General features: G+C 55.3%; 60 protein-coding genes and 2 tRNA genes (2 of these 62 cut by a window edge). 23 read left to right on the top strand and 39 right to left on the bottom strand.

The genetic code is table 11. The features are described 5' to 3' along the window. From PLO63_11745 to PLO63_11690, 12 genes are all read left to right on the top strand, one after another. Positions 1–567, top strand: partial view of a site-specific integrase gene (locus tag PLO63_11745; protein ID HOI74804.1) — the final stretch only. The gene continues 699 nt to the left of window position 1, outside the view; only the last 567 of its 1266 coding nucleotides appear in the window; its start codon lies beyond the left edge, outside the window; it ends in the stop codon at positions 565–567. 41 nt (positions 568–608) lie between these two features. Continuing rightward, positions 609–887, top strand: coding sequence for a cytotoxic translational repressor of toxin-antitoxin stability system (locus PLO63_11740; protein ID HOI74803.1), 279 nt, complete (start codon positions 609–611; stop codon positions 885–887). Further along, positions 856–1209, top strand: coding sequence for a helix-turn-helix transcriptional regulator (locus PLO63_11735; protein HOI74802.1), 354 nt, complete (start codon positions 856–858; stop codon positions 1207–1209). The genes PLO63_11740 and PLO63_11735 overlap by 32 nt, the downstream gene beginning before the upstream one ends. Positions 1210–1308: 99 nt before the next feature. Next, positions 1309–2148, top strand: coding sequence for a hypothetical protein (locus tag PLO63_11730; protein HOI74801.1), 840 nt, complete (start codon positions 1309–1311; stop codon positions 2146–2148). A 582-nt stretch (positions 2149–2730) separates the two neighbouring features. Then, positions 2731–3558, top strand: a complete 828-nt coding sequence (locus PLO63_11725; protein HOI74800.1) for a hypothetical protein — start codon at positions 2731–2733, stop codon at positions 3556–3558. Next, positions 3551–4852, top strand: a complete 1302-nt coding sequence (dnaB, locus tag PLO63_11720) for a replicative DNA helicase (protein ID HOI74799.1) — start codon at positions 3551–3553, stop codon at positions 4850–4852. Before PLO63_11725 ends, dnaB begins: the two co-directional genes overlap by 8 nt. A 150-nt stretch (positions 4853–5002) precedes the next feature. Further along, a complete protein-coding gene (locus PLO63_11715; GenBank protein HOI74798.1) occupies positions 5003–5713 on the top strand; it encodes a hypothetical protein in 711 nt (236 codons plus the stop codon). Positions 5714–6073: 360 nt separating this feature from the next. After that, positions 6074–6421: a hypothetical protein gene (locus PLO63_11710; GenBank protein ID HOI74797.1), complete on the top strand. Its 348-nt coding sequence runs from the start codon at positions 6074–6076 to the stop codon at positions 6419–6421. A 15-nt stretch (positions 6422–6436) separates the two neighbouring features. Then, positions 6437–6682, top strand: coding sequence for a hypothetical protein (locus PLO63_11705; GenBank protein HOI74796.1), 246 nt, complete (start codon positions 6437–6439; stop codon positions 6680–6682). Position 6683: 1 nt separating this feature from the next. Then, positions 6684–7946, top strand: a complete 1263-nt coding sequence (sppA, locus tag PLO63_11700; protein HOI74795.1) for a signal peptide peptidase SppA — start codon at positions 6684–6686, stop codon at positions 7944–7946. Positions 7947–7980: 34 nt separating this feature from the next. After that, a complete protein-coding gene (locus tag PLO63_11695) occupies positions 7981–8583 on the top strand; it encodes a hypothetical protein (protein ID HOI74794.1) in 603 nt (200 codons plus the stop codon). A 405-nt stretch (positions 8584–8988) separates the two neighbouring features. Beyond that, positions 8989–9225: a hypothetical protein gene (locus PLO63_11690; protein ID HOI74793.1), complete on the top strand. Its 237-nt coding sequence runs from the start codon at positions 8989–8991 to the stop codon at positions 9223–9225. Positions 9226–9632: 407 nt separating this feature from the next. Here the strand turns inward: PLO63_11690 and hxsC are convergent, their stop codons facing one another. The 6 genes from hxsC to PLO63_11660 all read right to left on the bottom strand — a co-directional run bounded on the left by hxsC (position 9633) and on the right by PLO63_11660 (position 15464). After that, positions 9633–10643: a His-Xaa-Ser system radical SAM maturase HxsC gene (gene hxsC / locus PLO63_11685; GenBank protein ID HOI74792.1), complete on the bottom strand. Its 1011-nt coding sequence runs from the start codon at positions 10641–10643 to the stop codon at positions 9633–9635. Between the two features lie 103 nt (positions 10644–10746). Beyond that, positions 10747–12222, bottom strand: a complete 1476-nt coding sequence (gene hxsB, locus PLO63_11680) for a His-Xaa-Ser system radical SAM maturase HxsB (GenBank protein ID HOI74791.1) — start codon at positions 12220–12222, stop codon at positions 10747–10749. Continuing rightward, positions 12222–12566 carry a His-Xaa-Ser system protein HxsD gene (hxsD, locus tag PLO63_11675; protein ID HOI74790.1) on the bottom strand — a complete coding sequence of 115 codons (345 nt, stop codon included), beginning with the start codon at positions 12564–12566 and terminating at the stop codon, positions 12222–12224. The genes hxsB and hxsD overlap by 1 nt, the downstream gene beginning before the upstream one ends. Positions 12567–12669: 103 nt before the next feature. After that, on the bottom strand, positions 12670–13002 hold the full coding sequence (locus tag PLO63_11670; GenBank protein HOI74789.1) for a hypothetical protein: 333 nt from the start codon (positions 13000–13002) through the stop codon (positions 12670–12672). 28 nt (positions 13003–13030) lie between these two features. Further along, positions 13031–13522 carry a hypothetical protein gene (locus tag PLO63_11665; GenBank protein HOI74788.1) on the bottom strand — a complete coding sequence of 164 codons (492 nt, stop codon included), beginning with the start codon at positions 13520–13522 and terminating at the stop codon, positions 13031–13033. Positions 13523–13859: 337 nt separating this feature from the next. After that, positions 13860–15464, bottom strand: coding sequence for a DUF262 domain-containing protein (locus PLO63_11660; protein ID HOI74787.1), 1605 nt, complete (start codon positions 15462–15464; stop codon positions 13860–13862). 819 nt (positions 15465–16283) lie between these two features. Between PLO63_11660 and PLO63_11655 the strand changes: the two genes are divergently transcribed. From PLO63_11655 to PLO63_11645, 3 genes are read left to right on the top strand one after another with little or no spacing between them, the layout of a single operon-like run. Further along, positions 16284–16550, top strand: a complete 267-nt coding sequence (locus tag PLO63_11655) for a hypothetical protein (GenBank protein ID HOI74786.1) — start codon at positions 16284–16286, stop codon at positions 16548–16550. Beyond that, positions 16540–16956, top strand: coding sequence for a hypothetical protein (locus tag PLO63_11650; protein ID HOI74785.1), 417 nt, complete (start codon positions 16540–16542; stop codon positions 16954–16956). The genes PLO63_11655 and PLO63_11650 overlap by 11 nt, the downstream gene beginning before the upstream one ends. 20 nt (positions 16957–16976) lie before the next feature. Then, entirely contained in the window at positions 16977–17402 is a 426-nt protein-coding gene (locus PLO63_11645; protein HOI74784.1) for a hypothetical protein, read from the top strand. A 238-nt stretch (positions 17403–17640) separates the two neighbouring features. Here PLO63_11645 and PLO63_11640 read toward each other — a convergent pair. Then, positions 17641–17728: transfer RNA gene (locus PLO63_11640), tRNA-Leu, on the bottom strand. A 97-nt stretch (positions 17729–17825) separates the two neighbouring features. Here PLO63_11640 and PLO63_11635 point away from each other — a divergent pair. Further along, a tRNA-Ala gene (locus PLO63_11635) sits at positions 17826–17901 on the top strand. 69 nt (positions 17902–17970) lie between these two features. On the opposite strand, the gene PLO63_11630 is transcribed toward PLO63_11635, so the two are convergent. Next, the gene (locus tag PLO63_11630; protein ID HOI74783.1) at positions 17971–18246 is read right to left on the bottom strand and encodes a hypothetical protein; all 276 of its coding nucleotides are present in this window, start codon (positions 18244–18246) and stop codon (positions 17971–17973) included. 83 nt (positions 18247–18329) lie between these two features. Between PLO63_11630 and PLO63_11625 the strand changes: the two genes are divergently transcribed. After that, positions 18330–18572 carry a hypothetical protein gene (locus PLO63_11625; protein HOI74782.1) on the top strand — a complete coding sequence of 81 codons (243 nt, stop codon included), beginning with the start codon at positions 18330–18332 and terminating at the stop codon, positions 18570–18572. An 899-nt stretch (positions 18573–19471) separates the two neighbouring features. On the opposite strand, the gene PLO63_11620 is transcribed toward PLO63_11625, so the two are convergent. The 3 genes from PLO63_11620 to PLO63_11610 are packed head-to-tail and all read right to left on the bottom strand — an operon-like array spanning position 19472 to position 20646. Continuing rightward, on the bottom strand, positions 19472–19738 hold the full coding sequence (locus PLO63_11620) for a hypothetical protein (GenBank protein HOI74781.1): 267 nt from the start codon (positions 19736–19738) through the stop codon (positions 19472–19474). Positions 19739–19774: 36 nt separating this feature from the next. Beyond that, positions 19775–20386 carry a hypothetical protein gene (locus PLO63_11615; GenBank protein ID HOI74780.1) on the bottom strand — a complete coding sequence of 204 codons (612 nt, stop codon included), beginning with the start codon at positions 20384–20386 and terminating at the stop codon, positions 19775–19777. A gap of 5 nt (positions 20387–20391) precedes the next feature. Continuing rightward, entirely contained in the window at positions 20392–20646 is a 255-nt protein-coding gene (locus tag PLO63_11610) for a hypothetical protein (protein ID HOI74779.1), read from the bottom strand. Between the two features lie 403 nt (positions 20647–21049). On the opposite strand from PLO63_11610, the gene PLO63_11605 reads away from it, so the two are divergent. The 4 genes from PLO63_11605 to PLO63_11590 all read left to right on the top strand — a co-directional run bounded on the left by PLO63_11605 (position 21050) and on the right by PLO63_11590 (position 22232). Beyond that, the gene (locus tag PLO63_11605) at positions 21050–21289 is read left to right on the top strand and encodes a hypothetical protein (GenBank protein HOI74778.1); all 240 of its coding nucleotides are present in this window, start codon (positions 21050–21052) and stop codon (positions 21287–21289) included. Continuing rightward, the gene (locus tag PLO63_11600; protein HOI74777.1) at positions 21265–21609 is read left to right on the top strand and encodes a hypothetical protein; all 345 of its coding nucleotides are present in this window, start codon (positions 21265–21267) and stop codon (positions 21607–21609) included. Before PLO63_11605 ends, PLO63_11600 begins: the two co-directional genes overlap by 25 nt. 189 nt (positions 21610–21798) lie before the next feature. After that, positions 21799–22017: a hypothetical protein gene (locus PLO63_11595; protein ID HOI74776.1), complete on the top strand. Its 219-nt coding sequence runs from the start codon at positions 21799–21801 to the stop codon at positions 22015–22017. Next, positions 22014–22232, top strand: a complete 219-nt coding sequence (locus PLO63_11590; GenBank protein HOI74775.1) for a hypothetical protein — start codon at positions 22014–22016, stop codon at positions 22230–22232. The genes PLO63_11595 and PLO63_11590 overlap by 4 nt, the downstream gene beginning before the upstream one ends. A 2243-nt stretch (positions 22233–24475) precedes the next feature. On the opposite strand, the gene PLO63_11585 is transcribed toward PLO63_11590, so the two are convergent. The 10 genes from PLO63_11585 to PLO63_11540 form a co-directional block, all read right to left on the bottom strand. Beyond that, entirely contained in the window at positions 24476–27115 is a 2640-nt protein-coding gene (locus PLO63_11585; GenBank protein HOI74774.1) for a phage tail tape measure protein, read from the bottom strand. A 13-nt stretch (positions 27116–27128) separates the two neighbouring features. Next, complete coding sequence (locus PLO63_11580; GenBank protein HOI74773.1) at positions 27129–27485, bottom strand: hypothetical protein; 357 nt, start codon at positions 27483–27485, stop codon at positions 27129–27131. A gap of 178 nt (positions 27486–27663) precedes the next feature. Continuing rightward, positions 27664–28203 carry a hypothetical protein gene (locus PLO63_11575; GenBank protein ID HOI74772.1) on the bottom strand — a complete coding sequence of 180 codons (540 nt, stop codon included), beginning with the start codon at positions 28201–28203 and terminating at the stop codon, positions 27664–27666. 3 nt (positions 28204–28206) lie between these two features. Beyond that, on the bottom strand, positions 28207–28590 hold the full coding sequence (locus PLO63_11570; protein HOI74771.1) for a hypothetical protein: 384 nt from the start codon (positions 28588–28590) through the stop codon (positions 28207–28209). Further along, positions 28559–29086, bottom strand: coding sequence for a hypothetical protein (locus PLO63_11565; GenBank protein ID HOI74770.1), 528 nt, complete (start codon positions 29084–29086; stop codon positions 28559–28561). Before PLO63_11565 ends, PLO63_11570 begins: the two co-directional genes overlap by 32 nt. 257 nt (positions 29087–29343) lie before the next feature. Beyond that, positions 29344–29847 (bottom strand): hypothetical protein, encoded by a 504-nt coding sequence (locus tag PLO63_11560; protein ID HOI74769.1) that lies wholly within the window; start codon positions 29845–29847, stop codon positions 29344–29346. 167 nt (positions 29848–30014) lie between these two features. Continuing rightward, a complete protein-coding gene (locus PLO63_11555; GenBank protein HOI74768.1) occupies positions 30015–30179 on the bottom strand; it encodes a DnaB-like helicase C-terminal domain-containing protein in 165 nt (54 codons plus the stop codon). A 136-nt stretch (positions 30180–30315) separates the two neighbouring features. Next, positions 30316–30573: a hypothetical protein gene (locus tag PLO63_11550; protein ID HOI74767.1), complete on the bottom strand. Its 258-nt coding sequence runs from the start codon at positions 30571–30573 to the stop codon at positions 30316–30318. 92 nt (positions 30574–30665) lie between these two features. After that, complete coding sequence (locus PLO63_11545) at positions 30666–31106, bottom strand: hypothetical protein (GenBank protein HOI74766.1); 441 nt, start codon at positions 31104–31106, stop codon at positions 30666–30668. 266 nt (positions 31107–31372) lie between these two features. After that, the gene (locus tag PLO63_11540; protein ID HOI74765.1) at positions 31373–32620 is read right to left on the bottom strand and encodes a site-specific integrase; all 1248 of its coding nucleotides are present in this window, start codon (positions 32618–32620) and stop codon (positions 31373–31375) included. A 691-nt stretch (positions 32621–33311) separates the two neighbouring features. Here PLO63_11540 and PLO63_11535 point away from each other — a divergent pair. Then, positions 33312–34205, top strand: coding sequence for a 3-hydroxyacyl-CoA dehydrogenase NAD-binding domain-containing protein (locus PLO63_11535; protein ID HOI74764.1), 894 nt, complete (start codon positions 33312–33314; stop codon positions 34203–34205). A gap of 172 nt (positions 34206–34377) precedes the next feature. Here PLO63_11535 and PLO63_11530 read toward each other — a convergent pair whose 3' ends face one another. Then, complete coding sequence (locus tag PLO63_11530) at positions 34378–35961, bottom strand: HDOD domain-containing protein (GenBank protein HOI74763.1); 1584 nt, start codon at positions 35959–35961, stop codon at positions 34378–34380. Between the two features lie 326 nt (positions 35962–36287). On the opposite strand from PLO63_11530, the gene PLO63_11525 reads away from it, so the two are divergent. Next, positions 36288–36923: a TetR/AcrR family transcriptional regulator gene (locus PLO63_11525; GenBank protein ID HOI74762.1), complete on the top strand. Its 636-nt coding sequence runs from the start codon at positions 36288–36290 to the stop codon at positions 36921–36923. A gap of 63 nt (positions 36924–36986) precedes the next feature. Here the strand turns inward: PLO63_11525 and PLO63_11520 are convergent, their stop codons facing one another. The 17 genes from PLO63_11520 to PLO63_11440 form a co-directional block, all read right to left on the bottom strand. Then, on the bottom strand, positions 36987–38654 hold the full coding sequence (locus PLO63_11520; protein HOI74761.1) for an AMP-binding protein: 1668 nt from the start codon (positions 38652–38654) through the stop codon (positions 36987–36989). A 62-nt stretch (positions 38655–38716) separates the two neighbouring features. Continuing rightward, positions 38717–38941: a hypothetical protein gene (locus PLO63_11515; GenBank protein HOI74760.1), complete on the bottom strand. Its 225-nt coding sequence runs from the start codon at positions 38939–38941 to the stop codon at positions 38717–38719. Positions 38942–39075: 134 nt separating this feature from the next. Continuing rightward, positions 39076–40974 carry a propionyl-CoA synthetase gene (locus PLO63_11510; protein HOI74759.1) on the bottom strand — a complete coding sequence of 633 codons (1899 nt, stop codon included), beginning with the start codon at positions 40972–40974 and terminating at the stop codon, positions 39076–39078. A 472-nt stretch (positions 40975–41446) separates the two neighbouring features. Next, positions 41447–42481 carry a nitronate monooxygenase gene (locus PLO63_11505; GenBank protein ID HOI74758.1) on the bottom strand — a complete coding sequence of 345 codons (1035 nt, stop codon included), beginning with the start codon at positions 42479–42481 and terminating at the stop codon, positions 41447–41449. A gap of 74 nt (positions 42482–42555) precedes the next feature. After that, on the bottom strand, positions 42556–43341 hold the full coding sequence (locus tag PLO63_11500) for an enoyl-CoA hydratase-related protein (protein HOI74757.1): 786 nt from the start codon (positions 43339–43341) through the stop codon (positions 42556–42558). A 42-nt stretch (positions 43342–43383) separates the two neighbouring features. Further along, positions 43384–44535, bottom strand: coding sequence for an acyl-CoA dehydrogenase family protein (locus PLO63_11495; protein ID HOI74756.1), 1152 nt, complete (start codon positions 44533–44535; stop codon positions 43384–43386). Positions 44536–44581: 46 nt separating this feature from the next. Then, positions 44582–45388, bottom strand: a complete 807-nt coding sequence (locus PLO63_11490) for a crotonase/enoyl-CoA hydratase family protein (GenBank protein ID HOI74755.1) — start codon at positions 45386–45388, stop codon at positions 44582–44584. A gap of 305 nt (positions 45389–45693) precedes the next feature. Beyond that, positions 45694–47049 carry a sigma-54 dependent transcriptional regulator gene (locus tag PLO63_11485; protein HOI74754.1) on the bottom strand — a complete coding sequence of 452 codons (1356 nt, stop codon included), beginning with the start codon at positions 47047–47049 and terminating at the stop codon, positions 45694–45696. Between the two features lie 51 nt (positions 47050–47100). Further along, positions 47101–47850, bottom strand: a complete 750-nt coding sequence (locus tag PLO63_11480; GenBank protein ID HOI74753.1) for a SpoIIE family protein phosphatase — start codon at positions 47848–47850, stop codon at positions 47101–47103. Further along, the gene (locus PLO63_11475; protein HOI74752.1) at positions 47850–49859 is read right to left on the bottom strand and encodes an FAD-dependent oxidoreductase; all 2010 of its coding nucleotides are present in this window, start codon (positions 49857–49859) and stop codon (positions 47850–47852) included. The genes PLO63_11480 and PLO63_11475 overlap by 1 nt, the downstream gene beginning before the upstream one ends. Before the next feature lie 25 nt (positions 49860–49884). Further along, positions 49885–50364 (bottom strand): YiiD C-terminal domain-containing protein, encoded by a 480-nt coding sequence (locus PLO63_11470; GenBank protein ID HOI74751.1) that lies wholly within the window; start codon positions 50362–50364, stop codon positions 49885–49887. A 2-nt stretch (positions 50365–50366) separates the two neighbouring features. After that, the gene (locus PLO63_11465) at positions 50367–51173 is read right to left on the bottom strand and encodes an enoyl-CoA hydratase/isomerase family protein (protein ID HOI74750.1); all 807 of its coding nucleotides are present in this window, start codon (positions 51171–51173) and stop codon (positions 50367–50369) included. A gap of 60 nt (positions 51174–51233) precedes the next feature. Further along, the gene (locus PLO63_11460) at positions 51234–52241 is read right to left on the bottom strand and encodes a nitronate monooxygenase (protein ID HOI74749.1); all 1008 of its coding nucleotides are present in this window, start codon (positions 52239–52241) and stop codon (positions 51234–51236) included. A gap of 111 nt (positions 52242–52352) precedes the next feature. After that, complete coding sequence (locus PLO63_11455; GenBank protein ID HOI74748.1) at positions 52353–54020, bottom strand: long-chain fatty acid--CoA ligase; 1668 nt, start codon at positions 54018–54020, stop codon at positions 52353–52355. A gap of 22 nt (positions 54021–54042) precedes the next feature. Then, positions 54043–55737, bottom strand: a complete 1695-nt coding sequence (locus PLO63_11450; GenBank protein HOI74747.1) for a long-chain fatty acid--CoA ligase — start codon at positions 55735–55737, stop codon at positions 54043–54045. A 336-nt stretch (positions 55738–56073) separates the two neighbouring features. Next, a complete protein-coding gene (locus PLO63_11445; protein ID HOI74746.1) occupies positions 56074–56556 on the bottom strand; it encodes a Zn-ribbon domain-containing OB-fold protein in 483 nt (160 codons plus the stop codon). Between the two features lie 33 nt (positions 56557–56589). Next, a protein-coding gene (locus tag PLO63_11440) for a hypothetical protein (GenBank protein HOI74745.1) crosses the window boundary here: on the bottom strand, positions 56590–57026 show its final stretch. The gene runs 760 nt beyond the window's last position; 437 of the gene's 1197 nt are visible here — the last part of the coding sequence; its start codon lies beyond the right edge, outside the window; it ends in the stop codon at positions 56590–56592.

Raw genomic sequence — 57026 nt, 5'->3', positions numbered from 1 at the left:
GCGTTGCAGACTAGATCACACATAGCTCATGACATGGCGTTGTTGAGCCTACACACCGGTTTGCGCGTGGGGGAAATGGCTGCTCTGAAATGGGGGCACATTGACCTTGATCGGGGCATCATCACCGTCATGGACCCCAAGGGTGTTGAAGGTCGTGCCGCTTTCATGACCGACAAGGTAAAGGCCATGTTCAAGGCCAGAGATCGAGGAGGTCCGGCCGACTATGTATTCTCCAAGAGGAACGGGGACCGACTGAATGAGATGCCCAAAGCATTTTTCGAGGTCGTGGAGGAATTGGGTTTCAATGAAGGCATCACGGATCCGAGACAGAAGGTTGTTGCCCATACCCTGAGGCACACCTTCGCAAGCTGGCATGTTGAGGCAGGGACTGACCTTTACGTTTTAAAGTCACTCATGGGCCATTCTGTCATTCAAATGACGGAACGATACGCGCACCTTGCGAAGGGTACCCTATTCAATGCAACAACAAACCTTGAAAGGGCCATTGATAGCGCGGCACAGAAGAAAGAGGATCAGGCCGGGCAGATAGTGGACTTCCCCAAATAGACGGGATTGCATTATACCAAAGATTAGTATATTGGTGAACCATGACATGGACGGTGAAGCTGTCACGGCAGGCAAGAAAACAGATTGACCACCTGCCCCAAAGAGTCAGGGAAATCTTGATCACCCTGATGCGTGAAATCGAGATACAAGGTCCGGTCCGGGGAAATTGGCCGAACTATGGACGGCTGGAAAGCAGCCGCCATCACTGCCACCTGAAGAAGGGGAAACCCACGTATGTGGCGAAATGGGAGGTCAGAGACAAGGAAGTCAAGCTTGTGGAGGTGATTTATGCTGGCACACACGAAAAAGCACCCTATTGAAAAAATCGAATTGCGGTTCATCGGTCCCGCCGGGAACCTGAAAAAAGCCATTGAGGCCATGAAACCGCTTGGATTTGTGGATGCATCGGATTCCGTTCCGTGGCGGGATGCATTCCCCAACGACTCCGAAAAGCAGTTGATCGGAAAGGCACTGGCCGGGGCGAGGTACCGGGAAGGCATGACGCAGATCCAGCTTGCCGAACAGACCGGCATTCCTCAGCGGCATATCAGCGAGATGGAAAACGGCAAGCGTCCCATTGGGAAGGAAATGGCTAAGCGTCTCGGTAAGGCGCTGAATGTCAGCTACAGGGTGTTTCTGTAAAAGGGGATAGGCCCGGGCTGATCACCTGGGCCGAACGGCGGCGCCCCTGGCCGCCGTCACTTTCCAAGAGTCATATCATATGCATGGGGCAGACAGACAATGATAGATCCCAAAGAAATTGCTCGCTTAAAGTGGGAATACATCATGCGGATAGACGGTTATTTGGAACTATGCCAATGGGTCAGATCCCAATTCCCGGAAGAAAAAGATCCCCAGGCTCGCCGTATCTTGGCTCGGTTTTCAGGGATAGGTGATATAAATTTCTCAAATCGATTACCTGAGATTTGTAGACCAATTAAATCAGATCAATGCATAGAGGAAAATCCTCTTATTACATTATATTTCAAACATGGTGACGTATTTAAAATTGACTTTGATGATTACTGGAAGAAATACACAAAAATTAACGGAAAAGAACTCGAAAATGCAGGACAACACGGGATTATTCGGCGATGGCCTGTAAGAACAAAGCCTGTTGATTATTACAAGAAGATTGTTCAATATGATCTTCAAGACGCAGAACGCAGATACATCAACGCAACAGAAAATCCAACGATTAAAGGATTTATAGAATACTTCACTCATTATATAGAAGATGGACATGGCGACATATTATTACTGATTAGACCATATGAACATTATAGTATAGAAAAATACAAAAGTAATTTTTCATCCATTATTAAAAAAGAATTCTTAAGTAATCGTTTTCGCAAGGACGAATTAAAAAGGTATCTGGCAGTATATGACCTTAAGAAGCAAGGTTTAACCTACAAGCAAATATGCAGAGAACTTGAACCAAATTGTCGTGGTAACTGCTCAAATAGCAAGGATAAGAAATGTCAATATGATGAGCTCAAACGCGTTTCTTTAACATCAGATTATCGAAAGGCAAAACAGAAAATGAATAATATTCTAAGCGGTAAGGCCATTTGGTGGTAAGCTCTGTCGTGTATGAAATAAGAACCACCACCTTATTTCATACGTAACAAATAACAACACTACCCTTATTTCACACGTATAAAATAAGCATCCCGCCCTTCTCTTTACTTACCTGATATTAAATCATCGATTAATTTGCCACCAAAAGAGCAAACAAAAAACCTTTTGGAGGCATTTCATGGAAACACCGTCCTTTCAGTCGTTGAAGAGAACTTGGCCGTCCGCTTGGGTCAGCCGCACCGAAGTTGAAAAATTCACAGGCGGGATCATCAACCAGAAATATTTGGCGAACCTCGACAGCGCCGGAAGAGGCCCCGAGGGGCGGGTGCGTTGTGGACGGAAAATTTGTTACCCCGTCGACAGCTTTATCAGGTGGCTTGAAAACCGGTCCCAGGCGGTCGGAGGTTGATCGGCCATGAATTCACCTTCCCTGTTGATCGTCCTAGACCCTGAAACCCTTCGGCTAGCAGAGTTTCGCATCAATGCCGACAATGATCAGGAGGAAGCCCGCCTCCGGGAGATTGCGAGATGGATGGAACAGGCTGTGAAAGAACGGGGGTCCGATTGTAGGGGCCATTCATCATGAACACGGATTTCCGGCTCTCCACGGCATTTTTCGAGAACATTAAGACGGTTAAACTTACCCGTTTGTTGGGATCGGATGGAGTCGTGGGGCTTTTAAAAATCTGGACCTATGCGGCCCGTCACAGACCATCGGGGGATTTCTCCTGTTGCAGTCCGGAAGACCTGGAAATCATCTCCGGATGGAACGGAGATCCTTCTGCTTTGGTTACAGCCCTCCTGGACCTTTGCTTCATCGAACGAACGGAGAAGGGTTTCAAGATTCATGATTGGGAAGAGCACAACCATTGGGCTGCCGGTGCTGTAGCCCGGACGGAAAAGGCAAGAAGGGCTGCCCAAGCCCGTTGGGAACGTGTCGATGCTCGTAGCATAACCGAGCATTGCACCGAGCATGCTAAATGCAATGCCCCTCTCCTTTCCTTTCCTATCCATAAAACAACATTGTCCGGACAACCGGACAATTCGTTCGAGGACTTTTACAGACACTACCCCAACAGGCAGGGAAGAAAACGAGCCCTCGATGCTTGGAATAAGCTCATGAAGAAGGGAAAAGTGACGGTGCAAACCATTATGGATGCTCTTCAAAGCCAGATTGCCCATAAAGAGCACCTCCGGAACACAGGCCAGTTCTGCCCGGAATGGCCAATGCCTGCAACATGGCTCAACGGCCGGAGGTGGGAAGACGAGATTCCCGGTCAGAGCGAACAACGAACAGACAACAGCAACACAGTTCATTCCGTCACCTGCCCGGCATGCAAACGGACTGTGCTTTCGTCCGACATGCAAGGTTCCGTGTGCATCTTGTGTGCGGAGGTGACCGATGCCTGAGCATCCGGAGATTCGTTCACTTGAAGCCGAGCGTGCCGTGATCGGCGCCATACTCCTGGACCGGAATGCTCTACCTGCTGTCCTGGATGTTGTGACGCCCGGTGACTTCGATGCGGAGGCACACAGGCGGATTCTGGCCGCTGTCATTGCCCTGCAGGACCGGGGGCAACCGCCGGATCTGATTCTCCTGGCGGATGAACTTCGGAACAGGGGGCATATCGAGGGAGTAGGAGGACCCGCATATCTGGCCGAACTCATGGATTCGTCGCCATCGGCGGCGAATGTGGCCCACTATGCCCGCATCGTCCACGAGAAGGCGGCCACGCGAAAACTTGTTGAGGCTGCCCGCAGGATCATAGCCCGTGCACATGACCTGAACGGTGACGGCCTAGATGCTCTGATTGCCTTCTCACAGAAAGAAATCTTAGCCGCTTCATCAGCAGGGGCCGGATCCACGGGCATGGATATCCGGACCCTCATAAAGAAGACCTTCAGGGATATCGAAGAACGTCATCAGCACGGAGATGCCCTGCCCGGCCTGTCAACAGGGCTCGTCAGCCTGGACACTCTCACAGGTGGATTGAAGCGAGGGTGTTCCTACAGCTTCGCCGGACGTCCCGGAACGGGCAAGTCCGCCCTGCTTGGTGGAATAGCCCGGACTGTTGCGGGTACAGGCGGTCCCGTCCTCATCAACAGCCTGGAAATGCCAAAAGATGAAGTCTCTCTCCGCTTTTTGTCTGCCGAGGCAAAGATTGACGGATACCGGCTTTCCAGGGGCTACCTGAAGGAAACCGAATGGCCCCGGATTGCTCATGCGACCGACGCCCTGGCCAAGCTGCCCATAACCATCGACGACACAGCCGGGTTGCCCATTGATCGCCTCATGGCACGTGCACGTCGCATCAAGGCGGAAAGTGGTCTTGCCCTGGTTACTGTCGATTACTTGCAGCTTGTCCGGCCGTCTCAACGATGGGCCACCCGGGAAGCGGAGGTTGCAGAGGTATCACGATCCCTGAAAGTGCTGGCCAAGGAATTGGACGTGCCTGTGGTTTCTGCCGCACAGCTTAACCGGGCAGTCGAGTCCCGGAAAGACAAACGCCCTACATTGGCGGATCTGAGAGAATCAGGTGCCATCGAACAGGACGCAGATGTGATTGTATTCCTCTCGGCAAACGAAAGCGAAGAGACCGTCAACCTGACAATTGCGAAAAACAGACAGGGGCCGACGGGCAAAGTCTCCCTGATGTTCAACAAGAAGCTGACACAGTTTTCTGATGTGAAGCGGGAAGCCTGACAATATATGAATGAAAACATGGTGTTATGCATCATTTTCAATGGGTCCTTTCGAAGGGGGGCCTTAAGCAGGGGTCAGGGGAGCCCGAAGGTCGTCTGCGTTCAAAGTTGAAAATTCAATGTAACTTAAATTTTTTCATCGGAGCATCAGATGGACGAGAAAACGATTGATCGCCTCATGAAAGCCGGAAAGTTGGCCCGGGTGCGAGCCTATCAAAATCTGATTGAGATGATTCGCGCAGGCAAGCCGCTGAAGCCCTCAGAAATGAAGCTCATGGAACGCTTGGAAAGGGAATTAAGCCCCTCGCCGGTCGACGGTGAAGCGGAGAAACCGCCGGAGCGGATCGATGGAATGCAGGCGGCTGCCCTCTATGTCGGCAGTTCCCGGCGCATGCTTTCATACCATATCAAAAAGGGACACCTCAGGCAGCTTCCGGATGGAGCCTTTGAACGGTCGGAACTTGATCGGTTCCTCGAGAAGTATGGCCGGAAGGTGGAAGAGCCGGGCAGCCTGGGTGAGCAAAAGGCTGCTGCGGATCTCCGCTTTCGTCTCGCCAAGGCGGCTTCGGCTGAAGTGGCTTTGGCCCGGGAGACAGGAGCTTTGATCAGCCGGGACGAGGTTCAATCCGAGTGGAGTTCCAGGAACATCGAATTGAAGACGGCCCTCCTGGCGTGGTCCAACAAGTTGCCGCCGTTGCTCTTCGGTTTGGACCGGCGGGAAATGTCATCCGTCTTGCGGTACGAGGTTTATCACTTGCTGGATCGGTTCAGTAGGACAGGCCGATGGACGCCGCAGGTATCAAGCACCAGGGAGAAGAAGGCCAGCAGTAGTAAGCGGACAGGGAGGGGAATGAAGCGATGAAACGGAATCTTCGAATAGATGAAGTTGCTGAAATCCTGGCTTGCAGCAGGCGCAGTGTTTATCGACTTCTCGAAAATGGCGAGCTCGAAGGATTCCGCGTCAAATCAGACATTAGGATTACACCCGAGAGTGTTGAGACATTCAGACAGCGCCAGGTCTCCCGTTTTCGAGAAGAGATTGGCATGGGCTAAGATTATCTGTGTCTGTATGTGCCCCTGTGGGACTCACTGATTCGACAACTCCCGGCCCTCCCCTGTATTCTCTCACCCGTAATTCTAACTGATCCTTTCCGGGCTGCCCGGTCGGTTGAAGCCCCCGCCGGCCGGGTGCCCCCCAAAGGAAACTAAACGGAGGTGCAAGATGGAAAACGCAGCAACTTTCGAATCGGCGGTCCTGTTGATTGCGGCCCAGGAGGGATGCGATCGCATTGAGGCAATGAGGCGGGCCAAGGAACGAAATCCCCTTCTTTACTTGGAATTCGCTGAGCGTGTGAAAGCGGGCGGTCCGGATCGCACGGCGGATCTCTTCGATGCCGTGGGACTGAAGAGTGAGCGGGCGTTTGAAAAGATCGTGGCCGATAATTTCAGCCGAGGCATGGGCAAGAGCGAATCTGTCTTGGCTGCGATGAAATCTGATCCGGGGGCATATGACCGCTACCTCCGGAGGCTTCGGAACGGCGAGCACATCCGGTTCGATCTTAACCGGTGAGGAGGTAACACGACCATGATCAACAGCGACATTGCAGAGCTTATCAGGGACCCTGTCATCCGAACGCGGGAGATTTTGGAGGAAGTGAAACGGATCCGGATGAAGCCGTTTCTCACCGAGGACGACGAAAAGCAGTTGGCCTTGCTCCGGGTGGACCTGATGGGGCTGTGCCCTCCTATCAGATTCTCTTGGCGGAATGCGGCGCCGTGCGTCGACCTCTGGGCGGAGTTGATCACCCTCAACGAAGGAGTGCAGGGATAACATGGAAGCCACCGATTTCAGCAATGGTCAGATTTGGGGAATCCTTCCGGACAGCCTGGACATGCTCGTCCGAAGTTACCTGGATATCCGGGACCGCAAGGATCTGCCCGCCGAGGCGGCCCGATACGTAACTTCCGGGCCGGGTGCCGACGAGAAGCCTTACACGATGTTGAACGGGGCAGCAGTAATCCCCGTCAACGGCACGATCACGAAACGGGCGTCCTTCATGTCCATGATCTACGGGGGCGCATCGGCTGCGGGAATCATCCATTCCCTGAAGACCGCCCAGGCCGACGCGGAAGTGAAGGCCATTGTCCTGTCCATCGACTCCCCCGGGGGAACAGTGAGCAGCGTTGAATCCCTGGAAGAGGCGGTCCGGAATGCCGATGCCGTCAAGCCGGTTGTGGCGTTCGGAAACGGCATAATGGCCAGCGCGGCCTACTGGATCGGCAGCGCGGCCCGGACGGTCATCGTCGAGAACACGGCCCAGGTGGGAAGCATCGGGGTCCTGATGGTCCATTACGACTGGTCGGAGAGTGACCGGCAAATGGGCCTGAAAAGGACCTTCATTTCCGCAGGCCGGTATAAGGCCCTGGGGAACGATGCGGAGCCCCTTTCCCAGGAGGCCAGGGACAAGATCGAATCTCAATTGAACCACTACTACAGCCTGTTCGTGGATGCCGTGGCCAGGAACCGCCGGACGGATGTGCAGGCGGTCCTGGACAACATGGCGGACGGGCGGGTGTTCATCGGGAAACAGGCCGTTGAGGCGGGATTGGCCGACCGGACAGGCAACATCGAAGCGGCTGTCAATACGGCCCTTGCCTTTGCCACAGGGAGCGGCGCTAAGGGAGGAATCTCAATCAAGGCGGAGCAGGTAGCGGAAACATCGATCACCGGTACCGAAGCGGGCAAGACCGAACGGCAGCGGATCATGGGGCTGGCAATGCGCCATTTCGGCGAGGAGGACGGCAAGAGGTTCAAGGCCCTTGTGGAGTCCGGCGTCAGTGTCGAACAGTACGCGACGGTTCGGAAGGCCACCCCGGCATTGGCGACACCTGCCGAGACCGAGGAAGACAGGACAATGGCAAGAATGTTGGCCGCACTGAAGGAGTCAAGAACGGAACAGGGTGGAAAAGATTTCATAACCCTGGTTGCGGAAACCGTTGTCGCCACGAATTGCAGCCGGACGGAGGCCATGAAGGCGATCATTCGGAAGCATCCGGAGGCGCACAAGGCTTACATTCAGAAGATGAATTTATAATCAACAGCGATCACCAGGAAGAAAGGGGCTTTCAATGGGTACGAAAACGACGGACGTGGAAACTTTAGTGGAGCAGCGGATTGAACAGCTTGTGAAGCTGTTGAGCAAGAGCCTCGACGGCGAGGTCCAGAGCGCCATCGGTGAGCTTGATTTAATCGAGGGCCGGATGGCCCGGTGCAGGGAGAAGATCTCCGCATGTAAGGAGCGTCATGCTGCGGAAAGGAAAAAGTTGGATCAGACCCGGCTTCTCAATGTGAGTGAGATCATCGACAATGACAGCGAACAGATGTTTGTGGATGCGGTTTCTAAGGAGGGGGAAATTGCTTCACGTGCCAGTGGCTACGAGCGGATCGTGGAAGACCTGGAAGATACCCTGTTGCGCTTGGAGAAAGACCGGGATGAAGCCCGCAGGAAGATATCTTTGCTCGTTACGCCGAAAGTCACTGCCATCAAGGCCGAAATCAAGAATAGCCTGGATCGTATCTTGGAAGAGTCGGTTTGGGTGGAGCTTCGGGCGTGGGACCGGGCCTGTTGGGCCATAGACAAGGCAAGCAAAACGAGCGGCGACGTTGCCAACCATTGCGCCCTGATGATGCTCACCCCCACGAAAGTCAGGGAGCATATTCCTCCGTATTGATCCCCCTGGGGCCCTAGAGGCGGTCAGACAAGCGAAAGCCCGGACCATGTTCCCGCATGGCCGGGCTCTCTAAATCGCGTTTCAGAAAGGGAGACCGGGACCATGAAGGAGGTACGTCCAGGCGAAACGGATCCGAGACGATTGAAACTGAAACCGGCATTTCAGTCAAGGTGCATCAACCAAGGTGCTCGTTAAAATTTTGTCATGGACCAGAAACATGGACGGTCATTTTAGACGCTAGAAATGGTTTTCTCCTCCTGGACGGGTAGTTGAGTCGTCCCGGCACCTGAAAATTGATTCTAGGCCCTGAAACTTTTCATCACGGCCCTTTCTTGAAGATCAATGAAACACCCCTCACGTCAATTTCACCGATCCAGGCGGCCGACCATCCAGAGGGCCGAGCTCATGGAGACCATCCGCCGGGAGCCTTCCCTGCACGGCGAGGTGGGCCTATGGTTGGTTATCCTGTTTGACACGGTGGAGGCCCTGAGAAAGGAGCCCCAGACACGCCAGGACCGGGAGGATCAGGAGTTGGCGCGGAGGTTCGTCTTGGAGCGGGGCGGGGTGTTTGAGCATATTGCTAACGAGTTGGGGGTTGAAGAGATAGAGCTACAAAGGAAAATACTTGAGATCATTCGATAGATGGCATAATTTTAGACTAAATAGAAAGCCCCAGAGATAATCTCCGAGGCTTCATAATCCGCTGATTTACTTATTTATTACCTACTTGAATAATGTGAATAATGTGACCGGTGTGATTCGTGTGACCAGTGTGAAGAATGTGAGTTATGCCAGTTTGTGTTTGATTGATTCAATATGCTCCCCGAATCCTGAAGATAGAGAGGCGTACTTTCCGATATTTGACCATTGTTAACCACAAAAGCGTTGGCATCCTTAAAATTCAAACCGAGAATCGCGAGGGCGCCAACGATCATAACTCCCAATTTCATTAGAAATTTTTTCATAGGCATCTCTCCTTCCCGCTGTGTAAGCATATGTATGGTGATCTCTAAACACCCAGGTGCATTGAAAGTCAAGAGGTTTTAATATTAGGTTAATGCTAGGATCCCCTTGCTTATGAAATTTCCTGATGTTCCAAAAAATCCAGCACAATTATCCCGCTCTTTGCATGAGTTACATTCTGATATGTATTTGTTTTTCCAAGATGATATTGACCTCCTGCTATATCTCCACAATTCTTTGGGTAGGAGGCACAGCGGCAGATTGTAAATGGATACATTCATCCCCGCCCTTGCGAGTACTTTGACCGCCTCTCTGAGATCTGATATATAATCTATTGGATCAATCCACACTTGAGATATATTTTCCAATGCTCTCCCGGTGATTTCCATACCCATTAGGGCCACATGTACAGAAAATGGAAAATTTCTATAGATGAATTCAGATGATTGTCTTAATCTCTTGTAGTTCAAGGCACTGATGACATTTCTTATTTCTATCTTCTGATTGAAACGAGCAAGATTTGTTATACCTTTTATCGTCTGATAAAAGCTACCAGGAACTCCAACAATATCATCATGTAAATTGTCCTCATCCGCATATAACGCAATACAAAATGTTATATCTGGGTGCCCGACATTGACAACCCCTTTTGTGAATTCAAACTCCTGAAAATTTTTTCCATTAGTAAGTACAGCCAGTGGAGTATCCGGAAGTCTTTCTTTGCATTCTTCAACAAGTCTTATGAAGCCTGCGTCAAGTAGTGTGGGCTCGCCACCGGTAATACATAATGATCTTGTGTTTTTTCGATCCATGAGCTTAATAAGCTTCATGTTTAATTCTTGAAGACCTGGCTTGTCGGATCTTGGGGGCTGCGGGCACATTATGCAGCGGCAGTTACATCTCTCTGTAGCCAGAAGAGCATTATCGTAGGCATGAATCTCGTACAGCATATTAATGCTGCCATTTGGTTCCAGCAGAACGACATCGCCATCTTGAAGTTTTCTAAGATCGCTTCCGTCAATACCATAAATACAGGGGGATCGCATGCCTGATTCGGACACATTCTTCAAACTAGTAATTATGGCAGAATAGAACAAACTGCTACCGAATCGAGGCTTTTCCCTTACGACGATACATGTACGCCTCGATAGCAACTGATATCGGTCAATTACTACTTTTCCTATTATCGGTTCTTGTAGATTAAGAGCTTTCCCTTGGCAATTCCACATGTTTCAAATCCAGTAATGGTTTCTTCGTAATCCAAGACCAGAATACATTAATCACATTCTCATTGTTTTTCCTAAGTAGCTGAAATAGATAGTCGAATATGGCTATATTTTTGGAGCAGAAAAAGCTTTGGGGCCTGTTCCCTATAATATGTCCGCTTTCTACGTAATTTCTTACCGGATCAGCACCGCAATAACTTCTATAAACACACGACACACAACCCGGCATGGTTTCAACACATGAACTTTTTGTTAGTTCTCTGAGAACATCACCACCGAATATTTTCAAATAACTATCACGCATAACGTTGCCAAGTTTAAATCTTCTGTCTCCCATTTTGGCAAGCATTCGGCCTTCATCTGAGGGATAAACATCTCCATTACGGTCATATATTGCTCCACAAATCCCTGCGCCGGATGGCGATTGTAAGTCCATAAATCCCGTGCAATACGGTGTTAGTATTCTGGTTAAAAGTAATGATGTATAGTATTCCTCGAAGTAAGTTCCTTCCTGATTAACTTGTAAGATGTATGAGAGTGCTTCCTTGTAAGCCTTGATAAAATCGTCGCAACTATATGTTGTTATATCTTTCTTCGCATATCCGAAAGGGTTCAAGGCTCGTAGAAACATACCATTGAATCCTAATCGTATGTACTCATCAATAACATCCCTCATTCTTGTGAGGCTTTCAACAGAAGTCGTCATAAGTGCTGATACATTTTCATGGCCAAGAACACTTCTTGTTAGGTTCAGTTTATCTATGAAAAGAGCATAACTACTTTTTCCAATTCGTAGAACTCTGTTTTTGTCATGCAGATCCCTTGGACCATCAAGAGATGTTGAGATGAGAATACCGTGTTCTTTAATAAAGGCCAATTTCTCTCGATCTACTAGAGTAAGATTCGTACAAATGACAAATTCGAGCGACTTCTTCATTTTCTTATTCAATTTTTCCGAATATAACACTATCTCACGAACAGCCTTCCAATTTAATAATGGCTCTCCCCCTTGAAATTCAATCTTGATTGTAGGAGATGGAGATTGAAAGATAGTATCAACGACTTTTCTAGCAACGTCCAACGCCATATCCCAACCAAGGGCATCTTCACTTTCACTAGACGCGTGACAATAACGACAACGGTGATTACATCTTGCCGTAATAACTACCATGTGAAGAACAGTAAAATTTCGAAGAAAGGCTTTTTTTGTTCTATATTTAGTAGCAAGAAGATCTACAATCGGAGCAACATCTGTATCTGTTGCAAAATGCTTTCCCTTTAGATCTAGGAATACATTAGATTTCTTATCTAAGCGTTGATTCACAAAGGCGTGGAATTCTTCATCGTTGAGGAATAGAAATTCACCAACTTCGTTAACAAGAAGATATTCATTATTACTCGTTCTTGAAAACGAAAATGGAAATATCGTATATGCCTTTGGCTTTTGCATCATATATCATTAAGTCTTTGGTCTAGATTTTTAATCGGAGTAAATGCATGCTCTACTATCAGTTCTCGCAACCGACCATATTGCTTTTCAAGGTCAAGCCGCAACTGTTGATCAATGATATCATTAAGAAAGCTCTCAGCTAAGCCTTTAATATCTTCAACAGAATAGCCAGAGCCCGTTTGAGGGGAAAGTGTTACTTCAACATCATACTCGCCCAAAGGGCTTATTTGGGCTATGCATCGACCTGTTAGTTTATACATGGCAGAAAATACGGCGGATTTTTCGTACAACTGTTTGCTGAGAATTATTTTTACATTATCATTGTTAATCTTGATTGTTTCCATTGGTCAACTCCAAATATTAATATATCCCTTAATACTCAACAATCTTTGTTGCCCAGCAATATGAATTAGTATGTCATGCATTAGGGAGGACGTTTTCAGTTAATTAATCACAATGCTCTAAATATTTCTCAATAACACTGGTTTTTGATAACCAATAATCCTCCACCCATGCTCTTGTTTCTGAATCACTTGTAACATCATACAATGTTTTCATTCCATAGGATTCAAAGTTGCCGACAATAATATCACCTTCGCTTGGATCTGTACCGCCAAACCATTCAAGAATCGCATATCCATTATTTGTTTCAACTATGTAATAACTACATCCAAATTTATAATAAACAACATATCCCTTTGCCGCAAAAGATATTTGTGGAATCGCGATAATCACTAACAATAACAAAAAAAATAGCATATACTTATAAATGTTATTCATGTGCTTTCCCACTTAATATTGTCAGTTATTATGCAACAGTGAAGCCAATACCCTTCATAAGCCACCTTGTCGTATTCTTGTCAAGAGACTGACCTCTCCCTTTAAAACCTCTCAAGTCTCCAAATGGTTTGAATCCAGCCAACTCGAATAGTTCGGCATTCAATGCTTCAGCATAATCGAGTACGTCAATTATTGCTTGGCGTATATCTGCATCCTTGACACTCTTACCATGGATAACTTTGTCACGTATTTTTTCTGCTTCTTTGATCTTCGAAAGAGTTGAAGTATCAAGGGATTTTCCAAAGACATTATTATATAGGTCGAGAAACCCACTCCTTGTTAGATGCTGCTTATTTATAATAATATCGGCAATATTTGATTCAGCCCTATGAAGTTTAACAACACCGCAGTATAATATTCTATTATGTGCCTTCTCAGTATGAAGAAAAAGATAAGCTAGCGACACTTCATAAGGGTGGTTTTTAACGAGACTCAACAGATGCATAAAATACTTTTTCACTTCTTCCGAACACGACTCATACTTCTTTAGGATCGCCTTATGTGATGGCGTACTATCGGTTGTCAAAAGAAATTGTCTCCTTTCGGAAGATAGTGTTGAACTTATTGGGTGTGGTCATCCAGTTTCTTTGGGTTATTAAGTTGATCAACGAAATCCCTTTTATGAAGGGGTATAAGTATATATGTAAACAGGTGACAGTACCACTCGTTGAAGCTTTTGGCGTCCTGCACTTGCTCACCGATCAAGTCACAATCCTTCAGCCCAAGGGCCTGCCGGGCTTTCAGGGAAGTGCTGAAGAGCATTACACATCGCTCTCAAATTAAAATATTTCCAGCTGCTAAGTGCTTGCATCTCCTGTACACAACTTATTTATACGTTCATGTAATATGTAAGCCCTTTTCTGCAAGAATTCTTCAAATGTCAACTTTGAGTAATCAACCTCTTCCGGACTGGGTAACAGATTTGACTTAAATATATTAGAAGCTTGCTGTCCATGTTCATAAATAAGTTTTGGAAGGTATTCGAATGGAGATTGATCGCTAATTCTCTTGTTTTCTGATGCAGCAAGCATGCATATATTAACCAACGAATTCACATTTTCTATTGAATCTTCTCTAAATAGGAATGCTTTAGGATAAATATGGTGAAACTCTTTTTTGTTAAATATAGATAATGCGTCGGCTGTATCTATTAACGCACCGTTAGTAAGATTGCGTGGGGCGTTTAGGGCAAGCATTAAAATAAATGCTCGTGATCTTGAGTTGTTACTGCGGAAAACAACTTTAGGGAGAGTTTCAACACTAATAATTGACCCAAAACTCGCATCAGGTAACCCTCCATTAATTATAAACTCATCAATGGCCTCAAGATCTTTTGAAACAAAGTGTTCGGACGCTCCTCTATACCGTTCTGAAAATGCACTTTGCCAAAACCATTGCCGTGTTCTTTCAATATTTTGTTGATTTAAACCTTTACGCTTTGCAAATATATATGTAAGTATTATCGCAAATGCTTCATACGGTAAGAAATCCCAACTATATACTTTGAACTCCGTAGTTAGAAGGTCAACAGTTTTTAGGAGAGCCTCCTTGGCCGTTACAACGAGCTCATCCATCGTATTTCGTTTGAGATTGCGAAGAGATAAGACTTGATCACGTTTAATACCCCTGAAGTGAACAGCTGCAAGGCACTTCAGCACCGTGTCTCCCTCGATATCTCCAAAACTCTTTGGTCTAAGACTATCAGCAATTATATCTGCCTCATCATTAAGATCAAACTCCTTAGACCAAGTAGCTGCTACCATGAGGTCATATGTTGATAGTCTGGTACCGGAACTATTAATTCTTTCGAATATTGGGCAAACCTCCTCTACAGTTAGGTCCTTCAGTATAACGACAGGAATTCGATAATTTGTGAAAATGTCAATTAGTTGATCTAGACGCTGTTGCAGTTGTTCACCCATTGGATGGCTCACAAGCCCAGCCCGGAAATTCAGCAATTTTGTTGTATCAAAGAGAATGCGAAGTGGAAAAATATGGGATTGATGACGATCAGGCTTTCTTATGAATGTCTCATTTTCTAAATCATAAGCGGCCTGAAAGCCAGGATCACTTTCGGGTGCTCCCAGGCAGGAGTAGATAACGGTTAACCTTTGTTGTCCATCTAGTACATAATCTGTTGGGGTCAGATCATCTGTCTCCGGCAATTGAAAGTCGCCGATATTTCGCTCAGCTGCCAGTTTGTTCACTGTCTTCCAAAACAGAAGGCTACCGACCGGATAGTTACTGGCAATACTATCCAGCAGGTTCAATGCCTGCTCCTCATTCCATATAAACTGGCGTTGAAATTTCGGGATCTTGATCTCACCTTTCTTAATCCCTGTAATCAGATCTCTTGGCAGTGGTGTGTCAGTTCCAAGACGACTAGCTACGTTTGGTTTCATAGTATTAACCTGACGTTAATTGATTTCAATTATTAACATTATCGGTCCCAGATGACGTCACATTACACTTCAAACGGCCATCACTCTTGTCTACATTATTCTGCCATTGGAGAGGACGTAGGTTAGACAAAGTGTCAGGTCCACCGGGTGAAATATGATCAATTTCCCATCCATATTGTGAATTGCGGTTGCCATAAGATTGCCTCCTTATCCATGCATTACATTCATCTTTTCTGTATACATTATGATCATTGTTAGGAACAATTCTCCCCTTTTCCCATACTTTCTGGATCATATCATTTGACCAAGCCATGCGATTCTCCCTCCCTTCTTAATGATCTGAAATCAAGATCCTGAGTTTAAATAACATTTGTAATCCTGAAGATTGGTTCGGATATTGGCGTTGCTGAGCGTAAGGAAGACTGAAGGCTTAAAGGAAGGCAGATATAAGATAAAATGTTGGACCTGACGGATTGTCGCCCTTACCACGGTTCCCCCCTATGACATGACTGACAACCACAGAAACGGAACCAAAATAATTCAACAGAGTCAAGCTTTAATGTAAATATTTCTGACTGGCAAGGTGGTCGGAAACCACCCAGTTTCAACCCGCCCCACAACTCCCCCCTTGACTTTTCCCCCCGCTGAGGTATCCTGAACCTGCCTAAAAACCAAAGCGGAAGGTCACCCGTCAGTGACTATTTTTGTTGGTGCCATAACGCAAAATTGCCATCGGATGCTGGGATACGGCAACGCCCCAGGAGGCTTCTTTGGAGCCTAGGCACATCCGATGGCTTTTTTCGTCTATGGGGGTTTAGTATGAACGAGCAGAGTCAAGAGCGGTTGGAGGTGTTGCAGGATCAAGCGTTGCAAGCGGCAGGGAAGAAGCTGGACGACTTAGAAGACGTGCTCGGAAAATTCCCGCCGGTCACCGATGAAGAGCTTGCGGATCTGGAAGAGAAGATCGATCCGGAAGAGTGGGAAAAGTTCATCGAGGCCATCAAGGAATGGGAGCGGGAGGTTGACGAGCAGTTGGAACGCCTCCTGGACGTCCTGGACGGAGGAGGTGACGGCGATGCGAAATGACAAGCTGTCACCGGCAGAGGAAATCAGGGAACATGGAAAGTCCGCCCAGGGCAGAAAGGAATTGATCAAGCACCTGGACGGCAACAGGCTGACCGCAAGGGAAGCCATCCTAGCCAAGTGTTACGACTGCTGCGGGCACTTCGTAGACGGCAAGGAAGACTGCCGAGTGACCCGTTGCCCCCTTCACCCCTTCATGCCCTATCTGGAATCCAAGGAAAAACAGCCGAAGCGACTCCTTTCAGAGGAGCAGCGACGAGCTATCGGGGAAAGGCTGCTGAGAGGACGCACAGCAAGACGACAAAACGCCCCTTCAGAGCCACAGCGTATTGAGAATTATAATATCCCCGAAATTTTCTCCCCCCAGGACGAAGGATTGGTCATGTCGAAGGAGGTGAGGGCAAAATGATGCAGAAAAGGAATCATGAAATGCCAGTGGGGAAACTGGCGCGGAGGGTCCGGGAACTGAAGGCCGAGTTGGCCAGGGAGAAGAGCCGGATAGTCGACGACATGGTGGAGGCCCGGAACTTCGGCGGGACGTGGTACGGGAAGCCCTACGCCCTCCAAGACGTGATGAACAGCGAGAAGATGGAGGAGATGGGCCGCCTGTGGTTGGAGATGAAGAAGGCGGGCATGGTGCCCCGAGGAGAGGACCCGAAGAAGTCACCGGACTTCGCATTCTGTGAACAGGTGTTTGCCATGCTGGAATATCTGATCATGAACGCGCCCAGGGTAATGGATTCCCTGTTGGCCTTGCAGATCCGCGCCATGAAGGCGGAGTTGTCGGCATTCAGGGTGCAAGGGGTTGCCAACGCCGTCACAGATGAAGTATCGTTCCGCGGGCAGATCGTTTAACCACGGCTGATTCTGAAGGCCAGGGGGTGTGTGACAAGTCGCTCCCTGGCTTTTTTACATATCCGCTGCAACCCACGTAGACAGGGCGTTTCCCGAGGATAGGACGAGCAATGACACTGACAGCAAATGATCTTTCAATGTTAAAAAGTGGGGAGAGAATGGGGAGAGATGTCAAGATTGAGGCAAAAGAAAAAGGGTTCGACAGCTCTTTGAAACTGTGGAACCCCTTGATTTCATTTGGTGCCGGAGGTCGGAATCGAACCGACACTTTCACAAGGAAAGGGGGATTTTGAGTCCCCTGCGTCTACCAGTTTCACCACTCCGGCACGGCGGCGAGATTATCCGCGGGGGTAGGCAAAGTCAAGAGAATTGTATTGACAATGCCGGAAACGCTATGTTAGGGTCCTCGCCTCTTGGAAACGTGGGGTTGTAGCTCAGTTGGGAGAGCGCTTGAATGGCATTCAAGAGGTCAGGGGTTCGACTCCCCTCAGCTCCACCAGAAAAATCAGGGGGTTAGGCAATAAGCCTGACCCCCTTCTCTTTTTTGTTTCTTCTTTTTACCGCCATTTTACCGCTTTCGGAAGATGCCCGGGCGCGAGCAGCTGGTGACGATCCTGGACCTGGAAAGGCGCCCTGCAACCGTGACCTTTCCCTCGGGGGCGGTCTCGACGGCGCGGGTCCATGCTACACGCTGTTTTTCGGGATCATCTTTCAGGCGGGTAAGGGGGCGAAGCTGGCTCTCGGGAATTTCTTTTTCGCCAATTGGCGAAATTACCTTTTCTGTCTTGGCGGCTTCCAGTTGGCGGTAGAGATACGCCTGACTGTTTGAAAACTCCTTGACCACGCATTCCCGCCAGCTTTCGTAGCCGAGGGCATCCCAGCCTTTGCGCTCGTATAGTAAAACGACTGCTCTAAGAGGTAGATCAGATGGCAACCCTTGAACAGCGACTGACGGCCATGGAGAAACGGATTCAAGACCTGAAACAGGAAAACGCCCGTCTCGCGAAGAGAGTGGAGACCTTGGAAAAAGCCGTGCTGCCGCCGACCGACCTTGATTATGCAATTCAGGCATTCATCAAAGGCGACAAGGGTCCTCTGAATGAATACGCCATCCGGGGAGGAACCCTCCCGGATGGGACGCCACTTATATCATCCAGATCTGACGGATAGACTTACCCTGGGGCACCCCTCAGGAGGACAGATGGAACTGATGATCACGCAATTCAAGAAGCGGCGAAGGCCGAAAGGAATCTTTGTACCACGGTACAAATTCCGGAGCGTCAAATACTCCCCCTTACCCGCCTGAAAAATGTGGGTCCGGGTATGGACTTGCTGACACACCCGGACCCCTCGCAGCACTGATCGATCTAGTTTGTGATCACTTAGAGCCGCTTCTTACACCGGTCGCAGAAATAAATCTCGTCATCTGGGATTTCGATTATAAAATCACTTTCTTGTGCTTTGTTCTTTTGTTCATCCGTTGCGCACTCCTCGCATATGACTTGCCCACGATCAAAACAATAGCCCAGGACATCTTCATACCTTACGATTCCCATACCTCATTCTCCTTTCCTTTTTGGGTTAATGGGATGGCCACCCCCGAATATCGGGACCACCCCCGTTGTGTAAGTTAATCGTGGCCCGCTTGGCGCAGGGGATATCACGCGTCCTTCCGAAGACTGAAGGTCGCCCTGGATCACTCTAAATTTCCTTTGCTCTGGTTTCTTGTTCACCTTTTTCCCCGCACTCCTGCCTACAACACCACTGATATTTATTGTAGCCGTCGATCACACCGGCCAGGTCGTCGCTGCGGGACAGATCCGGCCGGGTAAGATCACCCGCACCGGCCGGCGATCGGCTCTCCCAGGGGCACCGGCAGCGCCGGATCCCCGGTCAGAACGGCCAGGGCCTCCGGCTGGTCTCCCGTGACATCACTGGAGGATGCCCGGATACGAGCAGCTGGTGACGATCCTGGAACTGGAAAGGCGCCCTGCAGCCGTAATCTTTCCTTTGGGGGGAGATCTTCCCCGGAGCTACCTCCACGTTGGGAATTCACTTTCGCGGCCACTTCAACTGCCCGGGCAGGCCTCGCCTTTCTTCTTCTTTGTGTATTTCCGACGCTGATATGGACGGTTCCCGTACTCGGCATAGATCCTCTTCGCCTCTGCCATCACGCGCTCGTTAAACGAGGCATCCGGGTTGATCCCGACACGCCTTTCTACTTCGGCCATTCTGGCCTTCAGGCTCCTGTTTTCTATCAGGAGCTTTTGAATTTTCTCCTCCAACTCCTGGATCTTTTTCTCCGCAGCTACCAATTTCTCTTCATGATCCACCATCTTATTTTACCTTTTCAGGATCTTGCTGTTCTGCTCTCAATGCCCACCATCAGGGCGCTCCCCTTGCTTTTCTTTCCACAAGAGAAACTTGTCAGACAAGAAACAATCATCTTTTCTCGAGGAAGTTGGTTTATTCATACCTCCATAAATAATCGAAAGATGTTCAATCCGTTTTTTATCACGGTTGACAGAAGCTTTTTCTCTAATTTTATGCGTTCTTTCAAATACACTTATTATTTTCTGAATAATATTATTTGCATCTTTAATTTTATCAATTGTCCATCGTATGCGAAGCCTGACATTTTCATCAAGCCATGATTCTTCAGAATACCTTTTTGAGTGTCTCAAAGCCCACCACAACTCAGTATCTAATTCATCAATAAGAGGTCCAATCTCTTCCCATAATACTTGTCTGTTTATAAGAATATCGCGATTTTTGAATTGACCGTTATTATTATTGGTATCCGAGTGTATATTTGTTTTATTAATTTGTATTCCGAGACGATGCATGGCTACAATTACGTTTGTCTTTACCATTTTTATTCCAAGCTCATCACCAGATTGTATAATTTTCTCGACCATTTCTATTGTTTCAGATCCAGACATTTGAAGCATACACTCAAAATAATTATCATTATCTTTTTTCATTTTCTTCACCCATTCCCGCGAGGCAATAGATTATGGGTAGTGTATTCGTCCACAATTTTAGCATAACCCAAAATATCATCAGCTAACTGTTCCAATAGAAAGCCGATGCCATATGCTTCCGCATTGTCTAATTGTAGATTGTTTGTTTCTAATTTAAATAGTCCTGACACACCCTGGAGTTTCCAGGCGGCCCGATAGAGGTAATCGTGGACGTCTTCAATACGAACCAAATTTCCTTGTTCCTTTCCCTTCCGATCCATATTCATTCCTCCATAGACGCAAAAAGGCCATGGACGGCCTACGCTCTAAACAAGCGCCGGGGCATTACTGCTACCCGCGTCCATGACCAGATTGATGTCTACGCCACAAACACAAAAACCCATAACGGAGGGCTCCCGGTTTAGAATTTAGGCAATGTCAGAATAACAAAGCCAGCCAAGATGTCAATGAAATATTTCTTCACTATCTATTGGTAATTTGGGACCTGGAAGGGCGCCCTGCAGCCGTCGATCACACCGGCCAGGTCCTCGCTGCGGGACGGATCCGGCTGGATAGATCACCCGCACCGGCCGGCGATCGGCTCTCCCAGGGGCACCGGCGGCGCTGGATCTCCGGTCGGAACGGCCAGGGCCTTCGGATGGTCTCCCGGGACATCACAGGAGGATGCCCGGACACGAGCAGCTGGTGACGATCCTGGACCCGGAAGGACATCCTGCAGCCGTCGACCCCTCCGGCCAGGTCCTCGCTGCGGGACAGATCCGGCCGGGTAGATCACCAGCACCGGCCGGCGATCGGCTCTCCCAGGGGCCCCGGCGGCGCTGGATCTCCGGTCGGAACGGCCAGGGCCTTCGGATGGTCTCCCGGGACATCACAGGAGGATGCCCGGACACGAGCAGCTGGTGACGATCCTGGACCTGGAAGGGCGCCCTGCAGCCGTCGATCACACCGGCCAGGTCCTCTCTGTGGGGCGGATCCGGCCGGATAGATCACCCGCACCGGCCGGCGATCGGCTCTCCCAGGGGCACCGGCGGCGCTGGATCCCTGGTCAGATCGGCCAGGGCCTCGCTGTGGGGCGGATCCGGCCGGGTAGATCACCCGCACCGGCCGACGCTCGGCTCTCCCAGGGGCACCGGCGGCGCCGGATCTCCGGTCAGAACGGCCAGGGCCTCCGGATGGTCTCCCGGGACATCACCGGAGGATGCCCGGACACGAGCAGCTGGTGATGATCCTGGACCTGGAAGGGCGCCCTGCAGCCGTCGATCACACCGGCCGGGTCCTCGCTGCGGGGCAGATCCGGACGGCCCATCACCCGCACCGGCCGGCGATCGGCTCTCCCAGGGGCACCGGCGGCCCAGGATCCCCCATCAGAACGGCCAGGGCCTCCGGCTGGACTCCCGGGACATCACCGGAGGATGCCCGGGCACGAGCAGCTGGTGACGATCCTGGACCTGGAAGGGCATCCTGCTGCCGTCGATCACACCGGCCAGGTCCTCGCTGCAGGGCGGATCCGGCCCGGTAGATCACCCGCACCGGCCGGCGATCGGCTCTCCCAGGGGCACCAGCGGCCCCGAATCCCCGGTCAGAGTGGCCAGGGCCTCCGGATGGTCTCCCGGAACATCACCGGAGGATGACCGGGCACGAGCAGCTGGTGACGATTCTGGACCTGGAAGGGCGCCCTGCAGCCGTCGATCACACCGGCCAGGTCCTCGCTGCGGGGCGGATCCGGCCGGGAAGATCACCCGCACCGGCCGGCGATCGGCTCTCCCAGGGGCACCGGCGGCGCCGAATCCCCGGTCAGAGTGGCCAGGGCCTCCGGATGGTCTCCCGGAACATCACCGGAGGATGACCGGGCACGAGCAGCTGGTGACGATCCTGGACCTGGAAGGGCGCCCTGCAGCCGTCGATCACACCGGCCAGGGCCTCGCTGCGGGGCGGATCCGGCCGGATGTTCATTTGCTCTTACTATTATTGCGCGTAACAGATCCTGCTGAATCCTACTTTTTTCGCTGTGATTTCTTTCTAGAGAAATTCTTATGTTCTGCCGGAAGATCTCCGGAGCGTAACCAAAATGGTCTGCCAGAACGTCAACAAAACTATTCCCTGGATCCATTAACCATTCTTTCGCTATGTTTTTATTCTCGCTACCATTCCTCACATCAAAAATTGCATCCACAAAGACTCGGAACCACAACCGCAGTTCTCCAGATTCAAAATGGAAATGATTGTGGGAAACGTCATTCTCTGTATTGTCAAAAAAATTCCTCATTTTAGAAATCAGCCGCTCCCATTCAACAGAAACCTTATCCAACCATCTACAGGAATCCCTGGATGACGGGATCTCATCCCAACCGGGCATTATCTGGTGACGTCCCGGGAGACCATCCGGAGGACCTGGCCGCTCTGATCAGGATCCAGCGCCGCCGGGGCCCCTGGGAGAGCCGATCGCCGGCCGGTGCTGGTGATCTACCCGGCCGGATCTGTCCCGCAGCGAGGACCTGGCCGGAGGGGTCGACGGCTGCAGGATGTCCTTCCGGGTCCAGGATCGTCACCAGCTGCTCGTGTCCGGGCATCCTCCTGTGATGTCCCGGGAGTCCTTCCAGGGTACCTTCCGGGCGTCCTCGTCGAGGATCCCGGCCCTTCAACTACTCCGGAATGAGAGATCTCCCGGCGGCGCCGGTGAATGAATCCCGTTCGAAAAGAAATCAAAAACCAACGGACTTTCTAAACCATCCCCAAGACTCCCTGAAAGCATCCCTCTTGTGCATATCTAACCAATATCATTGTATAAATAACGATTATTTAAATATTTTTTCTCTTTATATATTTAATATTATTAATCTTTTCTTTATATAGAAAAATAATAATGATATTAAATAGATAATATAGATAGGGAGGATGGAGAGTATATCCATATATATGGTCACAATGCAAAATGGCCAAAAGGGTGTTGCAGAGAAATATATATAAGAAAAGGCTCCATCTATCCCCACACGCGAATAAAATTGTCCGATTCGTCAATAATTCAAGTGAGATAAAGCACACTGTCCGCTTTTTTAAACCCTCCAGCGATAATATGTATAATGATTTTAATTGGTTAATCATTTAGACAGAACAAGAGTAACTTTTATATGGACAACCAGTGATTTTTGACTAAACCGACCGGCACGATGGGATCCAGGACACGTTGTTCGCTTAGATCAACCTGTCCCCCGGTTCCGGGACGAGTTCACCACCAGCTGCGGGGCGTCCGCTTTGACGTCGAATGTTGTTCCCGTAGATGGCGCGGAAGGGCTGCGGAGCATCCCTGGATGTCTTCTGGAGTATTTCTTGGCGTCCTAGCCGCAGATCCTGGGTTTTCGGTTGCTCCAGGATCTGCGATCTCCCGCCGACACTTGTGATCGTTCAGCCGGATCCGGGGATTCCCTGGTCAGCTTTGTCTCTCTTCATCGTCTGTAGGTTTCAGTGCAATTCCTACGTAAAAGACCCGCCCCTCAGACTTTATCTTGGGAAAGCGTTTTGAAAAGGCACGGCCAAACCATGTTGCAGTGATCGGTCCTTTGCAACCGCACGTTTCGCGCCATCTCAAAAAATGGTTGAATAGGACACTTGCTTGGATCCGCTCACGTGGTACGAACTTGCAGCATGTGATGATATATTGATCCAACAATAGCCCAGCGTGGCCGTTCAACGATGTACGACCAGCCTCGTATCCGAGCTTATATCCTTCCCAAAAAACTGCATTGCGGTTCATAAGTGACCTCCATCATATCGGCTACTTATCTTTATGAGAGTTGGTCTAAGACCGTCCCTGATTCCCAAATTCCCAAAGAAACGGGAATTCATCCGGACACGAAATTCGAGGGTTGAATTACCCGCATGGAAAAACCCCTCAGGAAGGACCCGCCGCCCTTCCTCCCCTCGGTGAACCGCATAGACACTTGATAAGATTTCTTAATCGGGGGTGAGGGGGAGTTTCTATTGCTTGATGACCCGTTAACCATTTCACGTTCCCGCCGTTCGGGTCGTCATGCCGAGCAGGAAGTTTGGCCCCCTCCAGGTCATACTTCTGTGTCGTAATTGTGCTCATGTCTATCCCACAAGGAACTTGGCTCCCTCTGCCGTCGCCCTTACCTGAATCGCCTTCAAGATTTCAAACATGAAAGCTTCTAAGTGCGGTTGCAGACCCTGTGCCTCTACCTTTATAAGGGCCTCACCCTTCTTCATTAATTCCGTCCGGGCCTTCACGTTGTCCACTTCGGCTTGAGCAAGATTCTTCTGAAGTTTCAACATTTCATCCCTGCGCAGGTTTTCTTGCCGCATGGTCTCATAAATCATGGAAGACCCCGTCCCGCCTTTCGTGATACTCTCCGAAAGAGTGCCTAACAACGATGAAGAGGACGTGATGGAATTGTCAATGGATTTGAAAACCGACTTGATCTCTTCCGACTTCGCGGTAATATCGGCGATGTCAATCTTAGCCTTCCATTCAACGGATTTTTGGATGGTCTCGGATGTCGTTTTCAACTTCTCTTCATCTAATTTGAGTTGCACGTCGATCGCCTGCGGCTTCGTCACGTCCGCGATCCGGGCAGCCGTTTCGTCAACGCCGGCAGGAACAATATTGGCTTGAACGATTCGCGAGGAGCCGTCCGGGAACTTCTCGATAATCATTCCATAGGCTTCCTCGATCGTTGATCCGTCAGCCCGTACCACCACATCTACAACTTTTGTCGAGGGGATTTGCTGCAACTTCTCCCTGACCGCTGCGACACTTGAGGAGACGCCGGTGTCATTGACCTTTACATCATGGGTTGTGGTGACGTTTGAAGGTATCTTCGAGAGGGCTTCAACAAGCGCCTCTGTCTTGCTCTTTGTGTCCTTGGAGGCATCACCGGATCCGACAATCTGCTCCTTCAACTTGAAGTAGCTCTTCCAGGCGTCCTCCGAAGATTTCAACATCTTGCCGCCGACTAGGTCCACAAAATCGCGCATCGGCTTCAGTTCGGCATCCGTCATGGCGGATCCCGGAAGCTTGGCGGACAGTTCCATGATCCCAAGAACAACCTCGGAAACGGCCCAGACCAGGGTGGTGAAGCCCAACCGGAGATTTTCCGCAAACAGCCCAATGGCGGCAAAGGCTGCCCCTACGGTCCGTTCCATCAACTCGGCATCCTGGCCTATCGTAAACATGATCGTACCGACCACAGGCCCGAACATTTTGTAGGCGGCCGCCGCCCCGAGAACGTTACCGACAAGCGACTTCGTTGACTCCTCCAGGTTGGAAAAGGCCTTGCCCGCGGAAGTCAGCGTCGAAATGACTGGAACAAATGCTTCCGTAAGGCCCCGGGTCACGGTGATAAGGGACGCGATCACATCAACAAGGGTCTGCATGGTCTTAGCAAGCTTTTCCGGCTTGGTCCCGTCGAGGCCACCGAGTTCCTTCCCAAATGCCTGCAGTGCCGTCACCATTCCCTGGAAGTCGAGCTGTTTCAGGGCATCTGGGAAGGCCTTAGCAATGGCCCCGAGCCATTCGGAGAAAGCAGCGCCCACCTCGTCCAGATACTTGAACAGCGGATCGAAGGCGCCCGAGTCGACACTAACCTTGATACCCTTCAGGAGACCCCCGACGGATCCGGTGATCTTGGCGGCCGAATTCTCCAACTCAGTTCCGATGGCAATCATCGCTGATTTGGCTGCGTTCTTCAGTTGCTGGGTCTGATTTGCGAAGGTCTCCGCCATTTTCTTGTAGGCCCGCTCGGCGTTGCCGGCGGAGCTGTTGATCTGTTTCAGGGCGTCGTCGAAGAACTTCATCGAGTCGCCCGTCAACTGGAGGACACCGTTCATGGCGCGGACTTCATTGAACAGTCCCACGAGCTTTTCCTTGCTGCCCCCAGTCCGGAGCATGATCTCACGAAGCATGTTGGAGAAGCCCTTGGATGACAGCTCCGTCAATGAGAAATTGAGGCCCATGGTCTTTGCGGCGTCGGCTACCTCCTTCGAGGGGCTGATGATCCCAGATATCACGCCCTTGACGGCGGTGATGGCCTCCGAGGTCTCCAGACCCTTTGCGGTCATGGTGGCGATGGCAGCGGATAGTTCCTCGAAGGTAACGCCAGAATTAGCCGCAATGGCCACAACCTGGCCCATACTCTGTCCAAGGCTGTCGATCGTCTGTTTCCCAATCAAAGTTGATTGGAAGAAAACGTCATTCAGTCGGCCAACGTCCTTCAGCGTGAAGCCGTAAGCGTTCATGGTCGACGTCAGGAGGTCGACCGTGGTGTTCAGGTTTGCATTGTTCGCAACGGCCAGCTGCTCGGCCTTCCGGATGAATTCCAGGGAATCCGTCCACTTAACACCGGCCTGAGCGGCGGTGTAGAGGGCGGAATTGATGTCCTGTAGGGATTTGACGGAGTTCGTGGAGTAGGTGAGGATGTCGTCTCGGTATTTCGCCAAATCGGCCCCCGTCGCGGTAACGGATGTCGAGATCAGGCCGAATGATTTGTTAAACTCCGATGACTGCTTGATGGCATAGGCCATACCCCCGATGGCCATGGCGGCCAGGGCAGCATCGATCTTCAGGACGGAATCGGCGACCTTGGCCAGGGGATCAGTGATCTTCCCAACAGATGAGTCCAGGGCACCGAAGGACTTTTCAATGTCCGCAACGACGGGGCTTACTTCGTTCTTCCCGCCGAACACGATCTCAATGGTTTTCGAGAGGTCAGCCATTTCGTTTCCCTTTCTATACCCTGGTCCCCGTTATCGTCCGCGCCTTAATCTCCAGGGCCTTTTTCTGAACGTCGAGGCATTTTTGCTCAACGGTAAGTAACCGATCAAAAAAAACGACGCTCGTCGCGACGAAATTGACTCTAGTCTCCAATTTGCCAGGGTCCGCCATGACGGAATCAACATTCCTAATAAAATCTTCTGCAATGTTTTCCGTGTCCGTCAGATAGCCCTCGAATTCTTCGACAAGAGCTGTAAACTCGCTTTCCAAGAGGCCGGACTGTTTCACCGCCTCCCGAATCTCCGCTGACGTCTGCCGGGCAGTCTTAAGAGTTAGCAATGCCGCTCCCTTCGCCTCCTCGAATACGCTCATATTGTGAACTCCCTTCCTAATCTTATTAAGGAAAGATCCCGTCTCATTTCTTCATTTTTTTAATACGGGTTCCGGGTGGACATGGACGAAACACCCGGAACCCTTCTCGGAGGACTCGCCTATTCCTGAACCATTCAGGATCCCGACGAGAGGGTAAACGGTAAAAGCCAGGCCGGCACTACCCCATTCGATTGCCCAAACCGCGATGACCATGGAAGATCAATCCATGTTCACCCGGAGGGGTTGGACAGTTGAAGTTCGTCGCCACTGTCCAGACCGCTTTGTCCCACGCATCACAAATTTCCTCAATTTCCCTCAGTCGAAAGTCTATTTTTTTGAGAACTTCCGCCTTCGCCGCGATTACGCCTTGGGCAAAAACACTCCCCAAATCCAGCTTCGCGCGCTGTAGCTCTTCCGATTTTTCCTGAACAACATCTTCTACTGCATCCCGGAAAGACGATAGATCACGAATTTCACACTCCAGCGCAAATTTTCTCTGGGAGATCGGCGCTGGGTCCGATCCGGCAGAGATCGACCGCCTCATCTCCGCAAAAAGACCATCGACTTTCGACTGAAGTTCTTCGATCTTGTCCGTATAATTTTTAACTCTCGCCTCCAACCTTACAAGATCCATCCCCAAAAACTCCATTTTCCCCTTCGCCTCACCAGGGATGAGACGGAGAATTTCTTGCATCATTGAATCTTTCGTCAAATTCATGTTTTACCGCTCCTTTCTCCGATGGGATTCAACAAATTGTTGCCTTGCTTCTGGATAGTCACGAAAAGCCTTGGTCATGGCCGCCAAGCGACCCATTCCTTGTGACAAAAACCGTTCAGAAAGGCTTTCAAAACTGAAACCCTTTCTGATGTATATAGCCGCAACATTCAAACCGACAACACGGTTGGAACCATCAGGGGCTTCCAGTATGATTGGCGTGTCCGATCCCGATGCTCCGCTCGGGATATCTACCGGATCCGTTTTCGTCCAAGCGCCTTCTGATTCAAGCATCTCCGCCATCCCGATCACGCTCAAGATCTTTTCTAGAGCACCGTTGGAATAGTGGAATCCTTCCCTACTGCAACCCATACACTTTATTGTTTCCATGACACTCTCCTCTTTGTTTTGCGGTTATCTTTTGGGGTCGGCAAAGACCAATCAACAAACGAAGAATATTTTCAACTCGCTGCCTCCCCAATATCTCGCCCTCATCACCCAACCCACTCATCGACTCACAGTCGTTCAGCGCCAAGCCGGCCAGACCCCGAATAGATCGGAGCAGTTCTTCATGGTTTGCCGGCCCCTTGTCGATAACCTCACAATGATCTTCAGGTGGCAGGGCACGAGGGGGCAGGGGATCGCCCCAGGCCTCACGGAGGATCTCAACCGCATGTTGGCCGGACAGGGTTTGGTGATTCAGCAGAGCTGCTGCCAGGGTACGATGCGCCCGACGTCCGCGTCGGGATCTCAGGAGCTTCACGACCGGGCCACGAAACATCTGATAAAAGTCCTCGGTGGACTTTTCTGTTCTGGACCAGTCATGCATCCGGAGGGTCTCGTCATCCAGGGGGAGCAGGGCCTTTAGGTTTTTGAAGTCCTGCACGTGGCCGGGGGGGCCTCCTGAATGGAAAAGGTCATCAGAGACCCGGCCGGCCATGAGGAAATGCGCCTGACTTGACGTTAGGCTCTTCGGTTCCCCGATGACCCCGATCCGACCGCCCGACAGGTAGCAGACCCCCCTTGCATCCCCGGTACGCCTGGGATCAATGGTGATACTTTCGATCCGCTGCCCTGTGATCCATCCCACAAGTGCGTGGGCCGCCTCATGGTCGGCAGTCTTTCGTATCTCCCTTTCCGCACTCATGCCACGGACCTTCTTCGGAAGACCTCGTACATCGGGATTTCATAGTGCTGCTCATAAAGGAAACGCAGCAGTTCCCGCCCGTCAGCAACCCATTCTTTCCCCGCTCGCCGAACAGGGAAGTCCACGCAATTTTTTAGCTCCATTAGCTCTTCCATCCTGTGGCGGCAAAATTTGCAAATTTCCCCGTAGCCAACCAGGCGCACCGGGGGCATTTTCTGGATGGCCCGGATCACGTGGTTTCGGTCCAGGACCGCCGCCGTGATGGCCTCGGGGTTTCTTGGATCAGCACCATTTTCCTGGCACCAGGTCTTGAATTCCGACAGGTCGAGAGACGGAACACTCGCGCCCATCTTCGGATCATGCCGGTTCCGCATGGGAAGACCGTAGCTGCTCCTCATGGTTCTTACCAGGTCTGCAACAGCGCTCCGGGATTCAACAGACGCGCCCGCACCAAAGAAATTCTCAATGTCCCGCAACCCGTAAATAACTCTCGCTCCCATTTTCCGTTCCTCCGATTTTTATTTCTCCAGCAAGAACACCGGACAGGGAGGCACCGGCACCCCGCGGAGGACTTACTCTGTCATGTGCAGGAGGACGAACCCGGTGAAATCCAAACGACTAAATCCCGCCCCCACGGATCGCCCGTGGAGCGAGGACCGCCGCTGGCTCAACCGGGCCGCCTCCCGGTTCGTTTCGTCACGGAACCCGCGTTCCGCGCCTGATATTTCTTCAAGGCCTTTGCCAGGGCCTTCAGGGATCGGGAGACCTCGGCAACCTCTGCTTCCCGGGTGCCCCATCGCTGAGATGGACGGACGAGCTGCAGGTAATCCACGTTCGGCCGCGGTCCTCCGCGCCGCGATCTCCCGGAGCTTCCGCTCCTCCACGTCGCTGTCGGCATTGGGCAGGATTCCGGGGATCGTCAAGGTCTCGGAATCGAAGGCAATCAGAAGGGAAGGGCCGGACATGGCTCAGGCCTCCCCACGGCCAGGGAACCGGCCTTTGCCCTTGACCTCGGTTGCCCGGGATGCCAGCCATTCGATGAGGCGATCAACCGGGTAGGCGATCTTGCGGCCCACGCGGATTCGGCCCTCGGGACCCTTCCCGCAACTGTCGAGATTTGCAAGGTATTTTTCGGAAATTAGTCCGCCGGTGAACCGTTCAACTTCGGTTCTGGCGACGATGGACGACGGCCATTTTTCGGCCAGGGTGGAAAGATTGTGCTGCATCGGAACCTCCCATCAAAACTCCTTTGATTTGATGGGAAGATAATGAATCGAATGATTACGCGCTAATGGACATTTTCCGGCGGGATTTTTTGTCAGACCTTCTGCCAGTTCGATGGCAGAGGGAGGGAGCCGAGGCGCTTTTTTTCTCTTGTCAGGAGCTTAATGGTTGCCTCCCGACTTTGAAGCCCGAAGATCGCCATGATGTTCTCGACTATTTGGTTTTTATCGATCCCCATGCCGACCTGTAACAGGTAGGTTGCCACGATGCTGTGGTGATGCTCCATAACTCCTCGCTTGCCCGTGGTCCAGCCGAGTATTTGCGCGGCCTCGCCCCGGTTCCCGGCCCGATAGAGTTTCGATGCATCGTTCATGATCTGCAAAAAGCCTTCGGCGTTAATTCTGGCCCGCATATAGGCATCATCAAGCGCTCGGTAACCGTCCAGGGCCTCGCGGATCGCCGCCGCCTCGGTTTCGGTGAGCGAGACCCGGCCCGAGGTTTTTTTTCCTTTCAGGACCTCCCGGGCGGCCTTCATCTTCCCCCGGCGGTCCCCCCACTCCGCCCGTTCCGTCAAAGCGTTCTTCAGCTCCCGCCGACAGAACCGGAAGGTCCGGGCAATGAAGAGCCGACTACAGGCCTCGTGGACGGTCTGGTTTTTCTCCGGTCCCCAGTCGCTAAGGTGAGCTTCCCCGGCCCTGATAACCTGATCGCACAGAGGGCAGATTGCCTCGCTCCCGATAACGCCCTTCTTTTGTTCACACTCTGCCTGATTCATTATCCAACCTCTTTCGGCAGGTCGGCCTATCCCCTGTTGAAATTGACCACCACCCCGGCGCTCTTCTGGTCTCGCCTTTCAAGGCTCTTCATGGCTTTCCGGATGCTGTCCGCTGCCGGGTGACTGTAGCGAGTCGTCATCTTGAAATCGGAATGGCCCAGGATCTCTTTCACCACATAAAGATTAACTCCACTGTCCACTAGCCAGGACGCGTGAGTATGTCGGAGGCTGTGAAACGTGATCTTATCTCGTTGGTCGACAAGGCTATTATTCAACCCAAGATCAGAGACAACCCGGTCAAATGTGTTCGACACAGAAGTGAGGCGGCCCCCCTTCTTGTCGCTGAAAATCAAGTTATCCGGAAGCCCTGGGATCATCTCCGCGAATAAGCTCTTGACGCCGGCCGTCATGAACACAGTCCGATCCTTCCCGCTTTTTGTGTTCCGGAAGGTGATGCTCCCCTCCTCCGGGTTGATCCGTCGCCATGTCAGCCCCGCCAGTTCGCCGAAACGTGCCCCTGTGTATAGGCTGAGGTATGCCAGTTCATAAACTTGACGGCTCTTCGCCTTCAGTTTATCGAGAAGTAACCGAGCCTCATCTGTCGTCAAGGCCCGTTTCTTCTGATTGTCAATCCTCGGCAGTTCAACGTCTCGTGTTGGGCAATCCCTTTGGACAATTTTTTCCTTTCTGGCCATGCTCCAGATCTGTGAAACGACGGCAAATGCATAGTGCTGTGTTCGGTTCGCCTTCCCTGCCGTTTGCATGTCTTTTTTAATCTGTTGACAGTGTGATTCTTGCAACTCGGTTATGGGTAAATCTCCGATCACCGGAGAAACCCATTTGTCAAAGATCACACGCTCTGCAGGAAGGCTCTTTTTACCGTTGCTCTCCATAGACGGCGCATATTTGTTATTAAAGTAATCCGTAAATGTTACGTTTTCGCGTATTCTTCTCTCCTCTTCTTCCTCCTCTGTTCGACGTCTATCCTCCTCTGCTTTCCGGTGTTCCTTTGGTGATATTGGCCCAGAACCTGCCCTTACATTCGCTTTATACCGCTTCATTTCCGAGAGACAATAACCCTCAAAACCCATGTCAGGATCATTCCGGATGACATCCTCCGGAACTCCGTCACTCCACCAGCCGATTCCGTAGGTGTAATCCTTTCGATCCACCTTAAACCGGATAGAGTAATAGCGATCTTTCTTTTTTCCGTGTCTCCTGGTCTGATGCTCGTAATACCGCAGACCCTTATGATTTGTCTTAATCCATTTCATATTCAATACTTAGAAGACCATAAAGCATGGTTCCAGAAATATGTATTAAATCAACGAGTCACGCCGTGCATGCATGGTGACAATTTCCTTTTACCGCTTTTTTACCGCTTTTTCTCCTGAAATTGACGGTTCTTATGTGTGTTAATGTGACACGATGATATGGGGCAATATCTTGATTGTCAAGGGATTTGTGGCAAAAAAGGGGGATTAAGAGATGCTAAGGGAAAGGTGTATTTTTTAGAATGGCATTCAAGAGGTCAGGGGTTCGACTCCCCTCAGCTCCACCAGAAATCAACAGGGGGCAGGCATAAAGCCGGCCCCCTTCTTCGTTCATACCCCAATCCCTTTCCGGCCGTTTTGAGTGTCCTCCGCCTTTGCCCGGTTGAACCTCTCATCCTTACATCCCGGAAATCTTCCCTGTGTCCGCCATGATATCCAGAAGCAGCACCCTTCCTGCCTTCCCGGCCAAACCGGAAACGCATGAAGAAAGAAGGTCCGGCCCACCTTCCGCCTTGACTATGGGAAGTGCCTCGGGCATTTATGAGCGAGGCATATCTGCTTATCGACAGATCCGTATCCAGACGAAGGCTGATGAAAACAAACAGGCCCGGAACACGGATATTCTCCGAGTGGCCGCCCGGCATACCGAGTTACCCGTTCCGGTAAAAAATCGGACAAAGGAGATGGAATCATGAAATTCAAAAACATCAGTGTGATCGGATTGGGAACCCTGGGAACGCAGATCGCCGTCCAGGCAGCCTGCTACGGATGCAACGTCCGGGGTTACGACCAGGATCTGGGAATCTTCCAGAAGAAAGTGGAAGAGATGAAATTCATGATGGTCGCCATGGGAAAAGGTCCGACCGTTCCCAAGGAAGACTGGGAGAAGGCGGCGGCCACGGTGAAGCTGACGGGTGATCTCGCCGAGGCCGTAGCGGACGCGGATCTGGTCATCGAGGCCGTCCCGGAGGTGCTGGACCTGAAACGCAAGGTCTTTGCCGAACTGGATGCCCTGGCGCCCAAGGCGGCGCTCCTGGCCTCCAACAGCTCCTCCATCCCGATCTCACGGATCGAGGACGCCACCCGGCGACCGGAGAAGTGCCTGAACATGCACTTCTACCAGCCGGCCATGGGCTTCATCCTCTGCGACATCATGGGCGGCACGAAGACCACACCGGAGGTGATCGAGGCGGCCCGGGAGTGGATCCGCTCCCTCGAGCTGATCCCGCTGAAGGTCAACAAGGAGATCCTGGGATTCTGCTTCAACAGCATCTGGCGGGCCGTCAAAAAGCAGGCCCTGTACATGGCATGCAACGGCTTCGTGGACCACCGGGACATCGACCGAGCCTGGCGTGTCTTCACGGGGATGCCCTATGGCCCCTTCACCATGATGGACATGGTGGGACTCGATGTGGTCTATGACATTGAAATGTCCTATTACAAAGAATCCAAGGATCCAAAAGACCTGCCGCCCCAGGCGTTCAAGGAAATGATCGAACGCAAGGAACTGGGCGCGAAGACGGGAAAGGGGTTCTATACGTATCCCAACCCCGATTGGGCAAGACCTGACTTTCTGAAGGGATGATCGTAAGGCGGTCGGCCGGACCCGGCTTCAGGGGCACTGCCAGCGGATTCCCGATCCGACTCCCGGGGGAGACCGGCATTCCCGCCGCCCTCCCCCGGGCTTCTTCCCGCCCGAATCATGGAGAGCAGCCCGTCCCGAACGTCAGGCCGGATTATCACCGGCAGGAGATCTGCTACAGGTGTTTCTGCGTGATCACCTCGACGGCCATGTCCCGCAGATCCTCCATCTGCATGCACTGGCTTTCCGTCAGGAGGGTCCCGCTCTCGCTCTTGTCCGCATAGAACAGGCCGAGACACGTTCCCTTGATGACCAGCGGGTAGACGAGAAAGGCCGGCGCGGCAACGGAGGCCCGATACCATTGGGGAAGGTTCTGGACGATCGTCGGGGCGCCGGCGTCGGCGATGATCATGCCCCTCCCCTGCGAAATGGCGATGTTGAAGATGTCGGAGGCCTGGCCGATCTGGATCTGAAACAGCGCAACCATATCCTCCGACCTGTCGCCGAGACCGAAGCGTCCGACCATCTTTTTCCCGCTGACATCCCGCAGGCAGAAGATGACCCGGTTGAACGCAAACCCCCGGTACATTGTCTCCAAAATCATGTATATGACGTCGCTCAGGTTGTATGAACCCTTCATGACGTCGGCAATCTCACTGATGCCGCTGGTAACGATCCGCTTCTTCTCCTGGGCGATGACGGCGGCCGATTTGTCTACGGTCTTTGTACCTCTGGCGGCTGCATCTTTCATCGGCTGCCGGCCGTCGGGCGTCCGGGCGTCCGGCTCCCCCGTCTCGTCCTTGCGGCGCTCGGAAAGCTTGCTCAAGAGAGGGCTGGAGCTCCTGTCCAGGTTAACGATGCCGGAAAAACTGTCGATTTTCCCGGCCGCCGAGTCCAGAAGCACCTCCACCTCCTGCTCCGGGAGGGGGATCACCTTCTGGTAGCGCACCGACATCTCGGCCAGGGCGGCTCCCCATTCATCACCCTGCGATGCTGCAATGACCGAGCAGAGATCGTGGGCATAGTGGGTCAGGTACCGCATGCGCTCGAGTTCCGTCATGGCAGGCTCGATGACGCCAGGGGGCGGATTTTCCATGCTCCGGACGAGCATGTCCGGGAAATTCCAGGACCGCGAAACGGCCATGCCCAGCTCGTTGAAGGAGATGCCGAGAACGGCGCGGGTGGCGCTGTCCTCCCCGAGCTCCTTGTCCCGCATCTCTTCTTTGATCGCTTCGTATTCCTCGGGGAAGTAGCAGATAACCAGAAGCTTCCCGAGGTGCCGGAGCATGGCGCAGATGAACGCTTCTTCCACCCGGCCCACTTTCATTTTTTCGGCCAGGTCCATGGCGATCACGCCGCTCAGGAAAGACTCCATGGCGACCTCTTTCAGTTCCGCCGCCTGGCTCTTGTTCTGAAGATGCTCGAAAATCATCAGGGCCGTGGCGATCATGCGAACCTTTTCAAATCCCAGGAGCATCACCGCCTTGGAAACAGTCGTCACCCTGCCCGCGAGATTTCCGTACACGGCGGAATTGACGATTTTGAGGAGTTTGTTGGTCAGGGAAAAATCCTTCAGGATGATCTTGGCCAGGTCTCCCGTGTTGGACAGGGTGATAGCCTTCAGGGACGAGAGCTTGCTGTTGATCTCGACGACATGCTTGGAAAACGCGGGCAGGTCTCCCTTGTGGCGCATTCGCCGCAGGAGAAACTCCACGGTTCCATGCCCGCTGTGGACATTTGCTTCATTCTCGTTTGTCATGGATGATCAATCCCTTTGCGATTCATTTGAAGGATCTCCTCTTTTGTCACCGTGATGACTCGCCTTCGCGATGGCCGGCCGCTATTCATGGACCGTCACGGCACGCGTTTCTGTATACCACGAAACGGGAACAGTGGGAAACCATGCCATTCCCGACATGCTTCGGTGAATGGAGAACCTCCCATCCGACATAACAAAAACCGATTCCCTGTCAATTCCATGCATAAAAATCGTGAGCCCCGGGCTTCATGGAGTTTCGCCTTGACATGGAATGTATTATCCATATAGAATTTATAGATAATTTCTTTTGCACAGAGGATATTGGAATGAGAACACCATTGGAAAAAGCCAGGAGAGATCCTGAATCAACCAAAGCACGAATTCTGAAAGTGGCCCGGAAGATTTTCGGAGAATACGGCTATCATGGGGGGACGACCCGGATGATTGCCGAGGAGGTGGGAATCGATCTCTCCACCATTCATTACCACTGGGGTGAGAAGAAAGACCTTTACGAGGCGGTTGTTCTCGACATCAACAACGATCTGGGACAGATGCTCCGGAACGTTGAAAAAAAGGCCAGCGGATGTCCATTGGACGAGCGGATGAAGATCGCCTTCGACATGATGACGGATTACCTGCTCGAGCATCCGGATATATCGAACCTGATCCTCCTGAACTATTTCTCGAAAACGCGCATCGACTCCAGCCTCGACGTCGCGGTGCCGGAGTTCACCAGCGATATTGCCCGGGCCATGGGCCTCACGAAGGGGAAAAAGCATGCCTCTCCCCGGGCCATGCTGGAAGTCATGATCGTCATGAACGCCGTGCACGGATTGATATCCGGTGAAAGCTTCTTTCTCAAAGTGTTGAAAATCGACAAGGAGGCTTATACAAAGCTCGTCAAGGAAACCCTGAATTTCGTCCTGATCCCCGCTTTCACGACGCGGGATGCAGGGGATTGAGGGCAAGAGGGGACCAGCATCCACCGGCCCCCTCTTCCCAGGTCTTGCTGCAGGAATGCGGCGCTACGGTGTGTCCTGCATGATCTTCCGGAGCTCCCGCTTTAGAACCTTGCCCACGGCACTCATGGGAAGCGCCTCCATGAACCGCATAATCTTCGGCACCTTGTAGGGCGCCACCTTCTCCTTCATGAAGTCCGAAATGCTCGCCCGCATCGCCTCATCCCCCGTCCGGCCCGGCTTGAGAACGACGGCGCAGGCCACGATCTCCGAGCCGGGGCGCTTCGGATCCGGCAGGCCGATCGTGGCGGCGATGTCGATGTCCGGATGGCCGATCAGCACGTCGTCCACCTCGCGGGTGAACACCTTGAAGCCGGAGACGCTCACCATGTCCTTCAGCCGGTCCACGATGGTAAAGTACCCGTCCTCGTCCATGACCGCCACGTCCCCCGTGAAGATCCACCCGTTCCGGAGTGTGTGGGCCGTTTCTTCGGGCTTGTTGTGATATCCCAGGGAGAAGACCTGGGGTCCCCGGGCCACGAGTTCCCCGGGGGAGCCGATGGGAACGATCTCGCCGGTTCCGGGATCGACCAGCTTCACCTCCGTATCGCTGACGGGCATGCCGACGGACCCGATCTTCTTGACCCCGTCCCGGGGCAGGGCCACGATGATCGGGCTGGTCTCCGTCATTCCGCAGACCTCGATCAGCTTTCCCTTGCCGACAATGTCCTCGAACTCCCGGATGCTTTCCGCGGGAAACGCGGAAGCGCCGCTGACGAAGAAATGCACGCCCGAGAAGTCCAGGCGCCGGAACTCATCCAGTTTCATCAATTCGAGAAAAATGGTGGGTACATTGACGATGACGGTGGGTTTGTAGGTCTCGATAGCCTTCACGATGTACTGAAGGTCCCTCGGATTGGGAATGGCCACCAGCGTGCTGCCCATCGCCAGGTTCCACATAACGATGAAGTTCCCCGCCTGGTGGAACATGGGGAAGGCCGACAGTACGACGTGCTCCCCCATTTGCAGCTGCACCCAGGGGTTCAGCTGTACGATGTGGTGGACGATGTTGTCGTTCGTGAGGAGCGCCCCCTTCGGCGGTCCCGTGGTGCCCCCCGTGTACATCATGAGGCAGGGGGCGGCCGGGTCGATCTTCACGTCGACCGGGTCGTCCGGCATCGACGCGATGGCGTCCTTGAAGCTGAGCACTTCGATGCCGGGAACCGGGGTCACCGGGGTGGCGGGAATTTCCTGGGGAAAGTAGTCGAAGATGGAGGCCACCACGACGATCTTCACGCCGGTCTTTTCAACGGCCTTGGCAACCGTCGGGAAAAGCAGGTCCACCGTGACGAGGACCTTCGCACCAGAATCGTTTAACTGGTAGGCAAGCTCCTCCGCCGTCAGGAGCGGGCTCACGCCCGTGAAGATGCAGCCGGCCTTCTGGATGCCGGCGGAGCCGATGTAACTGGCGGGAATATTGGGAAGGTGGGAGCCGACCACGTCGCCGGGCCGGCACCCCGTTTCCATCAGGAACCGGGCAAAGCGGTTGGAGAGTCCGTCCAGCTCCCGGTACGTGATCTCCCTGCCCATGTAGTGAACGGCCACCCTGGAGGGGACTTCCCGGAAGGCCTTCTTGAGTGCATCGGCATAGGCCAGGGACGGATAGTCGAGTTTCTCCGGAACGTTTTTGTCGTAATGTTTCAGCCAGGGTTTCGCCGCGTACACATCTTCCATGTTAGCCTCCTTTATGGACGGAAACGATAGGGGTTAGCAGGAATTGCAGACGCCGTGAACTCTCACTGGCGCAGCAGCCGCGCGTCCAACTGAAAAGCCGGCACGAACCGGGTGCCAAAGAACATTGAAGAGGTGACAGGATAAGGGTTTTCCCTCAACGAGGCAAGGGTTTCCGCCTTCAGGATTCGATAAAAGATGAAGGGCGGATGAAAACCGACCGATTGCGGAATGTCATGAACGGGCCATCCCGCCGCACTTGCTTCGAGATGGCCCGTTGTTGCACACATTCAGGGGCGGAACGATTCCTCCGCTCCTCCCGCATCCCGGTCTTCCCGCTCAGGACGCGGCGAAACCCGGCCGTCCGGAACGCCCATGCCGCATTCAGCAGGGCTGCGGAGTGGTCGAGGCCTCCGGCAGGGGATCAGGATTTTGCATAACCCATCCCTTTCGCGGAATCGGCAATGACATCCAGGACCGAGGGGTCATCGATGGTCGAAGGCACCGCGTATTCCTTTCCATCCACGATCTTGCGCATGGTGCTCCGCAGGATCTTGCCCGATCGCGTTTTCGGGAGGGCCTTCACAACTGCGGCCTGCTTGAAGCAGGCCAGCGCACCAAGCTCCGAGCGCACCATCCGGACGAGCTCATCCACGATCTCCTCCGGCTTGCGCTCAACGCCCGCCTTCAGCACGACGAAACCGACGGGAACCTGGCCCTTGAGCTTGTCATCGGCCCCCAGGACCGCACACTCCGCCACGTCCTTGTGCCGGGAGACGATCTCCTCCATGGAGCCGGTGGAAAGGCGGTGCCCCGCCACATTGATCACGTCGTCGATCCGGCCCATGATGAAGATGTAGCCGTCCCGGTCGATATACCCGCCGTCTCCGGTGACGTAATACCCCGGCCTTTCCGTTACGTACTCCAGGTAGCGCCCGTCATCCTGCCACAGCGTCGGAAGGCATCCGGGGGGCAGGGGCAGCTTGATCACCACGGCCCCTTCTTCGCCCTTGGGGAGTTCGTTTCCTTCGGAGTCCAGGATCTGGACATTGTACCCAGGAACGGCCTTGGTCGGGGAGCCCGCCTTGACGGGAAAGGGCTCGACGCCCATGCAGTTCGCCGCGATCGGCCAGCCCGTCTCCGTCTGCCACCAGTGATCGATGACGGGACGCTTCAGCATGTCACTGGCCCAGTGGTATGTATCCGGGTCCAGGCGCTCCCCCGCCAGAAAGAGATAGCGCAGGGAGGAGATGTCATATTTCTTCAGATATGCAGCATCCGGGTCTTCCTTCTTGATGGCCCGGAACGCCGTGGGCGCCGTGAACAGCACGGACACGCCGTGCTGCGAAACCACACGCCAGAAGGCCCCGGGATCCGGCGTCCCCACCGGCTTCCCCTCATAGAGAACGGTTGTGCACCCATGAAGCAGAGGGGCATAGACGATGTAGGAATGGCCGACGACCCAGCCGACATCGGATGCCGCCCAGAATACCTCGCCGGGCTTCACGTCGTAGATGTGCTGCATCGACCATTTCAGGGCGACGGCGTATCCGCCGTTGTCCCGGACCACGCCTTTCGGCTTCCCCGTGGTGCCCGAGGTATACAGGATGTACAGGGGATCCGTCGCGGTGACGGGCGTGCAGGGAGCCGCCTTGGCTCCGTCGACCAGAGCGCTCCAGTCCAGGTCCCTGCCCGCGGTCATGGCGGCCTCCACCTGGGGCCGCTGGTAGACGATGCAGTTCTGTGGTTTGTGTCCTGCGATTCGGACCGCCTCATCGAGAAGCGGCTTGTAGGGAAGGATCTTGCTGCCTTCGATCCCGCAGGATGCCGAGACGATGACTTTCGGTTTGGCATCGTCGATGCGGATGGCCAACTCCGTCGGTGCAAAGCCGCCGAAGACGACGGAGTGCACCGCCCCGATCCGTGCGCAGGCCAGCATGGCCACAACAGCTTCTGGAATCATGGGCATGTAGATGATGACCGTCTCTCCCTTTGCCACGCCCAGGCCGGAGAGGGCGCCGGCAAACTTCGACACCGTTTCCAGGAGCTCCCCGTACGTGATTTTCCGGACCGTGCCTGTGACCGGGCTGTCGTAGATGATCGCCGCCTGCTCTCCCCGGCCGGACTCGACATGATGATCCAGCGCGTTGTAGCAGGTATTCAGCTCTCCGCCCGGGAACCACCGGTAAAAAGGGGCCCGGGTATCATCGAGAACGCTGTCCCATTTCTTGAACCACTGAATCTCATGTGCCGCTTTGCCCCAGAACGCATCGGGCCGCTCAATGGATTCTCCGTAAACCGCTTCATACTTGCTGACTGACATTCCATCTTTCTCCTTCTTTTTTTATAAATTTCCAGCGGCGCACGGGAAAAAACCGTCATCTGTGCAACTCTGCATCTATGGACGCTTCCGTTCCATGCGGCGCCGGAACACTCGCAAGATTCCGTCGAGGCGGTTTCTTCGCATGGACCGCCCCGACGCCGGCATATCAACGGCCATTCCACCAACATGGCGGCCGTCGCCGCGCCAATACGGAAAAGCGGTCCCTTCCACCGCGAGCGTGGAAGGGGCTTGCATTCAACAATACAGGGGGGTGAGTCGGGTCAAAATGAGGGAGGGACATTCGGAAGCGCTTTGCAGAGACTCATGAGAAAGTTCGGAATGCCATCGTGGACTCCACCGGAGATCGGTGGAGTCCACACCTGTTCGTGCCGTCTTCACCCGGTATTTCGAACGCGGGATTGTGAAACAGAGTCGGACCCGGTGGATGTCGGATCCAACGATGGCGTGGATACTACATCATGGCGTATCGATCCGCAAGGACGGACTTCGCTTCCTGGACGATCCGCTCCATGAGTTCGGCCACCGTCGGCTCGTCCTGGATCAGGCCCGTCACCTGCCCCATGGGCAGGAGCCCCCCTTCCGTGTCCCCCTGCTCCGTCGCCGCCAGGATCCGCTTGTAGGCATTGGCGAAGTAGGCGAGCTGGCGGGCGCTTTTCCATCCTGAGAGCAGGACGCCGAAGAACAGTTTCCAATAAGGGAGGCGCAGCTGTTTGGCAATGATCTGCGAGTTGAAAAAGGCGGCCGGCAGGTTCAGCCTCTTTTTCAGCATCGCCCGGGAGATCCTGTTTTCCATGACCCGGCAGGGGATGCCGTCAAAACGGGTGGAATACAGCGTGCTGTAGATGTCCTTTTCAATGGATATCTTCTTGTAGTTTGCATGCAGGGTGCTTTCCCGGGTTGTCATGAAGCGGGTCCCCATGGCAACGGCGGATGCACCGAGGGACAGGGCGGCCGCCAGCCCGCGTCCGTCGGCAAAACCGCCGGCGGCGACGACGGGAATCTTCAGCATGTCCACCAGGTGGGGAATCAGGACGAGCGACGTCGCGTCCCCGCCGTGGCCGGCCGCTTCGTGACCCGTGGCGATGACCCCGTCGGCCCCCTGCTCCTGGGCGCGAACGGCATGAAGATCGTTCACAACCGTGGAGAGCACCTTGCCCCCGTAGGCGTGGACCTCTCGAATCAGCCAGTCTCCCTTCCCGAGGGCGTAGTTGATTACGGGAACGTGCTCCTCGATCAGGACACGGGCGTTGTCCCGCGCACCGGGAAGCACCAGCGGGGCGTTGGCTCCAAAAGGCTTGTCCGTCAGGCTCCGGATTTCCCGGATCGCCTCCCGTGTCTGGTCGGGATTGAAAGGCCCGGTGGCGAGTATTCCCAGGCCGCCGGCATTGGATACGGCGGCGACCATCTGCGGAACGCTGATCCAGCTCATGCCGGACAGGATGAGGGGATATTCGATCCCCAGCATCTCCGTAATTTTCGTCTTCATGCTTGGACTTCTCCTGAATATGGAATCGCCCCGGCATCACGCCGGGGCTTTGTCCTGAAACGGATACCCGTCGTTTACTTTCCCTTGAAGACGGGGAACCGCTTCTCGACAAACGCACCGGCCCCCTCTCGGAGGTCTTCCGTCAGGAACAGGTCCCCGACCAGGCCGGCCTCGAAAATCAGACCGTCCTCCAGGGACATCTCCACGCCCTGGTTGATGGCCTTCTTGCCGGCCTCCACGGCGAGGGGGGCATTGGAGAGAATCGACCCGGCCAGTTTCTTCGCCTCGGCCATCAGATCCTTCGCCGGGACGACCTTTTCCAGAAGCCCCAACTGGAAGGCGTCCTGGGCCGTGAAGAAATCCCCCGACAGCACCATGAGCTTGGCGCGTCCCTTCCCCAAGAGGCGTCCCAGGCGCTGCGTGCCGCCCGCTCCGGGAATCAGCCCCAGCTTGACCTCGGGAACCCCGATGATGACCGTATCCGCGGCAATCCGGATGTCGCAGGCCGACGCCAGCTCACATCCGCCCCCCAGGGCCAGGCCGTTGATGGCGGCGATGACGACCAGCCGCGACTTCTCGATCTTCGTGAAACAGGCCTGCATTTTTCTCGCGCTGTCAAAGGCAATGTCCTTCCGGCCGAAGACATCCTTGAATCCCTTGATGTCCGCCCCGGCGACAAAGGCCCGCTCCCCGGCGCCCGTGATGATGGCCACTCCGATGTCCTTCCGGCCTTCCAGCTCGTCGAATACCGCCTCCAGATCCGCTATCACGGGCATCCCCAGGGCGTTCATCTTCGGATTGTCGATGGTCACGACCGCCAGGCGGCCTTCCACTTCATACCGTACGTACTTTCTGTCCACGTTCTTCCTCCTGTCGAATATTGCGCGATCGTGCGGCTGACGTCACGCTCCGCCCTTCCGGATCAGCTCCTGGGCGATGATGAGCTTCTGGATCTGGGTTGTTCCGGCACCGAATTCGATGCCTTTCATGTCGCGGTACATCCTCTCCACGGGAAACTCGCTGATGAAGCCGTATCCGCCGAGAATCTGCACGGCCTTGTCCACGGTGCGCATCCCCACCTGGGAGCAGAACAGCTTGGCGTAGGAGGCCTCCAGGCGGACCCGCCCGCCCTGGTCGGCCGTCGTGGCCGCCCAGTAGGCCATGAGGCGGGCCGCGTGCAGCTCCGTCGCCATCTCCGCCAGCATCTCCTGGATCATCTGGAAGCTGATGATGGGCAGCCCGAACTGGATCCGCTCCTGGGCATAGCGGAAGGCAACGTCAAAGGCCCCCTGGGCGACGCCGATGGGGCAGATGGAGTAGACGATCCGCTCCCGGTCCAGGCCGTTCATGAGGACCCGGATGCCGCCGTTTTCCTCCCCGACGAGGTTCTCCGCGGGAACCTCGCAGTCCTCGAACACCAGTTCTCCCGTGGGCGATCCCTTTACGCCCATCTTTTTCAGCGTCTTGCCGCTGGAGAACCCCTTGAACCCGCGCTCGACGACAAAGGCCGATATGCCCTTCGGGCCCGCATCGGGATTGGTCTTCGCGTACACGAGAACAACGTCGCAGACAGGACCGTTGGTGATGAACATCTTCGTTCCGTTCAGGATGTAGCGGTCGCCCTTCCGGACGGCCCGGGTCTTCATGGACAGGGCGTCCGAACCGGCCTCCGGCTCGGTGATGGCGATGGCGCCGATCTTTTTGCCCTCGATCAGGCTGGGAAGGTATTTTTTCTTCTGCTCCTCGTTCCCGTTGCGGCAGATGTTCTCGGTGCAGAGAATCGCGTGGGAGCCGAAGGTGTTCGCCGTGGAGGCGCATCCCCGCCCGAGCTCCTCCATGGCCAGCACGCAGGACATGATGCCCTCGCCGCTGCCGCCGTGCTCCTGGGGGATGGAGATGCCAAACAGGCCGAGATCCGCCATGGCCTTGAAGTTTTCCGTCGGGAAAATCCCGTCCTGGTCCACTTCCGGAGCCCGCGGGATAATCACTTCATCGACGAACTTGTGCAGGGTCGCCTTGAAGATCTTCTGGTCTTCGCTCAACTGGAAATCCATGTTCTCCCATCCTTTCTTCACCCTGGTCCGGACCGGGACCGGGCATCTATTTTCCCTTGTAGACGGGCGCCCTTTTCTCCATGAACGCCATGGCGGCCTCGATCATGTCCTCGGAGGGAACGACGGCGGCGTTCTTCTGGGCGGTGTATTCCAGGCCGGCCTGAATCCCCTTGTCCCGGCTGTACAAGAGGACGTCCTTCGTGCCCTGCACGGCCAGGGGCGAATAGGACGCGATCTGCCCGGCCAGTTTCCCCGCTCCCTCGACGACGGCCTCCCGGTCGTCGTAAATCCCGGTGATGAACCCCATTTTCAGGGCCTCCTCGGCCCCGAAATCCCGGCCCGTCAGGGCGAGGTCGCGGAACCAGCCGTGCCCAATGATGTGCGGAAGCCGCTGCAGGGTCCCAACGTCGGCAATGAAGGCCACCCGCACTTCCCGGACGCTGAAAACAGCGTCCCGGGAGGCGATGCGGATGTCGCAGGCCGACAGGAGATCGACGCCGCCACCGAGACAGTGGCCGTGCACCGCGGCAATGACGGGTTTCCGGCAGCGCTCGACCCAGTCCATGCCCTGCTGGGCGTTGCGGATCGTGATGCGTAGGTCCTCCCGCTGCCCGGCATTCTTCTGGCCGTAGAACGTCGCCAGTTCGCCCAGGTCGGTTCCCGAGGTGAAGCACTTCCCCTCCGCCCGGATCACCACGACGCGCACGTCGGGATCTTCATCGAAGGCCCGGAAGTGCCTCCCAAGCTCGTCGTAGAAATTCAATCCCATGGAATTTCGCTTCTCGGGACGGTCCAGGACCAGCCAGGCAACGTGTCCCTCGCGCTCTACCCGGAAAGGATCCTTCTTCTCCATAGCCACCCTCCTTGAATTGAGGTATGCAATCACGGAACGCCGCCCATGCAGCAAAAGACATGCCCGCCGGCCCGGACGGACGGCGGCCGGTCCGCTCCAGGGCGCGAAAACCCCCGCAGGAACGGGGCTGCGGTGCACGGGGGAAACGGGAGGAAAAGGGCGACTCCCGGAGAAAACGGCGTCGGGCACGGGCTGCTGGATGAGGACCATCCACTTCCGGCCGTCGGCGGAAGCCCGCCTTTACCCATCTTCAATGGATTCAAAAGGATACCTGCGGATGAAATTGAATCGGCCTGCGGTTCGATTTAATCCGGCTGGGACTTGAGAATCCTTCGCAGCCTCTGCCTCGTGATGCCCAGGACCTCCGAGGCCTTCGTCCGATTGCTTCTGTAGCGGGCCAGGATGCTCTCGGTGTAGTTCTTGATGAGCAGATCCAGGGGCATGTCTTCAATGTATTTCACGCCCGACCCCTCCGGGCCGTTGTGTCGTCCCGAGATCTCCAGGGGAACGTCCTGCACGCCGATCTCCGGGCCGTCGCTCAGGAGCACGGCCCTCTCGATCACGTTCCTCAGTTCCCGGACGTTCCCGGGCCAGGGATAGCGGGAGAGGGCGTCCATCGCTTCCCGGCTCAGGCGACGGCCGCTTTTCCCCAGCAGGCGGCCGTACAGATCCAGGAAGTGGTCCGTCAGGAGGGGGACGTCCTCGCGTCGCTCACGGAGCGGAGGAATGTTGAAGGCGATCACATTCAGGCGGTAGTAGAGATCCTCCCGGAACCGGCCCTCTTCGACCCTCTTCATCAGGTTGCGGTTCGTGGCGGCAATGATCCGCACGTCCACGTTGATCTTTTTGGTCCCGCCCACCCGCTGCAGCTCTCTTTCCTCCAGGAACCGCAGGAGCTTGATCTGGGTCGCCGGGCTGATTTCGCCGATCTCGTCCAGAAAGAGCGTACCCTGGTCGGCCAGCTCGAAGACGCCCTTCTTCTGCTTGACAGCGCCCGTGAAAGCCCCCTTCTCATGCCCGAAGAGCTCGCTCTCCAGCACACCCTCCGAGAGCATGGCGCAGTTCACGGCCACCAGCGGATAGTTCGTCCTCTGGCTGCTGTAGTGGATGGCATTGGCAAACAGCTCCTTACCCGTCCCGCTTTCGCCCTGGATGAGGACCGTGGAGCGGCTGCCGAGGGCCACCCGCTGGCTCATGTCGATGATCGTCTTCATCTTGGGGCTGCAGGTGATGATCCTGCTGAAGCTGTAAAGCTCCTTCTTCGTCGACCGCATGTGATCGACCTCGGCCTCGACCTTGCGGGACGCCAGGCAGCGCGCGACAATGATCTTCAGCTCGTCGATGTCGAAGGGCTTGGCGACGTAATCGTAGGCCCCGGACTTCATGGCCTCCACGGCTCCCTTGATCCCGCTGTAGGCCGTCATCACGATGATGGGGGTCTTCGCGTCCACCTGCCGGATTTTCTGCAGGACCTGGATGCCGTCGATGTCCGGCAGCTTGACGTCCAGCAGGATCAGGTCCGGACCGTTTTCCTCGTAGGACAGGAGGGCGTCCTTCCCCGTTGCCGCGGTGAGGATGTCGTACCCTTCCCGGGAAAGGGCCTTCCGGAGAGATTCGGCGATCAACTGCGTATCATCGACAATGAGAATGGTTGACTTCATGGCGACTCCTGGTCATCGGCCGCCCGTCCCCCCCGGACCGGGCGGTGCCGTTCATGGAAATAGCGACGGAGCCGGAATCTCTTCCCCGGCTCCGGACAGCCGCCCGGGCTTCACGACCACGACACCGATGTCGTCAAGCCCCCGCTCGATCCGGCGGGCGGATTCGCAGATGCTCTCGATCATGTCCGGGATGGACGCACATGTCCTCATCAGGCCGTCGACGAACGCCGCCGTTCCCTGTCCGCAACTGCGCGCCAGGGACGTCAGTCCGTCGGACGCAACAAGAAACATGTCCTGATCCAGAAAGGACGCCTCCTCGGCCTGAAAGAGGCCCGCCGACCGTCCGACCAGGCAGTGGTTGGTCCGGCTGAGCTGAACGACTTCGCCCGTCGACGGCCGGAGCCGGAAGATCAGGCTGTCCCCCGCATGCAGGACGGCATACCGGTTGTCCTGCCCGAGAACCACGGCGGAAAACGTCGTCCCGCCATGGTAGGAGGTCTCGCGGACCAGCAGGTTGGTGGCGGAAACCAGGTGCGTGAAGCCGCCGTTCATGAACGACCAGGCCCTCCCGGGCTCCATCAGATCGGACATCCCCGCCTGAAAACGCCTCAGAAAAGCGGAGGAGGCATCGGGATTCCGTTCCGGGCCGTCCGCGACGGCCACGATGCGCCGCTGCCCGTCGACCAGGACCGCGTCCCCGATCCCTGCCCAGTCCGCCTTATCCGATCCGGGAATCAGGAGAACCGACAGGATGCCGGGGACGTTGTATTTCACCGCTCCGTTGCTGCTGCGTCCCGCCATTACAGGTTCCGGGCCTCTGCATACCCCTCGGCGATGGCGTCGCTGAATTTCCTGGGTGTTTTCGCATCGCCGATGACAATCACCTCGACGCCCGTGAGTCGAAGCTCTTCCACCAGGCCGTTCACGGACCTGGACCCGACGGCCATGACCACCGTATCCGCCCCGATGCGCTCCCGTCCCGCGCCCGTCTCGACGACAACAGCGTCATCGAGGATCTCGACCAGCCTCGTCCCGGTGCGAAGCTCCACACCGTGCCGCTTCAGGCTCTGCATGAGCACCCAGCGGGTGGACGGCCCTACGTTGGCCCCGATGCGGTCCACCATGTCGATCACGGTGATGCCGCGGCCGTTGCAGACCCCCAGGGACTGCAGCTTTTCCGGGGCTTCCGCGCCGTGGCAGGCAAGAAACATGAACGTCTCCGGGTCCGGCAGCCCATCCGTGGCGATCCATTCCGCCGTCTCGCAGCCGACGGCGTTTCCTCCGACGACGACGACCCTTTTCCCGATGTGGGCGACATTCCCCCGGAGCACGTCCCAGGCGTCAACAACGTGGGGCTTGTCGATGCCCGGAACGCGGATGGCGATCGGCTCCGCCCCCGTGGCCACGACCACGGCGTCGGGCCGCTCCCGCTTCACGTCCTCGGCCGTCAGGGAACGGCCGAACCGGATCTCCACGTCCGTCCGACCGAGCCGTTTCGCCATGCCGTCCCGGATGTGGAGAAGCTCCCCCTTGGCCGGCGGACCCGCTGCAACGGGGATCTGGCCTCCCAGGCCCTGTTCCTTTTCGAAAATCGTGACCGCATGGCCGCGTCCGGAGGCGGTCAATGCAAACTGCATCCCCGCCGGGCCGCCCCCGGCGACAAACACATTCTTCCGCTTCAAGGATTTCTCTGCCGGCGGTTCCCCCTCGTGCCCGACGGTCGGATTCACGGCACAGAAAATCCCCCTCGCCAGGAACACACTGTCGAAGCAGCCCTGGTTGCAGGAGACGCAGCGGATGATCTCGTCGAGTCGGCCCTCTCTGACCTTACGGGGCAGATCCGGATCGGCGATCAGCGGCCGTCCCCAGCAGATCATGTCGGCCGCCCCCGACCGGAGGACCCGCTCCGCGACATCGGGGTCGCCCAGGCGGTTGGAGGCGAACACGGGAACGGAAACCTTTTCCCGGATGCCCCGGGCCAGATAGGCGTAGGCACCGGGAGGAACGCCCTGCGTGAGCTGGGGGACGAGCGTCTCATGCCAGCCGCCCGTCACGTTGATCGCGTCAACGCCCGCCTTCTCGGCCTCCGCGCAAAAGAGGGCCGATTCGGCGTTCGTGTTGCTTCCCTCCATGAAGTCGTTCCCGGCCACCCGGATGCCCAAGGCGATATCGGGTCCGACGGCCGCCCGCACCCGGCGGATCAGCTCCAGGCCGAAGCGCATCCGGTTCTCCCAGGACCCGCCGTAGCCGTCGGTGCGAAGGTTCGTCAGCGGGGACAGGAACTGGCTGACCAGGTAGCCCGTGCAGGCGATGATTTCAATGAAATCGAACCCCGCTGCGACGGCCCTCCCGGCCGCCCGGGCAAAGGAGTCCTGTACGCGCTCGATGTCCTCCTCCGTCATGGCCTTCGGAACGTCTCCCGTGAGCCGGCTCCGCACGGCGGAAGGCGCCAGGGCCGGCTCTCCCGTGAAGAGCCGGGTCGGGGCGTTTCTTCCCATGTGAAAGAGCTGAACGCCGATCTTCGCCTTCGTGTCCCTGTGCATCTCGGCGTTGAGCGCCGAGATGATCTTCATGTTCCGGTCGTCGAACAGGCCGGGCATGACCGGAGCCCCGCCATAGAGATCGACCGCCAGGGGACCGACGATCATCAGCCCCACGCCCCCGTGGGCGCGGGTCCTGTAAAACGCGGAGTAGCGGTCGTTGAACGTGTAGTCGTCCGTGTAATGAAGGCCCATGGCAGGCATCACCGTACGATTCTCGACGGTCAGCCGATTGATCCGGATGGGCTCGAACAGCCGGATGTGTTTCATGATAACGGTCACTCCTGTTGCAGATTTACGCTTTCCCCCACGGGACCTCAAAGCCGTCGGGAATCTTTCTCCCCTGCCAGACCCCATGGACGATGGCGACCACTTCCCCCTGTGCGTCCTTCAGCTCCAGGTCGAGGGGAATGTCCGCCTTTCCCTTCTCCTCAAGCACCGCCGTGATCCGGGCGACGTCTTCCTCCGAAATCTCCGCGACCAGGGTAACGTCGGTCATGGCGGGACGGCGATAGCGGATGGAGACTTCCTTTGCAACGGGCAAGTATTTCAAATAATCGAAAGCCGCCCCGAACAGCGCCCCGCCCATCATCTCTCCCAGGGCAAAGAGGGAGCCCGCATACATGATCCCGACATGATTCACATTTCCCTGGATGGGCATGAGCGTCTTGACGTATCGGTCCCGCATCTCGACCACCCGGATTCCCGTTCGCCTGATGCCCTCGATGCCGTTGCAGGAAAAATCGGCCACATGCCTGTACTTCTCTTCAATCATGGTCATCTCCTTTTCCAATCCGGTTTCCGCCCTTCCATCAGGGCCTTCACCCCTTCCTGAAAATCTTCGCCGCGGAGGAGGGCGCTCTGGAGCGTGACCTCCATGCCCAGGTGGGTCATGAGGTCGATTCCATCCCCTCCCCTGACGATCCGCTTGACCGCGCCTACGGCGACGGGACCCATGGCGATGATGTCCCCGGCCATCTTCTCGGCCTCCTCCAGCAGGGAGGCACCCGGACATACACCATTGATCAGTCCGAATTCAAGCGCCTGGGCGGCCGTGTACATTCTTCCCGTCATCAGGATCTCCATGGCCTTGGAGGCCCCGACGATCCGGCTCAGGCGGGCCGTCCCTCCGAGGTCCGGAACGACGCCGAACTTGAGCTCCGGCATGCTCCAGAGGCAGTCGTCGCTCATCAGGCGGATGTCGCAGGCCAGGGTCAGCTCCAGCCCCAGCCCCAGCACGCGGTGCTGCATGGCGCAGATGATCGGGATCTCGATGGCCTCCAGGCGGTTGATGTAATGCTGGTACCGGGAAATGTCGGCCCGGATGGATGCCCCGCCGGCGGCCGAATCGGCCATGAACCGCCCGACGAGGGCGGCCAGGGAGGCAAAATCGACACCCGCCGAGAAGACCTTGCCTTCTCCCTTCATGATGATGACCCGGACCTCGGGATCGACGATCAGATCCTCGACCATCCGCGAGATCGTCTCGACCATCTCGAAGGTAATGGCGTTCCGCTGTTCCGGCCGATTCAGGGTCAGGTAGAAAATGGCGCCTTTCTTTTCACCGCGTACATAGTCGTTCACAGTCATCCTCCCGCTTGTCGTTCCCCGGTTTCCCTTCCCGGTTCGCCTCGTCCTCAACCGTCATGCGTGTGCGGCGCCGGCACGAGTTCCAGCTCCCGGCTCTTCCATGTTCCGCAGCCGGGAGAGAATCGCGTGGGCCCCTTCCACGATGTCGTTCACCACGTCGGCGATCGGCTTCACATCGCGAATGAGCGCGGCTCCCAGGCTGCAGGCGACGGGCACGCCGTCGGGATCCCCCTTGGCGTAGGTATCCCGGCTCACCTGTCCTCCCACGACCGTCAGGAGTTCGAGGAGCGACGCGCCCCTCGCCTCCATCTCGAGAACCCGCTTCGTCGCGCTGTTCTTATAGCACCGAAAGGGGTTTTTCAGGGAACGCATAATGAGGGTCGTGTCGTTTTCCGTGATCTCCAGGTACCGCCTCTTGATGCTCTCGCACATGGTGCTCTCTTCCGTGACGACAAAGCGGGTCCCCATGAGGACTCCATCCGCCCCCAGGCAGAGGGCCGAGGCAAAGCCCCGGGCGTCGGCGATGCCGCCGGCGGCCACGACCGGGACGTCGAGCTCGTCGACGGCCCGGGGCAGGATGATCGACAGCGGGACGTCGTCCATCCCGGGATGCCCGCCGCACTCGAAACCGACGATGATGATGCCGTCCACGCCGCCGGCGACGGCCTTCTTCGCGAAGCGGACCGAGGGCACCTTGTGGAACACCCTGACGCCGGCCTCCTTCAGGATCGGGACCAGGAACGCCGGATCGCTCCCCGCCGTTTCGGCGGCTGCCACCTTCTCTTCCGCGGCGATTGCGGCGAAGGCCAGCGAGCGCTCGCCACGCCCTGTGTCCGGCAGCATGCTGATGTTCACGCCGAAGGGCCGGTCCGTCAGGCGGCGCGTCTTCCGGATCTCCTCGCGCAGCGCCTCCGGCGAGGGGAACGTCTCCGCCGTGAGAAAGGCCATCACCCCGGCGTTTGCCGCCGCGGCCGTGAACTCCGCGTTGGACAGGAGCTGCATCCCCCCCATCATGATGGGGTGTGGGATGCCGAGCATTTCCGTCAGTCTGGTCTTGAACATGCGCATCTCCCCGGCGGAAACGAAGATCCGCCTCTGTTATCACCCCGGGCCCGTCCGGCCCCGGTCTTTCATGCCGGCGAAGCCGGCCGGTGAACGGCCCGCGGGCGGAGGTCACTGCATCTGCTTGATGGCCATCTCCCTGAGTTCCCGGCGGAGGATCTTGCCCACCGCCGACTTGGGAAGGCTCTCCACGACTTCATAGATCTTCGGCACCTTGTAGGCGGCCAGCTTCTGCCGGCAGAACGGATCCAGCTCCGCCGCGGTCACGGTCTCGCCGGGACGGGGAACCACATAGGCCTTCACGGTCTCACCCCGGTAGTCGTGGGGAATCCCGATCGTGCAGGCCTCCAGAACCTTCGGATGCTGGTAGAGGACCTCGTCGATGTCCCGGGGATAGATGTTGTATCCCCCCGCGATGATCATGTCCTTCTTGCGATCCACGATGTAGAGAAAACCGTCTTCGTCCATCCGGCCGATGTCGCCCGTGTAGAACCATCCGTCCCGCATCGACTGGGCCGTTTCCTCGGGCATGCCGTAATAGCCCTGGCACCGCTGCGGCCCCCTGAAGAGGATCTCCCCGGACTCGCCGACGGGCATGTCCACGGAGCCCGTGTCCAGGTCCACGATCCGGATGTCCGTGTTGGGCAGGGGAACCCCGACGCTCCCCGGCTTCAGCTTGCCGCGCCAGGGAGTCATGTGGGTAATGGATGTCGATTCCGTCATCCCGTACCCTTCCACGATGGATGCCCCCGTGGCGTCCCGGAGAGCCTGGATGGTCTCCACGGAGAGCGGCGCCGCCCCGGAGAAAAACCCCTTGATGAACGACAGGTCGGCCTTCTTGAACTCCGGCAGGGCCATGACGCCCACATAGATCGTCGGAACCGCCAGGAAGATCGACGGCCGGTACTTCAGCGTCATCTCCATGACGGCCTTCGGCTCCGGCCTCGGGACTAAAATGGCCGTCCATCCCTTGTAGATGCTCAGGTTCATCACGAGGTTGAAGCCGGCCATGTGGAAAAAGGGGAAAATGGCCAGCTCGCTGTCCTGCCCGTCCGGGAGATCGAAGAACCAGGCCCCCAGGATCTGGTTGATGCAGGATATGTTGCGATGGGTGATGATCGCGCCCTTGGAGACGCCCGTGGTCCCCCCGGTATAGGGGATCAGGGCGAGATCGTCCATTTTCGGGCTCTCCAGAGTCGCGCCCGGCGCGGAATCCTTCATCAGCTCCAGGAAGGGGATACAACCGTCCGTCCTGTCGTCGGGACGGTACATCTCCTTCTTGACGAACGGGAACAACTGCTTTGCCGGAAAGGGCAGGTAATCGTTGATATGCGCGCTGATGACCGTTTTGAGGGGCGTCTTCGGCTTCAGAGCCATGACGCGCGGAATGATGAGGTCGAGCACGACGGCGGCAGTCGCACCGGACAGTTTGACCTGGTGGACGATCTCCTCTTCCGTGTAGAGGGGATTGCAGGGAACGGCGACGGCCCCGGCCCGCCAGATGCCGTAATAGGCGATCACGATCTGGGGGACATTGGGCAGGAGCAGGGCCACCCGGTCCCCCGGCCGGACACCGATTTTTTTCAATGATTTTGCAAACGTCGTTGCCAGCGCATCGAGTTCGGAAAATGAAATCCGTTTCCCCATGAAAATGAGGGCGTCCCTCCGGGGAAAACGCCGGGCCGTGCGCGAGAGATATTCCGGCATCGTCAGATCCTCGAAGATCACTTCCCGTGGGACGCCCTGCATATACTCCCTGTGCCAGAGTCGCTCTTCCATCCTTTCAGATCCCCCCGTGTTTTCAGGCAGCTGCTGTTTCGGACGATTTCGACGCGTTGTTCTTCCGCTTCATCTCCATGTCCCGGAGCTCCCGCCGCAGAATCTTGCCGACGGCGCTCTTCGGCATCTCACTGATGAACGCCACCTGCCTCGGAACCTTATAGGGGCTGAGCTTCTCCCGGCAGAAGGCGATGACCTCCTCCGCCGTCACGGTTTCTCCCGGCTTGAGCACAACGTAGGCCTTGACGGTCTCCCCCCGGTAGTCATCCGGGACGCCGATGGTGCAGGCCTCCAGGATCTTCGGGTGCTCATAGAGAACCTCGTCGACCTCCTTGGGATAGACGTTGAAGCCGCCGGTGATGATGACGTCTTTCTTCCGGTCCACGATGCTCAGGAAGCCGTCTTCGTCCACGATGCCGATATCGCCCGTGTACATCCAGCCGTCCCGGAGGACGTTGGCCGTCTCGTCGGGGTTCTTGAGATATTCCTTCATCACCTGGGGGCCTTTCAGGCAGATCTCTCCGGACTCGCCGATCGCCATTTCCCGCGTCCCCGTATCCACGTCGACAATCTTCATGTCCGTGCTCGGGAAGGGGATGCCGACAGTGCCCACCCGGATCGGCTTGCGCCAGGGGGTACCGGTCACGATCCCGGCCTCGGTCATCCCGTACAGCTCGAGCATCGTGGACCCGGTCAGCTCCTTGAGCTGGTTGATGATCTCGATGGGAAGCGGCGCGGCTCCGGAGAAGAACCCCTTGATGAAGGAAACGTTCGCATTCCGGAACTTTTTCTCCCGCAGAAGGGCCGTGTAGATGGTCGGGACGGCGCCGATGAAATTCGGCTTCCCGCTCCGGATGGCATCCGCCAGGAGGGGCGGCTCCGGCCTTGGGATGAGGACGTTCGTCAGCTTCATGCAGAGGCACAGGTGAGAGCAGAAATGGCCGGCGATGTGAAAGGTCGGAAAGATGAACAGCAGACGATCCCCGGGCTCGATGTCGTACATGTGGGCCGCAAGCTGCTGTACGTTCGTGGAGAGGCCGGCATGGGTGTGGACCACCCCCTTGCTGACACCCGTGGTCCCGCCGGAATACATCACGACGGCCGTATCCTCCCAGCGGGCCGCGTTCTTCACGGGCGTCGCCGGCGCCTTTTCGAGGATGCTCTGGAATTCATGCATCCCGGGCTCTGACGGCACCTTCCGGAACATGTCCTTCTTCACGAGCGGGAAGAGCTGCTTCTTCGGGAAGGGCAGATAGTCGTTGATGTGGCAGGCGATGATGTCTTTCAGCCGGGTTGCAGCCCGGATCCTCTCGATCTTGGGCAGCACGAGGTCCAGCGTGATGGCCATCTTCGACTCGGAATTGGAGATCTGGTACTCCAGCTCCCGGTCCGTGTAGAGGGGGTTCAGCATGACGGGAATCGCCCCCAGCCTCATGACGGCCAGGTTGGCAATGAGGACCTGGGGGATGTTGGGGAGCAGGATGGCCATCCTGTCCCCGCGCCGGAGGCCGAGGCCGGTCAGGGCGTTGGCAAAACGGTTCACCAGGCCGTCGAACTCCTCGAAGGACAGGCTCTTCCCCATGTAGTAAATGGCCGGCAGTTTTGGATACTGTTTGGCGTCGTCGGCCAGGATCTCCGGCATGGTCTTCTTCTGGACCTTGATCTCGGGAGGTACGCTGGGATGGTTCTGCTTGTGCCAGACTCTTTGAAACGACATGATATCTCCTTTCATGGCGAAGATTGAGATATCGAATCATGCGTGGCGACAGGTTTCGCGATGCGCAGGACAGGATGATGGCCTCGGGGATGAGGGAGCGCCCGTGGCGAGATCCGGGTCTTCACCGAGGCGGCGGCCAGGCATCGGGACTTGTTCGCTCGAACCAATCGTCAGAACCTGTTCATGCTTGTTCGCTGAATCTCAAGGTTTGAATGACGAAGGTGGAAACCCCGCCTCCACAGGGTTTCCATTTGGCATTGTGCTCCTGTCCGGGGGCGGCCTCTTTCGGAGGCATCCCCCGGACAGGGTGCGGTACATCTGCGGGGTAAAACCGGATCAGAGCACCTTGAAATGCTTGATGTCCATCAGGTTGCCCGTTCTTTTATCCTCAAAGACGGCCTTGACGCGAGCCCCCACCTTCACCTTCTCCGGATCGGTGCTGTCCAGGAAATGGGTCAGGCAGGTATCGGCGCCGTCCAGCTTCACGAAGGCCCAGGTGTACGGAACGGGGCGCTGGACCCCCGTACTGGGGTCCACGAATCCGAACTGGACGATGGTGCAGACATAGACCGTCCCCTCGTCGGAGACAGGAATGATGTTGTCCAGCGTCAGCCCCTTGAAGCAATGGCCGCAGACCGGCCGCGGGGGGACATATACCCGCTGGCACCCGGGGCATTTGATGCCGACGATTTTCTTGTTGTCCCTGAGTTGCTGCAAAAATAAGGAACCGTGCTTTCCGACGCTCCAGTTGAATGGCTGGCTGGCCTCGCCTGAAGAGATGGAAAGAAGTTCCACGTCTTCCCGTTTTTTATCGTTCATGACTTCCTCCCGATAGGTGCGTTTTTCACGTGATTACGCTGGCTTCTTCTTTCCCAGCAGCATGATGTCGCCCCAGTAGCAGCCGCCGAAGCCCGTGGCGAAGGCGAAGTTGACGTCTCCGCCCTTGACCTGCCGGGCGCCCGCCTTGCCCATGACCTGCAGCGCCGCCTCCCCGACCCGGATCAGGGCCGTCGCCCCGATGGCGTTGGAAGACATGACACCGCCGGACGGATTGATCGGAAGCTCGCCGTCCATGTCCGTAACCCCGTCCCAAAGGAGCCTGGGGCCTTCGCCATAGGCGCAGAATCCGATATCCTCAATCCATTTCAGGCCTGCATAGGAGTACGGGAGGTACAGCTCGCAGACATCGATTTCCTTGAGAGGCTCCTTGATCTTGGCCTTCTTGAAGACCGCTTTCGAGGCCTCGGCGATGGTGGTGTTGCGATCCATGTCCACGTCCCCGGCGTACA

This window comes from Syntrophales bacterium, assembly GCA_035363115.1.
Taxonomy (GTDB): domain Bacteria; phylum Desulfobacterota; class Syntrophia; order Syntrophales; family PHBD01; genus PHBD01.
Note: the sequence above shows the minus strand (reverse complement) of the source record. Positions and strands in the feature narration are given on the sequence as shown.

Coding starts and splice junctions, on each gene's coding strand:
- PLO63_11725 (HOI74800.1), top strand. CDS start 2,731: ATGAACACGGATTTCCGGCTCTCCACGGCATTTTTCGAGAACATTAAG.
- PLO63_11450 (HOI74747.1), bottom strand. CDS start 55,737: ATGTCGTTTCAAAGAGTCTGGCACAAGCAGAACCATCCCAGCGTACCT.
- PLO63_11605 (HOI74778.1), top strand. CDS start 21,050: ATGCCCGGACACGAGCAGCTGGTGACGATCCTGGACCCGGAAGGACAT.
- dnaB (HOI74799.1), top strand. CDS start 3,551: ATGCCTGAGCATCCGGAGATTCGTTCACTTGAAGCCGAGCGTGCCGTG.
- PLO63_11490 (HOI74755.1), bottom strand. CDS start 45,388: ATGGAGAAGAAGGATCCTTTCCGGGTAGAGCGCGAGGGACACGTTGCC.
- PLO63_11610 (HOI74779.1), bottom strand. CDS start 20,646: ATGGATCGGAAGGGAAAGGAACAAGGAAATTTGGTTCGTATTGAAGAC.
- sppA (HOI74795.1), top strand. CDS start 6,684: ATGGAAGCCACCGATTTCAGCAATGGTCAGATTTGGGGAATCCTTCCG.
- PLO63_11480 (HOI74753.1), bottom strand. CDS start 47,850: ATGGCGGGACGCAGCAGCAACGGAGCGGTGAAATACAACGTCCCCGGC.
- PLO63_11730 (HOI74801.1), top strand. CDS start 1,309: ATGATAGATCCCAAAGAAATTGCTCGCTTAAAGTGGGAATACATCATG.
- PLO63_11485 (HOI74754.1), bottom strand. CDS start 47,049: ATGAAGTCAACCATTCTCATTGTCGATGATACGCAGTTGATCGCCGAA.
- PLO63_11550 (HOI74767.1), bottom strand. CDS start 30,573: ATGCAGCACAATCTTTCCACCCTGGCCGAAAAATGGCCGTCGTCCATC.
- PLO63_11705 (HOI74796.1), top strand. CDS start 6,437: ATGATCAACAGCGACATTGCAGAGCTTATCAGGGACCCTGTCATCCGA.
- PLO63_11585 (HOI74774.1), bottom strand. CDS start 27,115: ATGGCTGACCTCTCGAAAACCATTGAGATCGTGTTCGGCGGGAAGAAC.
- PLO63_11645 (HOI74784.1), top strand. CDS start 16,977: ATGCCAGTGGGGAAACTGGCGCGGAGGGTCCGGGAACTGAAGGCCGAG.
- PLO63_11460 (HOI74749.1), bottom strand. CDS start 52,241: ATGTTCAAGACCAGACTGACGGAAATGCTCGGCATCCCACACCCCATC.
- PLO63_11695 (HOI74794.1), top strand. CDS start 7,981: ATGGGTACGAAAACGACGGACGTGGAAACTTTAGTGGAGCAGCGGATT.
- hxsD (HOI74790.1), bottom strand. CDS start 12,566: ATGGAAACAATCAAGATTAACAATGATAATGTAAAAATAATTCTCAGC.
- PLO63_11620 (HOI74781.1), bottom strand. CDS start 19,738: ATGGTGGATCATGAAGAGAAATTGGTAGCTGCGGAGAAAAAGATCCAG.
- PLO63_11515 (HOI74760.1), bottom strand. CDS start 38,941: ATGTGTGCAACAACGGGCCATCTCGAAGCAAGTGCGGCGGGATGGCCC.
- PLO63_11735 (HOI74802.1), top strand. CDS start 856: ATGCTGGCACACACGAAAAAGCACCCTATTGAAAAAATCGAATTGCGG.
- PLO63_11540 (HOI74765.1), bottom strand. CDS start 32,620: ATGAAATGGATTAAGACAAATCATAAGGGTCTGCGGTATTACGAGCAT.
- PLO63_11595 (HOI74776.1), top strand. CDS start 21,799: ATGCCCGGGCACGAGCAGCTGGTGACGATCCTGGACCTGGAAGGGCAT.
- PLO63_11535 (HOI74764.1), top strand. CDS start 33,312: ATGAAATTCAAAAACATCAGTGTGATCGGATTGGGAACCCTGGGAACG.
- PLO63_11660 (HOI74787.1), bottom strand. CDS start 15,464: ATGAAACCAAACGTAGCTAGTCGTCTTGGAACTGACACACCACTGCCA.
- PLO63_11530 (HOI74763.1), bottom strand. CDS start 35,961: ATGACAAACGAGAATGAAGCAAATGTCCACAGCGGGCATGGAACCGTG.
- PLO63_11715 (HOI74798.1), top strand. CDS start 5,003: ATGGACGAGAAAACGATTGATCGCCTCATGAAAGCCGGAAAGTTGGCC.
- PLO63_11545 (HOI74766.1), bottom strand. CDS start 31,106: ATGAAGGCCGCCCGGGAGGTCCTGAAAGGAAAAAAAACCTCGGGCCGG.
- PLO63_11495 (HOI74756.1), bottom strand. CDS start 44,535: ATGGATTTCCAGTTGAGCGAAGACCAGAAGATCTTCAAGGCGACCCTG.
- hxsB (HOI74791.1), bottom strand. CDS start 12,222: ATGCAAAAGCCAAAGGCATATACGATATTTCCATTTTCGTTTTCAAGA.
- PLO63_11525 (HOI74762.1), top strand. CDS start 36,288: ATGAGAACACCATTGGAAAAAGCCAGGAGAGATCCTGAATCAACCAAA.
- PLO63_11670 (HOI74789.1), bottom strand. CDS start 13,002: ATGAATAACATTTATAAGTATATGCTATTTTTTTTGTTATTGTTAGTG.
- PLO63_11580 (HOI74773.1), bottom strand. CDS start 27,485: ATGAGCGTATTCGAGGAGGCGAAGGGAGCGGCATTGCTAACTCTTAAG.
- PLO63_11470 (HOI74751.1), bottom strand. CDS start 50,364: ATGATTGAAGAGAAGTACAGGCATGTGGCCGATTTTTCCTGCAACGGC.
- PLO63_11655 (HOI74786.1), top strand. CDS start 16,284: ATGAACGAGCAGAGTCAAGAGCGGTTGGAGGTGTTGCAGGATCAAGCG.
- PLO63_11600 (HOI74777.1), top strand. CDS start 21,265: ATGCCCGGACACGAGCAGCTGGTGACGATCCTGGACCTGGAAGGGCGC.
- PLO63_11650 (HOI74785.1), top strand. CDS start 16,540: ATGCGAAATGACAAGCTGTCACCGGCAGAGGAAATCAGGGAACATGGA.
- PLO63_11560 (HOI74769.1), bottom strand. CDS start 29,847: ATGGGAGCGAGAGTTATTTACGGGTTGCGGGACATTGAGAATTTCTTT.
- PLO63_11625 (HOI74782.1), top strand. CDS start 18,330: ATGGCAACCCTTGAACAGCGACTGACGGCCATGGAGAAACGGATTCAA.
- PLO63_11455 (HOI74748.1), bottom strand. CDS start 54,020: ATGGAAGAGCGACTCTGGCACAGGGAGTATATGCAGGGCGTCCCACGG.
- PLO63_11570 (HOI74771.1), bottom strand. CDS start 28,590: ATGGAAACAATAAAGTGTATGGGTTGCAGTAGGGAAGGATTCCACTAT.
- PLO63_11575 (HOI74772.1), bottom strand. CDS start 28,203: ATGAATTTGACGAAAGATTCAATGATGCAAGAAATTCTCCGTCTCATC.
- PLO63_11690 (HOI74793.1), top strand. CDS start 8,989: ATGGAGACCATCCGCCGGGAGCCTTCCCTGCACGGCGAGGTGGGCCTA.
- PLO63_11520 (HOI74761.1), bottom strand. CDS start 38,654: ATGGAAGATGTGTACGCGGCGAAACCCTGGCTGAAACATTACGACAAA.
- PLO63_11615 (HOI74780.1), bottom strand. CDS start 20,386: ATGAAAAAAGATAATGATAATTATTTTGAGTGTATGCTTCAAATGTCT.
- PLO63_11505 (HOI74758.1), bottom strand. CDS start 42,481: ATGAAGACGAAAATTACGGAGATGCTGGGGATCGAATATCCCCTCATC.
- PLO63_11445 (HOI74746.1), bottom strand. CDS start 56,556: ATGAACGATAAAAAACGGGAAGACGTGGAACTTCTTTCCATCTCTTCA.
- PLO63_11475 (HOI74752.1), bottom strand. CDS start 49,859: ATGAAACACATCCGGCTGTTCGAGCCCATCCGGATCAATCGGCTGACC.
- PLO63_11710 (HOI74797.1), top strand. CDS start 6,074: ATGGAAAACGCAGCAACTTTCGAATCGGCGGTCCTGTTGATTGCGGCC.
- PLO63_11510 (HOI74759.1), bottom strand. CDS start 40,974: ATGTCAGTCAGCAAGTATGAAGCGGTTTACGGAGAATCCATTGAGCGG.
- PLO63_11590 (HOI74775.1), top strand. CDS start 22,014: ATGACCGGGCACGAGCAGCTGGTGACGATTCTGGACCTGGAAGGGCGC.
- PLO63_11740 (HOI74803.1), top strand. CDS start 609: ATGACATGGACGGTGAAGCTGTCACGGCAGGCAAGAAAACAGATTGAC.